Genomic DNA, 47,642 nt, shown 5'->3' with positions numbered 1-47,642 from the left:
TCTTATTCTTCCATTCCTGAATGGTGGTCGGCCCATCGACATCCTGTGCATTGAGGAAGTATACAAACACCAGCCAAGCCGGAATATCGTTGAGCACACGCAACAGATACAGATGCGCAAGTCGATTGGTGTATTGATAGTATGTGCCTGCCCAATCGGAACCGCCCGTCACTCCCATAAATTCGCGCGTCTCGTTTAGACTCTTGCGAATCAAACTCATCGCCGGTTCACTCGCACCGCAAGCAGGCGAGACTATTTCGCCAAGGTGAGCCTTGGCTTCGACGAGAATGACATCACCGCGACTGGTTGTCGCAAGACCATCCCAAACCGGACCACGATGCGGCCAAAACGATTCCAGCGACCGGCGGCCAAGTTTGTCCTCAAGTCCGACGGCCTTAAGAAATTGCTGGTCGCTGTACTCCGAGTATTTATCATTTTCGAGCGGCGAGCGCCAGACAATCGATTCGTCGCCTTTCAAAGCGAGCGCGGCTCTGATCTTGGCGTCGAGTGAATTCGGATTCGAGTTGACAGCTAACTGCAGCCAATGCTGACTGCCCTTGGTCTTTTCCAACTGTTCGGTTCGTGACATTTGATTTTCCTCCCTTATAGAGGAATGTCGACATCTAAGTACATTAACTGAGAGGCCGGTTCACGGCATTCTGAATCAAGACATTTCGGTATCGTCAAATCATCACCCTACATTCTCTACAATTGCGGAACCGCATCGACTCTCTCCTTGTTTAAGATTCTGTAAGCAACGATTTCTCGTATTCAGATAATCCGACCATAGGAGTTTCAAATGTCAGACAAGAAAATCATCGCCGTCGTCGGCGCCACCGGCGCGCAGGGAGGCGGACTTGTCCGCGCAATCCTTGAAGATGCTTCCAGCGAATTCACAGTGCGTGCGCTGACCCGCAATGTCAATTCCGACAAAGCCAAACAACTCGCGCAACTCGGCGTCGAAGTCGTCGCTGCCGACATCGACAACCTCGACAGCATGAAGAACGCCTTCAAAGACGCGTACGGCGCATTTTGCTTGACCAACTTCTGGGAGCATTTCTCCGCCGAGAAGGAAGTCGCACAGGCGAAGACCATGGCCGAAGCCGCCAAGTCCGCCGGTGTCAAGCACGTCATCTGGTCGACTCTCGAAGACACCCGCAGATGGGTGCCGCTTGATGACGACCGCATGCCCACCTTGCACGGCAAATACAAAGTCCCGCACTTCGACGGCAAGGGAGAGGCCGACATTCATTTCAAGCAAGCCGGTGTGCCGACTACCCTGCTCTTGACATCGTTCTACTGGGATAACTTCGTTTATTTTGGACTTGGTCCTAAGAAAGACCAGAACGGAAATCTCGCCATCACCTTTCCGTTGGGCGACAAGAGACTTCCCGGCATCGCCGCCGCGGACATCGGCAAATGTGCACTCGGCGTTTTCAAGAAACCGCAGGAGTTCATTGGCAAAACCGTCGGCATCGCAGGCGAGCATCTCACCGGTGAGCAAATGGCTGCCGCTATGTCCAAAGCGCTGGGCACCAAAGTCATCTACAATTCTATCGCGCCCGAGGTCTATCGCGGATTCGGATTCCCCGGCGCCGATGATCTCGGCAACATGTTCCAATTCAAACGCGATTTCGAAAGCGACTTTGTTGGAGCGCGCAGTCTCGATGTCTCACGCAGTCTGAATCCTTCGCTGCAGTCTTTCGACAAATGGCTCGATCAAAACAAGAACAATATCCCGCTCAACTAATTAGTTCAGTTTGTCAAGCAATGCGCTATCTGTGCCGCCGCGTTAATCCACGGCGGCACATCTATTCAGAATATGAGAGGTCCCTACCTCTCGCAGCTTCTACAGCAGATATTGATTCACAAACCGATTTCTCATTCGTCTTCAATAGCGACACCAAAGATTGTCTTGCAATGGAAGTGACAGGTATTACATTTCAAGTGCAATAGGAGGCACGTATGCAAAAGCTTGGGTTCTTTTTCGCGGCGATAATGTTGTCGCTCGTTATTGGTAGTTGCAGCGAAGAAAAATCAGTAGACAAACCACCCGTCAATGTGCCGGGTCCAGTCACCGCCGCCGAGTCCAAACTCGTGGCCGCCGGCAATGAGTTCACTTGGAATCTGCTCCGCGAAGTTGTGGAGTCTGAGACATCCCAGCCCAACAAAAACATCTTCATCTCGCCCCTCAGTGCATCAATGGCGCTGGGCATGACCTATAACGGCGCGCGCAATACAACCCAGACTGCCATGATGTCGACTCTCGGATTTGTTGATCTATCGTCGCAGGAAATCAACGAGTCGTATCGCAGTTTGATCGACCGATTTTCGGGGCTCGATTCTAATGTCAAATTCCAAATCGCCAATTCAATCTGGCACGCCGACTGGTTCCAGGTCGAATCCGAGTTTCTCGATGTTAATCGCACCTACTTCGATGCCGTCGTCAGCGCTTTGGATTTCGGCTCTCCGCAAGCGGTGACAACGATCAACAACTGGGTCAATGACAAGACCAATGGCAAGATTGACACGATCATCGAAGAGATTCCGGGCGACGTGGTGATGTATCTAATTAATGCACTCTACTTCAAAGGCGCATGGACCTATCAGTTTGATCCATCCAAAACCAGGCCGATGAACTTCAACTGTGCGGACGGTACGACACACTCTTGCAAATTCATGTACATGAACACCGACAGCCTGCGCTTCATGATGAATGCCGGTGTGATGGGTGTCGAACTGCCGTATGGCAACGGCGACTACCGACTTCTCGCTGCAATTCCAGTCGATCCGGCAACCTCTATCGATGAAGTCATCGCCGGACTCGACCAAACAAAATGGTCGGAATGGCAATCAGCACTCGTACAGCGAAACGAAGAGCTCTGGATTCCGAAGTTCAAATTCGAATTTGAGACAAAATTGAATGTCCCGCTCACAACGCTGGGAATGGGAATCGCATTTTCAGACCTCGCCGACTTCAGAGGAATCAATCGCGACGGAAATCTTGCGATCAGCGAAGTCATCCAAAAGACCTTTGTCCAACTCGACGAGGTCGGCACGGAGGCAGCGGCGGTCACATCGGTAGGAATCGAACTGACATCATTTACCCCGCCATACCGATTCGACCGACCCTTCCTAATTGTCATATACGAGCACAACACGAACGCCGTGATCTTCGCGGGAAAGATCGCCAAACCGGAATTCAACTAAATCGCGGCATTGAATCATTGGATGCTTTTCAAGATAGCGACGTATTACCCATGCCCAAGGCGCCAATGCAATTCGGAAGCAAAGTCCTATTCCGTAAGCGCGAGCGCCGCTAACTTTGGAGTAATATAGTTATGAACGCCATCACATCCATTCAGCGTGTTCTGATTCGCGATCTCAATGCACTGCGCCGCGAAATCAATGCATATCCCAACCAATCCGACCTGTGGTTGGCGCCTCCCGGTATCAGCAATTCCGCCGGCTCGCTGACATTGCACCTCACCGGTAACATCAGCCACTTCATCGGCGCTGTCATCGGCGAAAACGGCTACGTCCGCAATCGCGATGCTGAGTTCACAGACAAGAACATTGATTTGGTTGAATTGGAACGACGCATCGATGTCGCTATTCAATCAGTCGAAGACGGTCTTTCAGAGATTTCTGACCTCGACCTTGAAAAACCATACCCCATTTTGCTGGGCGAACTCCAACTCACAATCGGCCAATTTCTCATTCACCTGGTGTCCCACTTTGGTTACCATCTCGGCCAAATCGATTACCACCGCCGCATTGTCACAGGGAGCAACGCCACAATCGGAGCCGAGAACATAGCAGAACTCACTTAATCCGAAATCTTCAGGCGCTTTCCTTCGTGATCTTATCGCGTTGCAACTTTCGCATCGACTCCCCGTATCTTTTTGAAACTGGAAAAAGGAATGCCAATGAAATTGAAGACCTTGTTTCTCTGCCTAATTTGCACAAGCGTTTTTGCTCCGATACTCTCTGCACAAGACTCTACACAATGTGACTGCCAGGCGTCATTTGATGAACTAACCCGTAAGCTCGAAGCAAACTACATCGGCTATGCGTTGAGGAAGGATCAAATCGAGAGCGACTATCAAGACCGCATCAAAGATTTTCGCCCGACGGTTAATGGCATCGACGCCTTGAATTGTGTCAGCGCCATGCAACGATTCCTGTCATTCTTCAATGACGGCCATCTATTCGCGTCGCAATATCCGAAGTACAGCGAAGAGGAAAACGGGAAGTTCAAATCCTCTTTGCGGCAACGCCTTTATGCTGTGGATTCATTGAAAGATCATCTTGCCGCCAAACGCGAGTCATTGAGCGCTCTTGAAGGTGTCTGGACTGATGGTACGACACGATTCGCAGTAGTTCATAATAACAACAAAGACTGGCCCTATGAATTCGTGGCGGTCATACTGTCTTCTTCTCAGCCTGACAAGATCGGCGAGTTGAAGCTTGGTGTGAATTACAAGGATGGCGTATACGAAGGCGTGTATTACTCGAACGCATACTCGCCGCGGTACGTGAAACTTGACCTTGCCAAAGACAACACACTGCTGGGAATCTGGGGAGGACTATTCTGGGGTCGCGTGAGTTACTCTGACCGAATATCTCTCGACTCGGCGGCTCTCTACAATCCAACCTTGCCAACGATTGAACATCTTGAAGACAGCACTGTACTTCTGACGATACCGACGTTTCTGCTGGAAAAACCGAGTTTTGATAGCGTGCTGTTTGGCAATCAAGTCGCATTGACGACTTGTAGGAATCTGATCATCGACATTCGCGGAAACAGTGGCGGCAATGGCATCTACTTCAACCTGATGTCTCTTTACGCCGAAAAGCCATTGACGAGCGAGATTGGATTGGCTCTGGCTTCCGAGGACAATCTGGCATATTTCGCGCAGTTCTCAAGAGGCGGTACAAGCGATCCTTATCAACCGGTTGTCGATGATATGAAACAGAACATGGGGAAAATTCTGAAAGGGCCGCGCTTTTCCGATTCGAAGTTAACGCTGTATCCGTCGAGCCTGAGCAAAGTTGTAATCCTCACAGATCGGACCAACATCAGCGCCGCAGAGACTTTCATATTGCACTCCAAGAGTTCCAGCGATAAGGTCGTGACGATTGGGACGAACACCGGCGGAGTGGTGGACTACAATAATATCAATATGGTTAGGATCGGCTGCGAACATGACGGCATCTACTTCGGATATCCAACGTTCACCCTCAACGACCACATCTTGAAAGACGGCTACAACAACAAGGGAATTCCGCCGGATATCTCAAGCGATAAAAAAGGCCGTGACCTGATCACCTTTGCGCTGGAGTATTTGAACAGATAGTCGCTGATCCCGACTATTTCAGGCTGCGCATCACGCTCCACATCGGATCCCACGCCGGCAGTCTTGACGGTTCAGTAGCGAGAATCGCAGAAACTTCCTTTGGCAGCAGCTTCTTGTCAATGATGACGCAATAGACATACTCGTCAAACCAATCGTCATACATTGTCCAATAGCCCTTGTCGCCGCCTTTGTCGCCCCAACTGTTCTCGACCTTCCATTTGACTGCTTGCCCATTAAGCGTATCGACTCCCGTCAACACCATCGCGTGATTGGGAGAACTGTCGCGATAGATGATTCGCTCCCGCTTCGTCAAGCTGACATCAAACCCATACACCGAGCTGTAATCGTAGATACCCTTCTGCAGTACACCCTTTGCACCATAGTTGTCCTTGCCGATATCACAGGCAAAGTACAGCGGATTATTGGCAAGTACTGTCTCAAGCGCATAGCGCTTCAGGCTATCAATCGGCAGATTGATAAACCGCAGATTATTGCGATCGGCAAGATTTCCCGACCAGCTCATTTCAAAGTACTTGAAGTATTCCACTCCCGGATGATCAAAGATCACGATCTGGTCTTCCAGCTTAACCCCGATCATTTCCTCATAAAACTGCTTCGGCGTAAACTCTTGCGGTGGAGCGACCGTCGAATCCTTGCTCTCAAATCGCCAAGTGAACTTCATTGGCGGCTCGCCAAAGTTCAGTGCCAGTATTGAATAGACTTCGCGCAACATCTTGTTCTTTGCTCCACGCAATTCGTTAGCCGTTTTACCGGATGCATGAAGATCCCGCAACTCGGAGGCATCCTTCCGCAGTTTGCGATTGAGAATTCCATTGAACCCGCCGGTATGCGACGTCGCAAATGTCTCCGGCATTACCTGTTCCGGGACCACGCCATATTTGGAAATCAGGTCCACGACATACGACCACCAGCCGCCGTCACCGCAGGGATCCTCTAACAATAAATCAACATCGCGATCACCAAGCGGTTTTGCCGCAAGTTCAATCATCGATTCCAGAAATGTGTTTGACTTCTCAAGCTTGTCCCAGAAGAACAGGTAGTTGGTCGACATCTTGAAACTGTCCAACTTCAGCTTGTCCATCACCTTTGGCCGGAGCATGTTGAATCCCGCAAACATCCAGCACCGTCCAGAGGATTCTTGATTCGTGATCTCGCCGGTGGTTATCTCTTTGTTGAAAATCGCATTGTGAGCAATCAACTTGTCGCGGTTGACCGTCAAGTTTGCTATGTCGTTAGCTGTCAGCGCGTTATACACAGCCGGATTGCGTCCGTTATTTTCGAAATTCACCCGCAGTTCCTCAATCAGCCCCGGAGTCAACCCTCCTTGCGGTGACTGCGCCTGAAGTAACGGGCTGGAAATCAACATGATGGCTGCAACTGTTACTAACAAAAGGATGCGGGTTTGCGACATATAGAACTCCTCAATGCGGAAACTATTGATACTTGACAAGATACGCCATGAATCGCCCATTAGTCAACAAGTTTGGTTGTTCCCGGCAAAGTCGTGGCTCTTGTACCGCTTAACTTGTCGCTTGCATCGCATACCTAAGTTATCTGATTTCGCTTGCCAAATTTGGTCGCAACACATAACTTATGTGAAAATTGTCACAAGCGGCAGTCCATTCAGGAGATATCTAAATGAAGCTTGAAGAAATCAAGAAATTCGTCAAAGAAAACAAAGCCGAATTCATCGACGTGAAATTTGTCGACTTGCCGGGTAGTTGGCATCACATCACATTGCCGGTTGAGTCTCTCGATAAAGAACTTTTCGAAAACGGCATCGGCATCGATGGCTCATCCCTGCGTGGATTCACTCGAATCGAGCGGGGAGATATGATCCTCCTCCCCGATAACGACACAGCATTTATCGACCCGTTCTTCGATCAGCCGACAGTTTCTTTCATCGGCAATATTATGGAATCCAATCGCACAGTGACTCCATACTCGCGCTGTCCCCGTCGCGTCGCCGCAGCCGCTGAACGTTACATCACCAAGATTGTCAAAGGCGCACAGGCCATCATCGGACCTGAGTTTGAATACTACGTTTTCGACAAGGCTGACTACAAGCAGGAACCCGGTATGGCCTACTATCTGGTAAAATCAGCCGAGGCTGACACTATTGATGACGAAGCCGCCGACAATCTTGGTTACAAAATCGGCTGGAAGAAGGGCTATCATGCCGCTCCGCCGCTTGACCGTACTTTCAATCTCCGTTCTGAAATCTCGACTCTTCTGAAAAACGTCGGCGTCGGTCTCAAGTACCATCACCACGAAGTCGGCGGTCGCGGCCAGCACGAAATCGAAACTGCTTTCCAACCGCTTCTCAAGATGGCCGACCAGTCGATGCTGGTAAAATACATGGTCAAGAACCATTGCTTCCGCAGCAATAAATCCGCCACCTTTATGCCCAAGCCGCTCTTCAATGAGCCCGGCTCCGGTATGCACGTACATCAGTACCTTGCGATGAACGGAACATCCATCTTCTTCGATAAGACCGGCCGGAACGTCCTTTCCAAAGAAGGACTCTATTACATCGGTGGCGTGCTCAAGCATGTCGATTCGCTGCTTGCATTCACCAATCCGTCCACCAATTCCTTCAAACGGCTCGTGCCGGGATTTGAAGCACCTACCGCCGGCACCTATTCACTGGGCAATCGCACCGCTTGCATCCGCATCCCCGGTTACCAGCGCAATCCCAAGACTATGCGCTTCGAGTTCCGTCCTCCTGATGCAACCATGAATCCTTATCTCGGCTATGCCGCGATGGTGATGGCTGGACTCGATGGAATCAAGAACAAGATCGATCCGGGCTTGCCGCTCGATAAGAACCTTGACGATTTGTCTAAGATCGAATTGGACAAAATCCACCAGTTGCCGACATCGCTTGATCGTGCGACCAAAGCACTCGCGGCGGACCATATCTACCTGCTCGAAGGCGGAGTCTTCTCGGAGGACCTTATCGAAAATTGGCTCAAAGTCCGCAACGAAGACTTTGGCAATATCGGTCGCCAGCCCACCGCAGGCGAATTCGAGCTGTACTACGACTGCTAAAACAGACCCTGCATTACACGGGCGCGTTCCGCGCGCCCGTCGCTTGCGCCCCTTTGTCGCCCTACATTTCCCTTGACGCTAAATTTCCACAAGGCTATTATTACGGGACTTAACGCTGCAGAGACAATTCTCGAGTCTCTGCGCTTTTACTTTTGGACAACACTTCAATTGGGTGAGGCTCACAGGAGCATGATTGATAAAACCGTGACGCAACAAATGCAGCAAAAACGCCGTGTATCCTACGAAAGCGCTTCAATTCCTTTCGGCAAAGTCTGCCTCAAGCTCGGCTTAACTCCGAATATCCTCACTGGCATCGCCTTCCTGGTGTCAATTGGATCCGCAGTGCTCTTCTGGAAGGGCTATCTCCTCTGGGGCGCCATCGTTATGATTGCCGCCATGTTGGCGGATATGCTGGATGGTGCAACTGCCCGCGCCGGCAACTGCGGCACGAAGTTCGGCGGCATCCTTGATCACGTGTCCGATCGCTACGCCGAAGCCGCCATCCTCATGGGTATTGCCGCCTCGAAAGTTGTAAACCCGCTTTGGGCAATGTTTGCACTTTTTGGGATGATTGCCGCGAGTTATACTCGCGAGACCGCAGAATCACAGGGCAAGATCGAAAACGTTGCAGTCGGAGCAGTCGGACGTCTTGAGAAGTTTCTGATCATTATCGTAGGAACAATCATCGAACATTTCGCCCCCGGATACAATGCTCTTACGTACTCACTCATCATCGTTGGCGCCGTCTCATATCTTACCAGTATTCAGCGTCTCATATACGCCAAGAAAATCCTCGACAAGCGCGAGAAATAGCCCCCTACACACTTCATGAAGATCCGATAATTCTTGGAGATCAGCCTATCGAATCTACCTTCGGTTGATTCCTGGTAGAGCGACTGTATTCGTAAAGGCAATTCGGTATAGAAGCACAGACATCAAGATTGTTGGCGTAGGCAATTCCCCGGCAACCACCGTGACATTCGCTGATATGATCACAATCACTGCACTTGCCATGAATCTTGCCGCAATCAAAGTCTGAGACTTCAGTCATTTTCGGGTCATTCCAAATCTCCGCCAGTGATCGGTTATGGATGTTTCCGACTTCGAATCGCGGTGAAATGAGCGACGTACACGGATAGACCGCGCCTGTCGACGCTATGTACATCGTCTGTACTCCTGCCAAGCATTCATGAAACTGGTAGTCCGGTGGCAAGGGTCCGAATGCCGGATCGAACATGACCATCGGCTTTTCCAGTACAGCGGCATCTGCAATGAAATCGTGGAGCGGGCCGAGTTGGTCGCCAAACTCAAATCGCTCGCGAATCGAATCACGGTGACCGCGCCCAGCCGGTACAAATCCACAGAATCTGACGCCGTCAGCGCCTTGTTCCGTGGCGAGTTTAAGAAAATCACGGGCGTCAGCCAAAGTTTCTTTGCCCAGCAACATCGCCAGATGCAGTTGCAGTCCGGCTTTCTTCACTGCGCTCATCGCACTAAGTATCGTCGCGAAATCTTCCTGCCTTGCATTGCGCATCCGCGAAAAATTCTCAGCATTCGATCCGTCAACGCTTATTTGAATTGCATAGACTCCCGAATCGCGCATGGTTTTTGCCAAATCGTCATTCAGAAGAAGCCCGTTTGTTGTAACGCCCGACCGCATCTTGCCTTTCTTGAATGCATAGTCCATAAGTTCGACAAGATCATCTCGCAACAGCGGTTCGCCGCCCGTCCAGCCTATCGCTCGTGCCGGGCCGAGCTCGTTCAATTCGTCAATGACTCTGCGAAGTTCACCGGTGCTCAGCTCATTTGCCGGTCGCCTTCCCGCCGCGGTAAAACAATGCGAACATGTCAGATTGCAAGCCCGCGTGATTTCTATCCCGACAATCTCCGGACGACGCTGCGATAGGTTCTTTGCGTGTGTCATTTTCCCTTCGTAACTGAAAGGACCGGCGCCGTTCAGCGCCGGTCCAATTTGGTCAGAAGCGTTAATCCTGCAGCGGCGGCAGAATCAGAAACAGCTTCTTGTAGCATGGGCACGGCTTCTGAATGGCAGTGCTTGGTGATTCGATGAACTTCATCCTCTTACCTCCTCGTGAGTGTTACACTTGTACCTTAATGTTAGCATCTCTCCGAGATTGTACTTCCACGGAGAGCAAAATCCTCGTTCGTCATTGCTTTCGCTCGTCGCAGCCTTCGGACAGCCGCCCAGACACAACGGCAGAATCGCGCATTCACGGCACTCCAATTTGCTGAAAGGATCGAACAGGCGATAACGATCCAAATTCCGTTGCTGCCGTTGGTTTCGCACGCCGCCAAACACATCGCCGATCGCATCATCCGGTTCTATTGACAACTCCTCCCAGCATTTGAATAACAGCCCGTTGGGAGCTACGACAAACGAGTGATCGTTTCCGGCGCCGCAGTAACCACCCGGAGCGACCTGCGGATACTCGATCCGATATACACCGCGTCGAACCAACTCCTCATAGAGCTTCACTTGGAGGTGCGCAAATGCTTCAGTGCTCAGACAGCGACCACTGACGTCAGCGCAAACTCCCTGAGATGGGTTGACCGGTGCAAAATAGATATTCACGTGCTGTAGAAGTCCTCGTTGCTGAAGGATATCTACAACCTCCAGCGGCGCAGAGCTATTTTCACTATCTACATTGATTCGAACAATGATCCGAATGATTCGGCACGACTCTTCAATATTGGCCAGTATCCGCTCAAATGTGCCGCGCCCTCCCGACATCATCCGCCGACGATCATGTACTTCCTTCGGACCGTCCAACGTGATCTGCGCCTCATTGATGCCGCAATCCTGCAAACGTCTCGCCAATGTACCATTGAGCAGATAACCGTTTGTGATCATTGTCGAGGTCAGCTCTTTGACTCCAAACTGCTGCGACATTTCGGCCAGACGCCCCTGCAACTTCTCAACTGTCGGCATGCAGAGCGTAGGTTCACCGCCGAACCATGTAATCATAAACCGCTCGCTGCTGGGAAGCCGCTCCTTGCTGAACGCGATCAACGCTTCCACGACCCGGTCATCCATCACAAGACCATTGGATCTCTGGAAACAATAATCACAGCGGAAATTACATGCTAATGTTGGAGCTATTGTCAGGAAAAAAGTCGACTTCGATTGCCGCTGCTGCCGGTCACGAGATTGCAGTTCCGCAACTTCATCGTGTTCTGCAGGGCATAAGAACCGCGCATACTTCATTTGTTCGACTAGTTCGACTTCAGTACTATTTTCAGCTCGATGAGGCGATTTTAGTAACCGTAGGAAGCGGGGAATAGTCTCTTCATCGATCTCTGCTAACGCAGCGGTGGCTCCATTGAACGCCAACTTGCGCCCGGACGCCAGATCAACGAGAAGATTATAACGGGAAGGCTTCAACTGACCATCGCTGGGCATTTGATCTATCCTCGGTCGTCTCTTAGAAGTTTGTAATAAACACCCGAAGTTACTCAAAACGAGTGTAGATAGAAATGTCCGCATTGTCAAGGGAAAAGTGATAATGATGGGTTTGTTTCTCTAAGTTCAATGTTAACAGCAAACTATGACGCTGCTCGATCTCAGGCAGCAGTGAAATTTCCTTGACGGTTCACGGCCAAACGCCTATTCTAACCGCGCCGCATGGCAAAAACGATCAGGGCGCTATGATTCTGTCGGTAGATTCTTGGCTAATTGGGCGCCGTTGTTGTTCAAGGGTAGATTTACTACGAAAGCGAAATTGAGAAGATGATCACCGGAATCGGAAATCCAGTTTTTGACCTGATTGAAACTCCATACCTCAAAACCGATGGTCGAGTTCTCTCCGGCTGTTCTACCAACGCCTGTCTCGCATTGACCAAACTCGGCAAGAAAACCGCCCTTATTGGCCGCATCGGCAAAGACTACGATAAGGTCTTCCGAAATGAAATGGATCGTTTCGGCATCGAATACGCCGTTGAAGAATCCGAGATTTCCGGCGGCTTCAAATTGATCTACTATGATAAGCACGGCAACCGCACGCTCGATGTCCTCGGCGATGCCGGACCAATTGACTTTTTCCCTGAGAAGTACGCCGATTCCGATTGGATTCTCTTTGGTCCCATTCTCCAGGAACTTGATCTCGAGTACGTCGAGATCGTCAAAGCCCGTTCACGCGCCAAGATCTTCGTCGATCCGCAGGGATTCTTGCGCAACATCGATAAAGAAGGCCGCATCACCCACGAAAAGACCAAGGAAATCGAGCGCATCGCCTCTCTCTCGACTGTATTCAAGCCGAACGAAATGGAATGCAAAGTCCTCACCGGAATCGATCCGCGCGTCGACTACGAAACCCCGGCAAAAATGCTGAAAGACTGGGGACCCGAGATCGTCATCATTACCCTTGCCGAAGAGGGCTCAGTCATCTATGACGGCAAGACCATGTACCGTATCCCGGCGTATGAGACGCTCGCCAAGGACTCCACCGGGGCAGGAGATACCTACGCTGCGGGAATGATCTACGCAATCGACAAAGGCTACGACTGGTACGAAGCTGGTTGCTTTGCCGGATGTGTTTCTTCCGTGATGATTGAAAACACCGGCCCCGATTTTCCGTTGACTGTCCAAGAGGCTGAGTTACGCAAGACCGCTCTCATGACGAAGCACCCGCGTCGCTAACCCTTCGATTCTTTTCTTGATCAGGGCGCTGCTGCTTTCGGCGTTACCTATGTCGAACTGCAACAGCTTGACTAATGGAGAAATCTAACTATCTTCTCTTGATGTCGCACCATCACGATCATTCTAACCATCATCATCACCCGCACGAGCACAACCATTCCGAGCATCGCATCAAAATCATCACGAAAGCCGGACCAAGTGGGTTGTCCTGCTTACTGCAATTACGATGCTGGTTGAAATCGGCTTTGGCTACTACACCAATTCGATGGCGCTGCTCGCTGATGGTTGGCACATGTCATCGCATGTCCTCGCAATCGGCCTGACCTGGTTCGCCTATTGGGTCGCCCGCCGCAATCACGACAACCCCCGCTTTGTCGCCGGCACCGCCAAGATCCTCGCCCTCTCTGGATATACTTCAGCTTTGCTGTTGCAGGTGATCGCCATCTGGATGGCCATCGAATCAGTCGCGCGCTTTCTTAATCCGCAGGAAATCATGTTTGGCGAGGCCATCGTCGTTGCAGTAGTGGGCCTGATAGTCAATGCCGTCAGCGCCGTGATGCTGCATCACAAGCGGGAGGATTCCGACCACAATATTCGCGCCGCGTACCTTCACGTCATCGCGGACGCATTGACCAGCTTGACTGCAATCGCCGCTTTGACCGCCGGCTGGCTCTGGAAAATCTACGCTCTTGATGCTGTCAGCGGCGTAATCTGTTCGATCATTATCACAAAATGGGCGTATGATCTCGCGAAGAATTCCGGCAAGGAACTGCTAGACTACAAATAGCAGGAATACGACCCCCTAAAAATCTTCCCAATCAGGTTGACATTGGCCTCAGGGTTTATATCTTTGGCAATCGTGCTATGGGGGTGTAGCTCAGTGGTAGAGCATGTGCCTTTTAAGCACAGGGCCGATGGTTCGATCCCATCCACCCTCATATTTAGACATAGTCGATTGAATGCACCATTAGCTCAGTTGGTAGAGCAGCTGACTCTTAATCAGCGGGCCCTAGGTTCGAGTCCTAGATGGTGCATTTTTTAGCGAGGTGAAATTCTGAACATCCCGGGCTCAACTAAACCTCTTCCGAAATCTCCCCGCAATCTTCAGAACAATAGAATCGGCGATTAAGCTTTCTTTGGCTGCTTATTCTGCTTTGCCTTTTCCTCTTGATCGTGTTTGCTCTTCTTTTGCTTTTGATCTTTGTCCTTGTCTTTCTTTCCGCCCTTGTCGCCCATTGTCTGTCTCCTCTCAATCGAGTTTGATACTATTTATCCTGACACGGTAAATGGTAATTTCTTTAAACTCAAAAGGCGACACCAAATAATGCACCTACACCGGCAGTCAACGCCATCGCCAGCGCACCCCAGAATGTCACCCGCACTATCGACACAAACAAGGGTGAACCGCCGGCGTGAGCCGCCAACCCGCCCAGCAGTGCAAGAAACCCCAGCGATGATATCGACACCACGGCCACAATGGCGGTCGTTGGTACGATGATCGCGGCTGCCAGTGGCAATGCTGCTCCAACCGTGAAAGTAGCCGCCGAAGCCATTGCTGCCTGAAATGGTCGGGCACTGAGAGTCTCGGAAATTCCCAGTTCATCCCTGGCATGTGCACCCAACGCGTCGTGAGCCATGAGTTGCTGTGCAACTTGTTTCGCAAGCTGCGCATCGAGCCCTCGTCCGACATAGATGGCGGCAAGCTCCTCCAACTCAAAATCGTTATCGTTCGCCAACTCCTTGCGTTCACGTTCAAGATCTGCCTGCTCAGTGTCTGATTGGGTGCTGACTGATACGTATTCTCCGGCAGCCATAGACATTGCTCCGGCGACCAGCCCTGCCAAACCGGCGATTAGGATGCTGCTTCGGCTCACGTCGGCAGCTGCCACACCGACCAGTAAGCTCGCTGTCGACACAATTCCATCATTAGCACCCATGACTGCTGCGCGGAGCCAACCCACGCGATGTGTGCGGTGTTGCTCTGGAAGATGCATAGTTACTCCGTATCTCGTTTCTAATGCTGATTACAGCAATTGGTCCAAATCTATCACAATTTGCGCCACTGTTGGAAAGATCAGACAGACAATCATTCTTGCCGCGATTTGAACATGTGGTCGTCTGTCCATATACATAACTCCTTGCCCTTCGACCGGCAACTCGTATATTCCCGCGATGGAAATTGTCACCTATCTCATTGATCTGTTCCTGCACCTCGATAAGCATCTCGCCGAGCTGATTAGTCAGTACGGCACGTGGACCTATGCCATCTTATTTCTCGTCATCTTTTGCGAAACGGGACTCGTCATCGCCCCATTTCTTCCCGGCGACTCGCTCCTGTTTGCAACCGGTGCTTTGGCGGCTACTGGCGCGCTTGATCCGAACATCGCCTTTGCATTGATGGCGCTGGCGTCTGTGCTTGGCGACAATACGAACTACACTATTGGTCGCTTCATCGGTCCGAAAGCGTTCTCTGGAAACAGCCATTTCCTCAAACGAGAATACCTCGACAAAACACAGCAATTCTATGACAAATATGGCGGCCGCACCATTATCGTCGGTCGCTTCCTGCCGATTATCCGCACTTTTGCGCCATTTGTCGCCGGTGTGGCAAAAATGGACCGACGAAAGTACGTCCCCTTTACGATCATCGGCGCAATCTTCTGGGTTGGACTCTTTGTATATGCCGGATACTTCTTCGGCAGCCTTCCCTTTGTCAAAAACAACTTCTCAATTGTCATCGTTGTGATAATTCTCATCTCGGCGGTACCGGCCGTATTCGAGATCATCAGGCAACGGCGCAACCGCAACAAACAGACTCGCTAACTCCTAATTCATTCTTCACAATAAAGTCTTGAAGTGTGCGACTATTTTCACGTACATTTGCAGATATGGCGCGTTGGGTGGTTCTTGTCATACTGATATCAGTTGCAGTTTCTTGTACTGTTCGCAAACCGACTTTGCGCGAACCTGTTGTGGCTGAATTCCAGCACAGCAATCGCCCCGAAGTTATGGAAACGCTTACGAAGATTCTCGATGCCGAACAAATTCCAATCTCTCGAACTGACTTGCAAAAGGGCACCATCGAAAGCGACAGCTTTGAGGTGCTTCCCGAGTATTGCGACTGCGGCATGAATTTCTTCGGAGCACAGTATCCGGGAACACGGCGCGGTAAAATGCGTATCCTCTTGAGTGGAAGCGCCGAAACGAAAATCAAGTTTGAGTTTGCTACATTGCTGAATATCACGGCAAATGGTCGAAAAGTGAAATGCACTTCCTTTGGACTGCTTGAGGACAAAATCATCACCGAGCTGGAAAAGCGCTTAGGTATTGCGAGGTCGAATGCGCAAGATTGAAGTGCGTTCCGGCGGGATTCTCGAAAAAGGCGCCATCCATACCTATCAGCTCTTCCGTCTGACAATCGACAGCGTGCGCTATATGTTCACGCGGCCAAGCTACTTCGATACGATTCTCGAACAGATGTACCAAATCGGTGTGCGCTCGCTGTCAATCGTCTTGCTCACTTGCTTCTTCACCGGCATGGTGCTGGCCCTGCAAACTGGCTATCAGATCGCCCGCTTTGGCGCCAAGGTCTACATCGGCGTTGTCGTCGCACTCTCGATGGTGCGTGAGCTCGGACCCGTGTTGACGGCACTGGTGGTTGCTGGTCGAGTTGGCGCCGGAATTGCCGCCGAACTCGGATCTATGCAAGTCACTGAGCAAATCGACGCCATGCGCGCCATGGCTACTAATCCCGTAAAGAAACTGGTCACCACGCGCTTGATTGCACTGTTGATAATGCTGCCAATCCTTACCGTCATCGGCGACATCGTCGGTATCATCGGCGGCATGTTGATCTCGATGTATTCTCTCGGACTCGATTTTAGTTTTTATAAATCGTCAACCATTCAGGCATTGGCACTGCAGGACATTTTCACCGGCCTGGCAAAACCGGTCGTCTTTGCCTTCATCATTGCATTGGTCGGTTGTCATCTCGGACTCACAACCAGCGGCGGTACTGAAGGCGTCGGCAAATCCACGACAATGTCGGTGGTGACTTCTTCGATTCTCATCTTTCTGTTTGACTTTCTCTTGGTAAAGATTTTCTTCCTGATGTTTGAGACTGGATAGGGTGCATTTGATACATCTCAAGGGTATTCATAAGAGCTTTGGCAGCGCGGAAGTATTGACTGGTGTCGATATGCAAATCGCAGAAGGACAAACCATGGTCATTCTCGGCAAGTCCGGCTCCGGCAAATCTGTCCTGTTGAAACTAATTCTTAGACTTATGTCCGCTGATGCCGGTACCATCATTATTGATGATCAAGACACTACGACCTTCACCGAAGAGCAAATGATTCCGGTTCGCAAAAAGATGGGTATGCTTTTTCAATCCGCAGCGCTTTTTGATTCAATCAATGTTCAGGAAAACGTCGCTTACATGCTGCGTGAACATACCGGCATGTCCAACAGCGAAGTCGAAGACCGTGTCGCTGAGGTCCTCTCATTCGTGCAGTTGAGCGGAGTGCAAAAGAAAATGCCGTCGGACCTCTCCGGTGGAATGAAGAAACGCGTCGCCTTGGCGCGGGCGCTGGCTTTCAAACCGCGCTATCTGCTCTATGACGAGCCGACTACAGGGCTCGATCCGCTCACTTCCAAGGCAATCAATGAGCTGATTCGGAACACGCAGGAAGCTCACGATGTTACATCCATCGTGGTAACACATGATCTGATATCTGCCTTCTACGTTGGCGACCGCTTCGCCTTGATCCGCGACGGCGTCGTTTCTTTCTCCGGCACACCTGATGAATTCAAAGCCTCGACGGATCCGTTCATCGTCGAATACTTAGCCTGCGGGCGGGAGTACAATTAATGTCAAGACAAGTACGCGTCGGGCTGATGGTGCTCCTCGGAATCGTTCTTCTCGTAATCGCTGTGTTTACGATCGGCGACCAGGAAGGCATCTGGAAAAGCAAATACGTTCTGCATGTAAAATACGATGACGTCTTCGGACTGCTTCCCGGTTCGCCTGTCCGACTTTCCGGACTTCGCGTCGGCACTGTCAAGGATATTGAATTTTCTGCAACGGAATCTGGCCGGTTGGAGGTACGTCTCGCGATCGACGAAGCAGTCAAATCGATCATCCGCAGTGACTCAAAAGCGTTCATCGGCACTATGGGATTGTTGGGCGATAAGACCATCGAAATCTCCGCTGGCACCGACACGGCGAAAATCCTCGAAGATGGCGATTACCTTCAAGCTGAGAAATCCTCCTCTATCGAAGGCATCATTGCTGAAGGCGGCGCGGCCGTCGAGAACATTCGCGAAGCTACCATGCACGCCAAACAGATTATCGAGAAGATCAACAACGGCACCGGCTCGCTCGGCCTCTTTGTCAATGATCCCAATGTGTACTTCGACCTCAACAAGTTGCTGATTCTCACCAACAACCTCACCCGGCAACTTGAATCGGGCGAAGGTTCATTCGCCAAGTTCATTACCGATTCAACTTTCTATACCGAAATGCGCAATCTCGCTCTCAATACAAATACACTCTTCGATTCACTCACTAACGGCAGCGGCACATTCGCTCAACTGATGAACGACCCAAAGCCGTTTGAAGATCTCCGCTCAATCATCTCAAGCTGGCGAACAATCACTGACAAGGTCCAAGCCGGCGAAGGCTCCGCCGGTCAATTGTTGACCAACGACACCCTCTATCAGAATCTCAGCCGCACGCTCGACCGAGCCGAAGCTCTCCTTGAAGACTTCCGGCTCAACCCCGGTCGATACATAAAACTCCGAATCTTCTAAGCGTTCATTCCATTTTGAAACCAAAATGAGCGGCTCCTTTCATTGTCGAGCTGCCGGGTCTATTGAATGCTGAAATTGTGAACATTATCACAATCTATTAATATTTTGTGCAGTGCTCCGTCGATAATAGCACGGTCAGTCAACATTCTATCCACTTGGACGTTAAGAGTTGATTGAGGATGGTCCCGTTGCTACAAGAAAGGGCACTGACATTATGATTAGGCAAATTTGCGCGTTCACAATTGCGATTGAGATTCTCATCGCCGGCGTCATCGCGGCGCAGCCCGCTGATAGCGTGGATGTTTCTCCGAGTCAAGGGCCGTTACTCAGTGGTTTCGTTGATGTACGCGGAGTATATTCCAACGGATCTGACAATTCTCACAGGTTCTCAGTTGGACAGGCCGAACTCGATCTGGAGCATATGCTATCTAACCGCGTCGGCATCCTACTGTGTGCCGCCTACAACAGCGACAATGGCGCAATCGAACTTGGCGCCGCTGAACTTCAGTTGACCTTGTACGAAAACGATCAACGGTACCTCAACAACATCAGTCTTGTTGCCGGTCAGTTCGATGTGCCGTTCGGTATCGGCTCGCGCTACTATGCATCGACCGATTGTGAAACCGTTACCTCGCCATGGTTCAGCCAAAGTGTTGGCAACTGGAGCGGGTGGAACGACTACGGCGTGCAAGTGCAAGCCACTTCGCGTTCCGCTAACGCCGTCCTCTTTGCAGTCAACGGTTACGAAGAATCTGCTGAAGTCGTCTACAAAGTTTACAACTGGACCGCCGGTGTTGAAGAAGACTCCATCGGCGTAGTCGTTACCGTTCCCGAAGCTGCTTTCGGCGGAAGATTGGGCATCAACCCTGCAGGTGGTGACATCGAATTGGGAATCTCCGGAAGTGTTGGCATCGATGACCGTGGCGGCGTCGGAATGACACTGCTTGGTAGCGATCTATCATACGACGGCACGCTTTTTGGCTGTCATGGCGAGTTCATCTACAACTCTCTCGATCGAGAAGGCCAACTACAGGTCTCACGCGGCTGCTACTTGCAGGCGCACTGCCATATCGCCACCTGGCGCGTAATCAGTCGATACGCTGCAGCCAACAAGAACGCCGAACCCTGGCAATCACAATACTCGGCTGGAATCGCCTTACCCGTTGCCGTCGGTACAGAACTGCGCTGTGAGTTGATCCGGACTGCCGAACGCAACGCTGTTGCTATGGTCCAAATTGTGGCGGGGTTTTAGCCGAAAATGCGAAGCAACTGTTTCATTCTGCAATCCCGCAATGCCGCACAGGCCAATGACGAGAGCATTTACTTCATCGGCGACCATTGTCGTCGAGAAACTCGATTATATGTCGATAATACTATGGAATCCAACTACTCAAAGGAGAGAGGCAGAAGCACATGAAGAAATTCTTCATCATGTTCCTGGCAACAATGCTCTTAGTAGCATCGCTCCCAGAAACCAGTTCGGCTCAGCAATTCGATAAACTGCTGAGTTCATTAACCAATCTCGAAAACACCTTGCGTGCGATACTCGCCGCGCAAGCTGCAGCTCCGCGCAACCAGGCAGTCATTGCCGACTCGGAAGGTGAGATAATCTCTACACCCGTCCCGGCCAATGACGAGCAAACCTGGATTCTGGCACAGCAACTCAGCGAAGTCGTTGGCGATCTCAAGACTTTCGTCGAAGAGTCCCGCGATGCCGAGAAAGCCCGCCCAAAAAATCCGGCCGCGACTAATCACGGTAAGATCGCGCTCTATGGCGCGGTTCACGGCGCTTACTATCAACGCGCTGGTACTTCGAAAGTCTCAAACTTCGAAATGCGCACCGTGCAATTCGGCGCTATCGGATCAATCAACGATTGGTCAAGCTACCAATTCATCGGCGAATTCGCCAAGTCTCCGTTTTTGCTTGATGCCAAGCTCACGATCAAGGCATCGAAGCACGTAAGTTTCGAAGCCGGTCAATACAAACCGCCGTTTTGCACCGATAACGTCCGTTCAACGACCGCCATGCCGTTCCCAGCTGCCTCAATGGCTAAGACCCTCGGCCCGGGCCGCGATATGGGTGCCGCAGTATCCTACGAGCACGTTCTTAAGGCTGCTACCGTAAAAGTCACCGGCGGTATTTTCAACGGCGCCAACATCAATTCCGCCGACCTCAATCGTGACAAGAACTTCATCTCGCGTGTCGAAGCCAAAGTCGGCAAGACGTTGACGTTCGCCGGCAACATGATCGCCGGCAAGACCAACGCCGTGGATTCGCTCAAACAGAATCTCGACACTTGGGGCGGTTCGGCAACCTGGTCGTGGCAGCGCTCGATCGTCGAAGGCGAATTCATCCGTTCGCAGGTCGGTAGCGTTGACAAGTCCGGCTGGTACCTTTGGGCAGGCCAGACTTTTGCCACCGGCAGCAAATTCGTTCCGGAAATTCAACTGCTTGCTCGTGTCGAACAACTCGACGGCAACCTCGATTTCGACGGAGACCGTCTTAATCGTTACACCCTCGGCACGAACCTGTTGATCGACGGCAAATATACCAAGCTCCAGATCAACTATATGGTGAATAACGAGGAATCAAATTCAATCGATAACAATGAGATGATTGTCAATTTACAGATAGCATTTTAGCGATAAACGCGACGCAATTCTGCGGCGGCTTTCGAGAATATCGGAAGCTGTCGCGCTTTGACCGTTCGCACAGGAGGAGAACAATGACTGATAAGCCCGCCCAAGCTTACTAACTGGGTAAAAGGGGTTTGAAGATCAGAACAGATCGCAATACGCTTTCGAACGGTTCACTACAGGCGATTGAGATTGATCAGGCGATTGAAAGAAGATTTTTCAAACACGGGAGTTGAGAATGAGTTGGAAAGATATCAAAATCGGGAAGAAACTGTACATCGGTTTCGGATTGGTGCTCGCACTAACACTGTTGGTTGGATGGGTCGGTTTTAGCGGCCTGTCAACTCTGGAAAAGGAATACACAAAAGCTGATGGAGCAATGGAAATCGAAATTTCGGTGAAAGACCTTGCTGTTGCCCGTCGCGATTTTACCATTGTGGCTGATCCCAAGACGGCAGAACGTTGCGTCGAACTGCTCGACAAAATCGATGGACAAATTGAAGCCCTGAAGGGCATAGTCGATACCGACGAAATGCCCAAAGTCGAAGCGATTGAAAATTTCAGCGACGAATATGCTGAGATATTCAAAGACTGGATCAAGGTGCGGTCCAGCGCTGCTGAGTTGGTTGCGAAAATTGACAAAGCTGAAGAGCAAGCCCGCGACATCATACGCTATGGCAACGCAACTCGCTTTCTCGCCAACCTGCAAGATGTCCGCGTGCCACTAAAAGACTATCTGCTTAAACACGACGAAGCACGCGTGAACACTGCTCTGGATCGACTGAATGATCTTATCCGCGAATCCAACGGCACCAGCGGGAATCTTGCTATGGCGCTAAACACAATGAAGAACGAACTTCAGGCTTACCAAAGCAATCGCAAAGATATCGTCGCCGCTAACGAAAAATTGGTCCCGCTGGCAGCGAAATTTGTCGAATCAACCGTCACCGCCGAAGAGCATTTTGACGCGGGCGCGCAATCTGCACAATCCGCGGCAACGACACTCGCTCTCATTATCGTGTTTGCCGCTCTCGCAATTGGAGCAGGCGTTGCTTTCGTAATCGCAAAAGCCATCTCGCGTCCGCTTGCCGAAATCACCCGCGTGGCAAACGATGTCGCAGTCGGCGACGTCCAGCATGATATTCACATCCAGCAGAAGGACGAAATTGGAGTATTGGCCAATTCATTCCGTGACTTGATCGACTACATGAAGAACCTTGCTGGCGCCGCGACTCAAATCGCCGCCAACAATCTCACCGTGCAAGTTGAACCAAAGTCCGACAAAGACGCTCTTGGCGTCGCTTTCAAGACCATGACCAACAATCTCTCGAACATGATCAAAGAACTCACCGACAACGCAACTCAGCTTGTTAGTGCGTCGACTGAGATCGCCTCATCTTCAGAGCAAATGGCTCGCGGTTCATCGGAACAAACCAGCCAAACAGCTCAGGTCTCCAGCGCCGTCGAAGAAATGACTGCGACCATAGTCGAGTCTTCCAAAAACGCCGGCGAAGCCTCAACCATGGCGCGCGAAGCCGCCAGTGCCGCAACCGAAGGCACCAAGGTCGTTTCGCAAACGATCGAAGGCATGAACAAGATCGCCAAGGTGGTGCAGGACTCAGCTAACACCATTCAGGCACTGGCAAAGTCATCCGATCAAATTGGCGAAATCATCGGCGTCATCGATGACATCGCCGACCAAACCAACCTGCTGGCATTGAATGCCGCCATCGAAGCCGCTCGTGCTGGTGAACAAGGCCGCGGCTTTGCCGTCGTCGCCGACGAAGTTCGCAAACTCGCCGAGCGTACGACCAAGGCAACCAAAGAGATTACCGACATGATCAAAGGCATCCAGGCCGATACCAAGGGCGCCGTCGTTTCGATGGAACAAGGTATTCACGAAGTCGATGGCGGTCGTCAGTTGGCCGACAGAGCCGGTGAGAGCCTCAACGCCATTCTGGGCTTCTCCCAGCGCGTGCAGGATATGATCCAGCAGATCGCTTCGGCCGCCGAACAGCAGTCAGCGGCTTCGGAACAGATTGCCCGCAATGTTGAGTCGATCGCGAATGTGACCAAGGAAAACGCCGCCGGTATCGAGCAGTCAGCTTCAGCCGCCGAGCAATTGAATCGTCAGGCCGAAGGTCTGCAGATCATGGTCGGCAAGTTCCAGGTCAGAAAGTAAGCGACGGAAGGAAGTTACTATGGAAGATAATGAAACCAAAGTCGCGCGGAGACAGTCGGACGAAATCCTGCAACTCGTGAGTTTCCAGATCGGAACTGAAGAGTTCGGTGTGGACATTCTCAAAGTGCAAGAAATCAACCGCATGGTGGATATCACCAAGGTCCCGCGTTCGCCGGAGTTTGTCGAGGGCATCATCAATTTGCGCGGAAAGGTGATCCCAATCATTGACCTGCGCAAAAGATTCAATATGGAACTGAGCGCCCACGACAAAAATACCCGCATTGTCGTCGTCGACATTGAAGGCCAAACGATGGGTATGGTCGTAGACTCCGTTTCCGAAGTCCTGCGCATTCCCGCCTCGACAATCGAACCGACGCCAGACGTTGTAACCTCGGTCGAATCCGAATACATCCGTGGCGTCGCTAAGCTCGACAATCGCCTGTTAATCCATCTGGACCTCTCCAGAATCTTATCCGGCGAAGAAAGGCACGTGCTTACTGAATTGTAAGAACAAACACTCGAGGGTAAACACGTGGTGCCGCTGGTCCGAAGTCCGGACCACTGCGCCGTAGGGTTTACTCATTAAATCGTGAAGATGAGGGCGTTGGCTGAAATTGCTATCGCCCTCTTTCTTTTGGACAATCTCCAGCCGCAAGGCAAGTATTGGGACATAAACACCGGGGTGCAGGCAACATTCTATAGCAAGGAGTTGAGTGACAATGAACATTCTGAAGAGGTTAAGTGTCAAGAGTAAGCTGGTTCTGCTACTTATGGTATTCGTGACTGGCTTCACAGCCTTTGGTGTGACCTCTTTCATGCTAACAAGAGAAATGCAGGTAAACGGCCCGGTATACAGTGAGATCGTTGCAGGAAAGGATCTTATCGCCGACATTCTCCCTCCACCCGAGTATATCATCGAATCGTATCTGGTTGTTCACCAATTGGCGAAAGCCTCGGAAACGACTAAGATCAGGGATCTTGAGAATCGCCTTGAACAGCTCCAGACAGACTTTGATACTCGTCATGAGTTTTGGGTGGACCTGCTTCCGCAGGGGGAATTGAAAAGAAAGCTGGTCGAGACTTCGTATCGACCGGCGACAGATTTCTATGATTTAGTTGAGAAGGACCCTGCCGTACGGCGTGGCGATCTGCGCGAAGCCAACAGATTGGTCGACGGACAACTGACCACACTCTATGACGAACATCGCACTGCAATTGACAAAGTCGTGCAGTTGGCGAATCAACAAAACTCCAATACGGAGAAGCTGGCAGGTGAAAAGATTCTCTCGGGCACAATCATCTTACTCTCAATCACTCTTGCCACTCTACTGGCAGTTTCATTTCTGGGAATCTGGATTACACACCAGATCGTAAGACCTGTTCGCGCGCTCAACAAGGTCGCCGATGAAGTCGCAATGGGCGATGTCAACGTCAAGATCGATGTCGATTCAAACGACGAGATCGGAAAGTTGGCTGAATCGTTCCGTAATTTAGTCAACTACCTGAAAGGTCTTGCCGATGCTGCCACGCAGATTGCTGCCAACAATCTAACCGTGCAAGTCGAGCCGAAGTCTGACAAGGACGCTCTCGGCGTCGCTTTCAAAACCATGACCCACAATCTATCCAACATGATCAAGGAGCTCACCGACAACGCAACTCAGCTTGTCAGTGCATCAACCGAGATTGCCTCATCATCAGAGCAAATGGCCCGCGGCTCTTCAGAGCAAACCAACCAAACTGCGCAAGTCTCCAGTGCTGTCGAAGAAATGACCGCCTCGTCGCGTCATCGGTGGCGTCGACTACCGCCGCATCGAGGGGGCCGCCGGTGCGGCAATTGAAGGCACAAAGATCGTCTCGCAAACCATTGACGGTATGAACAAGATCGCCTCGGTCGTGCAAGACTCTGCCGCCACCATTCAGGCACTGGCAAAGTCATCCGACCAAATTGGCGAAATCATCAGCGTCATCGATGACATTGCTGACCAGACGAACTTGCTGGCGCTTAACGCCGCTATCGAAGCTGCCCGCGCCGGTGAACAAGGGCGTGGATTCGCTGTTGTTGCCGACGAGGTCCGCAAACTCGCCGAGCGTACGACCAAAGCAACCAAAGAGATCACGGATATGATCAAGGGTATTCAGTCGGACACGAAGGGCGCCGTCGTTTCGATGGAGCAAGGTATTCACGAAGTCGAAGGCGGCCGTCAATTGGCTGACAAGGCTGGCGAGAGCCTCAATGCCATCCTTGACTTCTCCAGCGTGTTCAGGATATGATCCAGCAGATTGCCTCCGCCGCAGAAGAGCAGTCATCCGCCTCAGAACAGATCGCCCGCAACGTTGAATCAATTGCAAACGTGACAAGGAAAACGCCGCCGGTATCGAGCAATCGGCTTCAGCCGCTGAACAGCTCAACCGCCAGGCCGAAGGTCTGCAATCAATGGTCGGCAAGTTCCAGGTCAGTAAATAAGCGACGGAAGGCAGACACCGTGGAAGAAAATGTTACCATAGTTGCGCGGAGACAATCGGGATCGAAAAGTAGAGTGACTCCGATCATCTTATCGACCTGCGAGAACGTTTCAATATGGAAATGTGCGCGCTTGAGAAACGTAAACGCGTGTTCGCCTTTGTCATCGACTGCCATTTCATGGCAACAATGATGCAAATCCAATGTCTATCAATGGAGCCAGAGCCGCGTCTAACAATGCGGCTCGTGCAAATCTGGCAGGCCAAGAGAACGCACAACTGTTCAAACAATACCCAATTGTTGCAGTTAGAATATGGCAAAAAAGTCGATAAACTTTAACAGTTGATGAGCTGATTGAGTGATTCTGAAGCAAAGGGATGTAAGAAGTCAGAGAAAGCAAAAAGGGCACCGTTACATTTCATCCTACCATTCCGATTCCGCCGACGATGACCTGACCGACTAAGAAGTAACAACAAACTGAATCAACTAACTTAAAACCAAAAAACATCTAGGAACACTAAAGGAGAGGGCATCATGAGTTGGAAAGACATCCAAATCGGCAAGAAACTCTACATCGGCTTTGGAATCGTCATTGTCTTGACGATCATTGTCGGTTACGTCGGCTTTAGCGGTCTTAACACCGTCGAACGTCGCGCAGGCAATGTCAACTTTGCTGAGCATTACAAAATTCAATGCAAGAAACGGCTTCGATCCGTCGCGACTTCACTATGACCGGCGAAGAAGAGTATGCCGAAAAACTCAAGGCGAAACTTGAAGAAATTTTCAAGGGCCTTGATGAACTCAAGTCAGGCCTGGCCACGCAGGAAGACCGTGACGAAGTTGACGAGGCCCGCAAATTGGCTGAACAGTATAACAAAACATTCTCGTCTTACTACACTCAATACCGCAAGGCAGAGGAATCTCCCAAGAGAGATAGAAACCGCAAACAAGGTCAGTCAGTTAATTGAATCATACCCTGCACTGTACCTCAGTTTCTTGAATGCCGGATTCAAATTCTTTATTTCCTTTGGAAAGGCGAAGACAAATACTACGACCGATTTGAAGATGAAATTCAGGACTTCAATCGCAAGGCCGGTTCCAATAGCAACATTTCTCAGCGTCTCGCGAATACGTTGGCGCCATATAAGGCACCCGTCAACGCACAACATGAAGCCGGAAATACTTGGCCGAAAGTCAGGCAATCAATCGCGAATTCCGGGCAAAACTCGATGACATCGCCACCGGCCAGTCCAAGAAAATGGCATCCGACATCGGCACCGCAACAACGATGTCAATGGTATTTGCATTCGCTGCTGTTTTGATTGCCGGGTTTGTAGCCTACTTCATCGCTCGCGGCTTGTCGCTGCCACTTAAACAAATTGCCAATATCGCCGGCGAAATCGCTATCGGTGACATTCAACACAACATCGATATCAGACAAAAAGACGAAGTCGGCGCGCTTGCCGATTCCTTCCGTGCCCTGATTGACTACATGAAGAATCTTGCCGGCGCCGCGACTCAGATCGCCGCAAACAACCTTACCGTGCAAGTCGAACCGAAATCCGAAAAGGACGCTCTCGGCGTCGCCTTCAAAACGATGACCAACAATCTCTCGAGCATGATCAAGGAACTCACCGACAACGCTACTCAACTTGTCAGTGCATCAACCGAGATTGCTTCATCTTCAGAGCAAATGGCTCGCGGCTCCTCGGAGCAGACCAGCCAGACTGCTCAAGTCTCCAGTGCCGTCGAAGAGATGACCGCGACAATCGTCGAGTCGTCGAAGAACGCCGGTGAAGCTTCCGGTATGGCGCGCGAAGCCGCCAGTGCCGCTACCGAAGGCACCAAGGTCGTCTCGCAAACCATCGAAGGCATGAACAAGATCGCCAAGGTAGTGCAAGACTCAGCCAATACCATTCAGGCATTGTCGAAGTCATCCGACCAGATTGGCGAAATCATCGGCGTAATCGATGACATCGCCGATCAGACCAACTTGCTGGCATTGAATGCGGCTATCGAAGCTGCTCGCGCCGGTGAACAGGGACGTGGCTTTGCCGTTGTCGCTGACGAAGTTCGCAAACTCGCTGAACGTACAACCAAAGCGACCAAAGAGATCACTGACATGATCAAGGGAATCCAGTCAGATACCAAGGGCGCCGTCGTTTCAATGGAGCAAGGTATTCACGAGGTCGATGGTGGTCGTCAATTGGCCGACAGAGCCGGCGAAAGCCTTAACGCGATTCTTGGTTTCTCCCAGCGCGTGCAGGATATGATCCAGCAAATCGCGTCAGCAGCCGAACAGCAGTCGGCAGCTTCCGAACAGATCGCCCGCAATGTCGAATCGATCGCAAATGTGACCAAGGAAAACGCCGCCGGTATCGAGCAGTCAGCGTCAGCCGCCGAGCAATTGAATCGCCAGGCCGAAGGTCTGCAATCCATGGTCAGCAAGTTCCAGGTCAGAAAGTAAGCGACGGGAGGAAGATACAATGGAAAACAAAGATACAAAAGTCGCGCGGAAGCAGTCGGATGAAATCCTGCAACTGGTGAGTTTCCAGATCGGATCTGAAGAGTTCGGTGTGGACATTCTCAAAGTGCAAGAAATCAACCGCATGGTGGACATCACCAAAGTTCCGCGCTCACCCGAGTTTGTCGAGGGCATCATCAACCTGCGCGGCAAGGTGATCCCGATCATCGACCTGCGCAAACGTTTCAACATGGAACTGAGCGCTCACGACAAGAACACCCGCATTGTCGTCGTCGACATCGAAGGCCAAACGATGGGTATGGTCGTAGACTCCGTTTCCGAAGTCTTGCGCATTCCCGCATCGACACTCGAACCAACCCCTGATGTAGTTACCTCGGTCGAATCCGAATATATCCGTGGCGTCGCCAAGTTGGAAAATCGTCTCTTGATTCATCTGGACCTCTCAAAGATCCTCTCAGGTGAAGAAAGACATGTTTTAGCCGATTTATAGAAGGTAGGGTAGACTTAAAGAGGGTTTGACAAACAACTCGATCTTCTGCCGGTTGTTTCGCGTAAGCGAAAAGCAACCGCTCTCTTAGTGCAATAAAATGGGCGCCGGTCGAAATGACTGACGCCCTCACTATTTTGCTTGCACGTCGCCGCTTGCGCCGGTTGGGAATCAACCGCGCACAGGTATCGTATGAAGAATTGAAATTCACGGATAAAATACTTGGACGCCGAATCCGAAAGGGCAGAAGTGCTATGCGAATCAAACTGAACATCATGGGCAAGGTGATGCTGCTTACGAGTACTCTCTTGGTTGCTGCTATTGCAATCAACGTCTTTATCTCGAGCCGGCAGAATGCGAAGTATCTTACCGAAGCCGCCAAAACCGACATTGCGAGATTGGCGTCGGTCGCAACCCAACTATGCGAGCTCCAGGCCCTCAATGCTGGCGACAAAGTCAAATCAGATCTGAACATGGCACGACTTGCCCTGAACAATATCGGTGGCCGTGATGTTACCCTGCGCGATGGCCGTCTGTTGCTCAATGGCCGCGAATTTAACGACGACACCAAGTTCGTCGATGACATCACTCAACGCACCGGATCATTCTGCACTATCTTCATGAAAGATGGCAGCCGCGCCGTTCGCATCGCCACCAGCGTCAAAGACAAAACAGGAAAACGCGCTGTCGGTACTCCGCTGTCCGACAAGGTCTATGACGAAGTGTTTAAAAACGGACGTACCTTCGTGGGCCGTGCTGTCGTCGTCGACGATTGGTATGTGACTGCCTACGAACCGATCCGCGACAACTCCGGCACCATTGTTGGTGCACTATTCTGCGGCACCAAAGAGCAATCACCGCTGCTTCGTTCCGCTCTGCTCGGCCAAAAAATCGGTCAAACCGGCTATGCCTATGCCATTGACACCAAAGGTGTTCTCAAAATCCATCCTGCCAAAGAAGGCGCCGATATCAGCAACTATGCATTCATTCAGGAGATGATGAAGAAAGGCCCTGAACTTGGCGAAAATGAAGTCGGTTGGATCGTCTATCCTTGGGTAAACAAGGAACTGGGCGATACCAAAGAACGCGACAAAATCGTGGCTTATACCTATTTCAAGGAATGGGAATGGATCATCGGCGTCGGCAGCTACCTCGATGAATTCACTGCGCCGATCAGTCAGAGCAGAAATTTCTTGCTCATTGTTGGCGGAGTCATTCTCGCAGTCGGCTTGTTTCTCACCTTCACTTTCTCGCGGTCAATCAGCCGCCCCATACAACGACTCGCTAAAGTCGCCGGACAAATTGCCGGCGGAAACATCGATGTTAAGATAGATACGACCTCTACAGATGAAATCGGCACTCTCGCCCGATCCTTCGACCAATTGACCGATTACATCAAATACATGGCGACTGCCGCGCAGAATATTGCCGCCAAGAATCTCACCGTTGAGGTCGAGCCGCGTTCCGACAAGGACATTCTCGGGCATGCGTTCAAGAGCATGGTTGCCAATCTCCGTGGAATGGTAACCGAACTCGGCGACAACGCCTCCCAACTTGTCAGCGCTGCTACTGAAATCGCGTCCTCCTCCGAAGAAATGGCGCGCGGTGCGCAACAACAGACCGATCAAACCGCGCAAGTCTCCAGCGCCGTCGAAGAGATGTCGGCGACAATCATGGAGACCACCAAGAACGCCGGTGAAGCTGCTGACACCGCCAAGCAAGCTGCAACTGCAGCCCGCGAAGGCGCCATCATTGTCTCGCAGACTATGTCCGGTATGAATCGCATCGCCGAAGTCGTCCAGAAATCCGCCAGTACCATCCAGGACCTCGCAAAGTCCTCCGACAAGATTGGCGAAATCATCGGCGTGATCGACGACATCGCCGACCAAACAAATCTACTCGCTCTTAACGCCGCTATCGAAGCCGCTCGTGCCGGTGATCAGGGACGCGGATTTGCAGTAGTCGCTGATGAAGTTCGCAAACTTGCAGAGCGCACCACCAAGGCTACCAAAGAAATCACTGACATGATTCGCGGTATTCAAACCGACACCGTTGGCGCCGTAACTTCGATGCAGGAAGGTATCAGCGAAGTCGACAGCGGCCGCCAACTCGCCGACAAAGCCGGCGAAAGTCTCAACGCCATCCTCGAATTTGCTCAACGTGTTCAAGAGATGGTCGGACAAATGGCAAGAGCTTCCGAAGAGCAATCTTCCGCTTCAACCCAGATCGCCATCAACATCGAGTCGATTGCCAACGTGACCAAAGACAATGCCGGTGGAGTCGAACAAGCCGCCGCCGCCGCTGAACAACTCAGCCGACAGGCGGAAGGTCTGAGCGCAATGGTCAGTCGCTTTAAGCTCACTGGTGGCAACACGACCGCTATAGCCCTTGCAAAGAATGACCACATCGGCTACATGGAAACCCTCCGCAAGACCATAGACGGCAAGGTCGCCATTTCCACCTGGAAGGGCGTCGACGATCACCACTGCCGATTCGGCAAATGGTACTATTCTGTCGATGCCGCCGAATTCACCGACATGACGGAATTTCGCGCAATCGCCGAACCTCATAAACGTGTGCACCAGTTTGGCAATCAAGCCGTCTCTGCGTTCAAAAACGGTGACAAAGCTGGTGCGAAAGAGGCGTATTCTCGCGCAGTGACCGCCTCCCACGATGTCATCGCTGCCGTCGAAAAGCTGCTCGCAATCACTACGTCGCGAGCAATTTCCAAATCCTAAACCTGTCTCCGAGGGACGAGCCGAAGAAGTTCGTCCCTCGGACACCGGGGGGCCCCCCGCTCTCTCCGCTCAGTCAATTGTAGACATCAAGGGACATTAATCTGTCATTCCCCGTAGTTTCTTGTAACAAACACATCCTGTTTTGCGTAACTTGTCGCGATGATCTCAGTCAACAATGTGACAAAACGCTTCGGGCAAATCACTGCCGTCGATAACGTCTCCCTTGAAGTCAAGAAAGGCGAGATCTTCGGCTTGCTCGGCCCTAACGGTGCCGGCAAGTCTACGGCTATCAATATGATGGTTGGTGCAATTGCCCCCGACTCAGGCAGTATCACACTCGAGAATCTTGGCAATCCCCGGCAACCGTCGGCGCGCAATCACATCGGCGCCGCACCGCAAGCGTTGGCGATCTATGAAGAACTTACCGCCGAGGAAAATCTCCGCTTCTTTGGCAGTATGTATGGACTGCGCGGAGCGAATCTGAAATCGCGTGTCGAATGGTCGCTCGAACTTTCCGGCTTGCTCGATCGCCGCAAAGATATCGTCTCCAAATACTCCGGCGGAATGAAACGCCGCCTCAACATCGTCTGCGGCTTGGTTCATGACCCGCAAATTGTCTTCCTCGACGAACCGACTGTCGGCGTGGATCCGCAATCGCGCAACGCAATTTTCGATCAAATCGAGATGCTCAAGAAACTTGGCCGCACGGTCATCTATACAACCCACTACATGGAAGAAGCTCAGCGCCTGTGCGACCGCGTCGCCATCATCGATCACGGCAAAATTCTCGACATCGACACAGTCAAGAATCTCCTTGCCCGGCACGGCGGTGAAGCCGTTGTCATCGCACAGATGGAATCACCTCCAGCGGAAACAATCAAACTCCCCGGTGTTCGCGACGGCTTGACTTTACGCTTCGAATCTAACCAACCATTCGCAGATGTGCTCGCGCTTCAAGCGCAAGGCGTCTCTTTCTCGGAATTGCACATCGAACGCCCCGATCTGGAGAGTGTCTTCCTTAACCTCACGGGACGAAGGTTACGCGACTAATGCGAGCAATCATCAATCTTGCCATAAAAGATCTGCGCCTGTTGGTTCGCGACAAAATGGGATTGTTCTGGGTCATCGTGTTCCCGCTTCTGATGGCGCTTTTCTTCGGCTCAATCTTCTCTTCCAGCGGTGGCGGTGCTCGCTCTTTGCGAATCGCAACTGTGCAGGAGCACGTCAGTCCGTTAGGGAAGATCTTCTACGACGAACTCGCGAAGTCCGAAGCCCTTCAAGTAACTCCGTTGCCACGCGACAGCGCACGCATGCTTGTTACTCGTGGCACATTGGTAGCCTACGTCGAATTTATTGGCGGAGGCGACAATGCCTTCAGCATGTTCGCCGATAACGATAACTCAATCCAAGTCGGTATCGATCCCGCCCGACGCGCTGAAGCTGGCTATCTTAATGGGTTGATTAGTCAGGCATATTACAAACTGATGCAATCATCTATGATGGATTCACAAGCATGGCGGAATTCAATCAAACAAGAACATGCCAAACTCGACACCACAGCCGGAGTCGAAGGCTCTACCAAGGGCATACTCGGCGATCTCTATTCTACGCTTGATACGTTCCTGGTTACTCTCAATACACTCGACTCGGCAACCGCTGACAGCGGCGGCACATCATCGGCAGGATTCGGTCAGATCAAGATCGACTTCAAGGACGTTGCATTGCAAAGCATCAAACCTCGCTCATCGTTCGAAATCACCTTCCCGCAATCCCTGCAGTGGGCGCTGATCGGCTGCGCGGCAGCATTCGCGCTTTCAATCGTCGTCGAACGCACTCGCGGCACGTTTATGCGTTTGCGTCTGGCGCCGATTTCGCGATTCCAAATTCTCGCCGGCAAGGGACTCGCCTGCTTTATCGCCAGCTCACTCACTTGCTTCACGCTGCTCGCAATCGGAATTCTCATCTTCAAAGTCAACGTCGGCTCTCCGATTGGTTTGCTTGCTGCAGTTTTCAGCGCAGCATTTTGCTTCGTTGGATTAATGATGATGATGAGTGTGCTCGGCAAGACTGAAGCGTCCGTCTCCGGCACCGGCTGGGGACTGTTTATGGTCTTCTCAATGACCGGTGGCGGAATGGTACCGCTGATGATGATGCCTCCGTGGATGGCCACCATGAGCAACTTCAGCCCGGTCAAGTGGAGTATCCTTGCCCCCGAAGGCGCAATCTGGCGCGGATTTGGCTTTATGGAAATGCTCCAGCCTGTGGGAATCTTGCTCGCAATCGGCGTTGTTGGATTCACAATCGGAGTCGCCATCCTGCAGCGCAGCGACGGCTAAAAACGCTAACCGATCGGGCTCAACTAATCGCCCGCAACCGCCGCGATACCAAAATCCCCAGCAACGACACCACAATCGCCAGATATCCAACATACTGGTAATTCACCAATGCTCCGGAAGCGTCCTTCGTTACGATCACACCGGCAATCGTGGCTGCAATACCCGCCGTGATTTGCTGGACCGACGAGTTTATGCTCATGAAACTGCCTCGGCTCTGCGGCGTAACCGTCGAAGTTATCATCGTAGTCGCCGGTACCCAGCGCCCGCTGGAGGTCACGAAGAATATCGTCGTTACCAAGAGAGCCAATGGCAGCGCGGTCTTTGGAAGATTCGTTAGAGCGAACACCGGTATCAGAGTCAATAGCGCAAACGTCATGAACACGCGAGGCTTGCCGATTCTATCGGCGAGTCTGCCGATTGCTGGCGAAGTGAATATCGTCACGGCTCCGCCAATCAGGTATATGTACGTCAAATCCGACTCGCTGAAACCGACGTTCGCTACCATATAAGGACTTAGAAACGGAATAATCGAAAAATGTCCCATCACCAACATGATTGTAAAACATAGCGCCGACAGCTGATTGCTGTTCTGCGCCAGGTTCGCCAGTATCCTGAACGGACTCGGGTGCGCTACATCGCTGTTCATATGCCCTTGTAGCTTCGGCATCGACGCAACTATCAATCCCAATATCACCGAACTCAAGATGCCAAGGAATATGAACGGTGCATGCCACGAATACTGGTTCGCCATGAACAAACCGAATGGCACGCCTACTACTGATGCAACCGAAAATGCTCCCATCACAATGCCGATAGCCGTTGCCCGCCGAAATTCCGGAATCACGTCGCCAATGATCGATAGTATCAGCGCCGAAATCACTCCGCCAAATGCGCCCGTCACGATTCGCGCTGAAAGCAGCAACTGATAGTTAGGCGCCAGCGCGCAGGCAAATGTCCCGATCACAAAACCGGTGTAAGCGATCATCAGCGCCTTCTTGCGGTCAAACCGGTCAAGCACAAATGCCCCGATAAAACTCGATACACCGGCGCTGAACGTATAGGTCGATACCAAGGCAGAAAATTGCTGCGGGGAAATGTCAAACAGTCGCATCAGCTGCGGACCGAGCGGCATCATTATCATGAAATCGACGATATGCGTGAAATTGATCGCCGCAAGCGTGAATAGCAGTAGTTTCTCTCGCTTCATACGTTAGGATGAAACGAATGAGTAGAGGCAAAGGTTCCTGAAATCAATTTGTAATCGGTAACGCAATGTCCAACGCGATCTTCCAGTGACCGTCGTCGCCGCGACGCCATACACGATGGTAACTCAGCGCAGTGACCGGCGCTATGGTGCTTTTCTTGTCCCACTGCTTGGCGATTCCGTAAGCATAGCCGAAATCATCACCCTCGGAAGTACTGACGAAGTTCGTCTTCAATGACATCATCAGTTCAGCATCCTTGTATACCGATGCTGCAGCCGCCTTGCCGACAAACGGAAAATCGCCATCGCGATAAATTCTCGCATCATCGGCAAAAAACTTCGCAAAACTCGCCACCGCGCCTTCCGTCGAAGACATCGCCGAATACAGCGACTCCGCCTGCGCAAGTGTCTCATTTGAAGCCGGAATCGCCAGACCCGATTTCTTCGGTGCCGCCGCTGTTACGGAATTTCCGATAGTCAGAGTTGTCACCTTCGTTTCAGGCTTGTCGTGGCTGTTGCCCAAATCCGCCATGACTTTGAATTTGCCGTCGGGCTGCCTTTTCCAGATCGATACGAAATGCCCGTGATAAACCGGCACCGTGTCCGAATTCTCTGTCCGAAACTCGTACGGCCCGGTCGATAGACCCATATCCCCGGACTTTGAAGCAAGTACATAGATTGGCCACCAACTCAGTTGCGCCGTATTCGGCGGTCGGCTGGCATACCAAAGTTTGCCGTTCACGGTTTCTGGACGAAATACGACAGCTTCATCGTGAAGATATTCCAGAAACGCCAGTGTCATCGTTGTATCCGACGCCATCTTGGCAAATGCCAATTCCGTCTCGGCGATCTGTTTGGCAGCTTCTTCTGGTGTCGCGGCATAACCGTTCATAGTGAATATTGCTCCGATTGCGAATATTATCAGCGTGAGTGCGATCTTTCTCATCGCGAATTCCTTTCTCGCTTTTCTGCTCTCAGGCGCAGTTTGGCGCCTTGATATTACGAACTAATAACTGGTTTGTTGTATCAGAGTCTTGGATGACTTTGAATACAATATTGAGAAACTCTATACTGTGAAACAAGCACAGAAATCTTGCCGCGGCGGACATCTTATGCAACATTGCCGCCGCAATACTCGTTTTACAACTGCAGGTCGTTGACCGGCTTGCAGAGTGGAGGAGTGTACTTGCAGAATCACGTTCGTTTGCTGGGGATTCTCTTCATCATTTGGGGAATCCTGTCGATCGTTTTCGGCCTGATCATCTTTGGGCTATTCCTCGGTGGCGGTTTCCTCACCGGTGATGAAGAGGCATTTGCGGTCCTGTCTATCATTGGCGTCATCGTCGGAGCGTTTTGCGTCGTGACTGGAATCCCCGAAATCATCGGCGGCTGGGGATTGTTGCGCAAAATGCAGTGGGCACGAATAGTCGTCTTGATTATGGCAGTATTCAACGTCATCAATCCGCCGTTAGGCACGGCTTTGGGCGTCTATGCTTTCTGGGTGCTATTCAACCCGGATTGCAAGGCTATGCTCACGTAGGCGTATCCGGCCTGCCTGGCCTCTGAACAACCAATCGCCATCCGTCGTCATAAGATGTGATTGACGGATTGCGGCAATTTCATAATCGTAGATATAATAAATCCAAATAAACCATCTCATAAACAGGAGATTCCCTCATGTCCCGTGTCGTGCATTTCGAAATCCATGTCGATGACCCCGATCGCGCTGGAAAATTCTACACCGATGTCTTTGGCTGGAAATTTGACAAGTGGGAAGGGCCGATGGACTACTGGCTCATCTCGACAGGCGATAAATCTTGCCCCGGCATCGATGGCGGGATGATGAAGCGCCGCGACCCGATGGGCAATGTCTACAACACCATTGGTATCGAATCTATCGATAGGTCAATCGAGCAAATCACCAAAGCTGGCGGCACTATCGTCGTCCCCAAGATGCCGATTCCCGGCGTCGGTTGGCTCGCATACTTCAAGGACACCGAAGGCAATATCTTTGGCGTCATGCAGCCCGACACCGCCGCAGCCATGTAACAAAAGCTGGCCGCCGGGCACATTCAATAGCCCGGCGGCATTCAAGAATTCAATGTTTGCTTCATCGAGCCACTAAGGCTATATTCGCGACAGTTGAAATTTGCGCACTCGGCGGTCTTCGCAGACTATGCCGCACTCAAGGAGATTCTATGACACTGCAGACTACTGTTGCCGATCACTTCGCTCTGCGCTGGCGCGCAAGTTCCTGGCTATATGATCTTACTCTGATCCTCTCCGGATCACTCTTCATCGCACTCTGCGCTCAAATCGCTGTCCCGCTCCCATTCAGTCTCGTGCCCATCACCGGCCAGACCTTTGCCGTGTTGTTGGTCGGCGCACTCTATGGCAGCCGTCGCGGTGCCGCAACGATTGTTGCGTACCTCGCCGAAGGCGCCTGCGGATTGCCGTTCTATGCCGAAGGCTCAACCGGAATGATCGCCTCCTCCGGACCGACTGGCGGATATCTTTTGGTTTTGTCGCGGCAGCATATCTAACGGGCTGGCTCGCTGAACGCGGCTGGGATCGCAACGTTCTCTCGACAACCGCTGCCATGGTATTGGGTAACGCAGCAATCTATATTACCGGTCTTGCCTGGCTCTCCCGCTTTGTCGGAACAGATCAAGTCCTTGCACTCGGCTTCTATCCATTTATCCCTGGCGCCATAGTCAAAATCACACTCGCCGCGATGATCCTCCCAACCGCCTGGAAATTCCTCAAACGCTGATAGACGCCATTCGGACGCCCATTCAGCCGCGTTGCAATTCTTCTCTCGTGGTTGCTCTATCGTACCCGGTCTCTGTTTGCTTTGCTTGCCCCCCCTCTTGAGAATGCCCCTTTATCCCGGTCTCTGTTTGCTTCCAATTCCCCTCTTGAGAGGGGTGGCTCCGAGCCGAAGAATGAGGCTTGGAGACGGGGTGTGTTTTACAACTGCCACCTCCTTCTGTCAACTTAGTAGCTCAGGCTCCCCGCGACCAGTCCGCTTGCGGAAGCGCCAAACCGTCTTCTCCCTCTCCCTGGGAGGGGGAGGGGGCAGTTGGCGTCGGCGCTCCCATCTACCCATCCCTCGCTTCGCCGAAGGGTGAGGGCCTTTAGCCTTCTACTCCGCCATCGGATACGATCCGAGTATCTTCAAAAACGTCGTAATCTCGCGCAAATGCGCAATCGCATTCTTGGCGGCTTCGTCGTCGATATGCCCAATGAAGTCCAGATAGAAGTAGTACTCCCACGCCTTTTTCCTCAGCGGCCGCGACTCGATCTTGGTCAAATCCAAATCACGCAGCGCAAACACCGACAGCGCCTTAAACAACACCCCTGGGATATTCTTCAAAGCGAATACGATCGAGGTCTTGCTCCGCCCTGACCGCTCTGCCGGATTTTTGATAAGACCAAAAACCTTGTGTAGTTGTCCGGCTCATCCTGAATCGCCGCGGCCACAATCTCCATCTCATACAACTCCGCCGCATAGGCTCCTGCAATCGCACCGGCATTAAGCATCTTGTTTTCTTTTATCAACCGCACCGATCCGGCAGTATCGTACTCAACAATTGCCTGCGCTTGTTCGTGCTTCCGAAGAAAATCCCGGCACTGATCAAGCGCCACCGGATGCGAATGTATCGAAGTCAGTTCCTCGATCTTCACTCCCGGATTCACAATCAGATTGTGCACAATTCGCAGATTCTGCTCGCCGACAATCTTGAGATTGTGTTTCAGCAACAGATCATAGTTCTGGTGAATACTTCCTACGAGTGAGTTTTCTACCGGGATGACGCCAATTGCCGCGCCACCCGATTCAACGGCCTCAAACACATCGGGGAACGCCCGTTTTGGCGCCGGAGTGAATTCATTCCCGAAAAACTTGCGGGCCGCCTCTTCCGAGAACGATCCCCGGTCTCCTTGGAAGGCAATGGAAGACATAGTCATACGTTACTTGTCGGCAAAGGGTTCGAATGATTGACTCTACATTATCCTTCTACGTTTCCCACCTCGAATTTCCCAACTAAAATCCATTGACCCGCGCCGCAAATAAGTATTTATATACGACAAGATAGTGCTTGTTTTTTCCCCACGGAGGACTTCAGTGGCTGATAATCTTACCCATAAAATCTTAAAAGAACACCTCGTTGATGGTGAACTCAAAGTCGGTACCGAAATCGGTATTCGCATCGACCAAACTCTCACACAGGATGCCACCGGCACGATGGCCTACCTGCAATTCGAAGCGTTGGGACTCGATCGCGTCAAGACGCAAATCTCAGTCTCCTACGTCGATCACAATATGCTTCAGGCCGGTTTCGAAAATGCCGATGACCACCGCTATCTGCAGTCGGTCGCGGCCAACTACGGCATTTTCTTCTCCAAACCCGGCAACGGAATTTGTCATCAGGTTCACCTCGAACGCTTCGGCAAACCGGGTCTGACCCTGCTCGGTTCCGACTCGCACACTCCGACCAACGGCGCACTCGCCATGATCGCCATGGGCGCCGGCGGCTTGGATGTCGCGGTCGCCATGGGCGGCGGCGCATTCTATCTGCCTTGCCCGAAGGTTGTCGGCGTTCATTTGACTGGAAAGCTTCAGCCCTGGGTGTCGGGCAAGGACGTCATTCTTGAAGTGCTTCGCATCCTCACCGTTAAAGGCGGTGTCGGCAACGTGATCGAGTATCACGGCGAAGGCGTCAAATCGCTCACTCTGACTCAGCGTTCGACCATCACCAACATGGGCGCCGAACTTGGCGCGACCTGTTCGATTTTCCCTTCCGACGAAAACACCAAAGAATATCTCGTCGCGCAGGGCCGCGAAAAAGATTGGAAAGCCCTTTCAGCCGACCCGGGTGCGACCTATGACAAGGTGATCGAAATCGATCTCAACAAGCTCGAACCGTTGATTGCCCAACCGCATTCGCCCGACAACGTTGTTCCGGTTCGCCAAGTCGCCGGCACCAAAGTCCAGCAGGTTTGCATCGGCTCTTGCACCAACTCGTCGCTGTATGATCTGGAAATCACCGCCGCCATCCTTGACGGCAAGCAGGTCTTCCCGGAACTCGACCTCACTGTCACACCCGGCTCCAAGCAAGTCTACACGATGGTCGCCACTTCCGGCGCGCTCGCCAAAGTCATCCAATCCGGTGCGCGCATCCTCGAATCCGCCTGCGGTCCCTGCATCGGCATGGGTCAAGCTCCATCATCCGGCGCCAAGTCGGTCCGTTCTTTCAATCGCAATTTCGAAGGCCGCTCCGGTACCAAGGATTCCTATGTCTATCTCGCTTCGCCGGAAACCTGCGCCGCTACCGCGCTCAAGGGTGTCATCACCGATCCGCGCGATCTTGGTCCCCAGCCGAAGTTGAATCTGCCGCCGAAGTTCTATATCGACGACCGCGGCGTTCTGGCTCCAGCGAAAAACGGCGACCGTCCCGAAATTCTGCGCGGACCCAATATCAAAGCGTTGCCGCTGCGCACTGCCATCACCGACAAGATCGGCGGCAAGGCCCTGCTCAAGCTCGGTGACAACATAACTACCGATCACATCATGCCTGCCGGCGCCAAGGTTCTCCCCCTGCGCTCGAATATCCCGGCGATCTCGGAGTTTGTATTCTTCCAGGTCGACAAGGATTTCGCCAAGCGCGCCAAGGAATCCGGCACCTTCACGATTATCGGCGGCGAAAACTACGGGCAGGGTTCATCGCGTGAACACGCCGCGCTGGCACCGATGTATCTCGGCATGCAGTTCATCATCGCCAAGAGTTTTGCGCGCATTCACAAAACGAATCTCGTCAATTTCGGTATCCTGCCGATGACCTTCGTCAATGCAGCCGACTATGACAAGATCAAGCAAGAGGACGTCCTTGAAATCACCGGTGTCCGCACGGCTCTCACAGCCGGCAATCGCTTGACCGTCAAGAATGCCACGCAGGGCTACACCTTCGAGGCCCAGTTCGACTTGTCACCGCGCCAGATAGACATCCTTCTCGCCGGTGGCCAACTGAACTACACCAAGGCCGCCGCGAAGTAGGACAAATTTCCTGTCATTCCCGCGAAGGCGGGAATCCAGTTCAAATGGGCAGGTCTCTTGGAGACCTGCCTTTTAATTTCCCCATCTCCTGAAGCTTCAACTTCAATCACATACCTCTTCCGCTTTTCCCTCTCCCTTTGGGAGAGGGTTAGGGTGAGGGCTTTGTCCAGCAGTAACCTCCGCACCCGGCAGCTCTTTTATAACTTGACATCCTTGTACACATTCCCCAATTTATGGCATAGGGGAAACTAAATGCATCAGTCACAAGATTTCAAAATTCGAACGCTGGGACCTCCAATCTGGACATTGAAGCCGGCGCCACTATGGTTCGTGATTGTCTTCATTGTTGTGGCAGTCACAGTTTTGGTTGCTTCGGTTCTGGTATACTTGGAAAACGGGGAGCTTGGAGGCCGGCATGTTGTGCGTGTCGTCGTAGCTATCCTAATCCTCTGGACCGTCAATCGCATGGCGCGTACGCGACTGAAAGTCTATCGTGAAGGACTGGTGATAGTGCGCATCAGGAACGGGTTCGGTCTTTTGAGTCCATTCAAGGATTGCAGGCAGTATTTTTAAAACTGGTCTACTTTCGATTAGCAATCGCGAAGTCAGACGTGGGAGTTGCCCCGGAAGCTATTGTTTTTTCTCTCACCAGCTGGAGTACCTAAAGACAGACCTGGCCCAGTACGAGCGCAAAGCGCGGCGAAGAATGACGGTGGTGTCGGTTCCCTTGCCCCGTCTTTGGCAGCGCGGAACCCCTTCTTAGAGTATGGCATTTCTCTTGGAGCCTGCCTTTCCCCATGTGAGAATACCAGGATGAAAAGCTTTGGCATCCCGCTCCCTGGGTTATAAATTTGAGGTCGGATCCAGCGCCAGCTACATAGTAGCTGCCTTCAAGCCCGCCAAACTGTATACCCCGTTCCATCCGTCGGTCGCAAATCCTTCGCCCGCCTCAGCGACTTCTGTCCCTCGATTACACGCGAAGCGTGTTGCAGCCGCGACCGTTGCAATTTATAACTCAACCCCAACCGCTTTTTACCTTCGTTCCCGGTGGGTTCGACTTCAATCGAACGGCCATTCAACCCTAGTGTGAAACAAGCAGGCAAACGAATTCCCCGGAAACGCCAGCCCAACCAGCGATGTCTGCGTCGCCGTTCAACCTTCCACCGGTCGCTTCCAATCCGGCTTGGTCGCACAAACATTTCAGCCATCTGTCATCATTATCATGTCTTCGTTTCCCCCCCCCGGCCTGGGGTCCCACGTTCTCGTACCACGTGAATCTGGCCTCACCTCGGCCTTGCGAGATTCTAAGTCGATCTCCGCGCCAGGGCGGCCCCACACCCCCCGCCGGCCCCCGACCCCGCCCCTTTCTTTGTTCAAAATTTCCCCTGCGTTTGCGCAAATGTGGGTTTTCCCGTAAAGAACCCCTCGCCCCCGATCTGGACTCCATGGTTACGCCCGGATCCTTTTTATTCCCGTTCCGTCGCCACATCCGGCAATTGCTTCTCTGCCAGCTTCGGCAACGGCACAATCATCGGTACCTTGCTCTTATAGGCCGCATAACGTTCGCCGTGATAATGAACGAGATCGCGCTCTTCAAATTGCAGAGCCACCAGTATGTACGCCGACGTCGCAATCGCGAACAACAGACGCCCCTGGCTCATAGTCGGCGCCGCCCAGAACGCGACGATGAATCCCAGCATAATTGGATGCCTCACCACGCGATAGAACGCCGTGACTTTGAACGGCAGATACGTATATGGCTCGCCGCGCCAATTCAACCACACATGGCGCAGTCCAAAGAGATCAAAATGATTGATGATAAACGTCGAGATCAGCACAATCCCCCAGCCCAGCCAGAACAACGCGTGAAGTATCATCGTCACGACTTCGTTCTGAACCTGCCAAACCGTCTGCGGCAGGGGACGCCACTGCCAATAAATCAACAGCAGTATCAGGCTGGCAAGCAGCACATACGTGCTGCGTTCCGCAGCAGCAGGGATGATCTTCGTCCAGATGGTCTTGAACCACGGCCGCGCCATGATGCTGTGTTGGACCGCAAACAGGCCAAGCAGCAACGCATTGATTAGAATCGCCGTCATCATCGAAGTCGGCTCACCCGAGTCAATCGACTTCGGCACGACCATGCCGCCGACAAATCCGATGGCATAAAGGAACGCAAAGAAGAAGACCAGATAGGCGATGACGCCATACACCAAAGTCGCCACTCTTCCCAGCATACGATTTCTCCTTTCCTCGGAGCCTCCATTTGCTCCGGGCGGACGTTAATACCAAGTTTTTCTCGAAAGTGCGCTTGTTGTCAGTTGTAAACGTAGGTCTATAATAGCCAGCATTCGATTGCGGTCAAGAAAAATCTGTGGGTGAGTTGCTCAGATACAACTCCCGGCACAGACAAAAAGAAAGGCAGGCTTCAAAAGAAACCTGCCTCTCAAGCCGAATCAATTATCGCTTAAAGCGTTGGCATGTTGGTGATGTTAATCGGCTCGGCGAACAACATCTGTGTTCCATCTGGAGCCTGCGACTGCAATATCCACGCGCCGCCTGCATCCTTGGTCAGGAAATCAAACTTCAATGCCGTCGTCCAATCGGTCGGAATCGGAATCACGCCCTGCATGTTCGTCAACGTCTTGGTGTCGTTGTTGAATTGCGTCATCGTGATCTTTCCGGTCGTCCTGTATTCGGTGACAGCAGCCGAACTGTGGCAGGTGCCGCATGTCATTCCTGCGCCATCATAGATAGTATGCGCATAATAAGGGGCTACGGCATAGAACGCCTTGCCGTGATAGGTCAGCGTCTGCATGTTGCCGACCGTGATCTTGTCGTTCTCAGCGTTTCTCACCAGGAACTTCCAGGTGCTGATTCTACCGAACGGAATCTTCGTATGAAGATCGATTTCTGACTCAAAGTGGCAATTGTAGCAAGTGTTAACCGCCTTGGCGTGGCATGCCTGGCATTCGAATTCATCCGCGCCGTGCGTAGAATGGAAAGTATTCGCCGGAATCGTCTCATGGCACCCGCTCTGTTGGCAGGAAACATTTGTCTCATTGGTAAGCAGTGAGGCGTAGGAATGTCCGTCGCCGTGAACTTGCTGTGATGAATGACAATCCGCGCATTTCATGCCCTGACCGCCGCTGGCTATCGGCTTAAGATGATAATCGGCATTCGGTCCCGTTCCACCAGTGCCTTGTTCTGCTGCCTGACGACTGTGGCAAGCGGCAAGACAGGTTGAATTCTCCGGAGTATCCCCATCGGAAACGTGACACGTATTGCAGTTCTCCGGCGTAATGTGACAGTTCTTGCATCCCAGATCTTCGTAGGGAACATCGGTAAACTGCTCAAACCCGCCATTTTCTTCATCGTAGAAGTACTTCATCCCGTCCGTCGTGTTGTGCAGGGAAGTGGCAATCAATTGATCCACTGTTGGTGGAGCAACCGGATCGTCGTCGTCCGAGCAAGACACCGCAAAAAACATCAGCGGCACCAGCAACAGACTTAGAACCATAGCTTTCTTCATAAAGACTCCTCCTGAGACTCTTGAGTTTTCTCTATCAGCCAATAACACGAACTCTGCGACGTGCAGCACTCGCGCCGATCAGCCGTCGTTAGTGAGTAAAGACTTACTAACATCATTATCGACAAAATACTCGCCGTTAATTATGGAGTCAAGTTGAAAATGTGATTTATTTCACAAGAGAGTCTAATTGGGTGACAAAATTCTGAATCAAATAGAAAGCGCCCGCAGGTTGATTCTTCCGGCGAGCGCTCGAATATGCGGTCTTGCTCCAGTGAGCACTGACTAACTGATCATCCAGTTTACTTCGGGCATTTCTTCAAGCACATGAACCAGTCAAGACAACGGACATCCGGATCCTGCGATTCCATCCGGTCCTTGGCAATGCCGCACGAACCCGGTGGGGGAACAATCACTTCATCGCCCGGCTGCCAGTTGGCAGGTGTGGCTACTTTATGCTTGTCCGAAAGCTGCATCGCCTTCACGAGCCGAAGTATCTCTTCCATATTCCGGCCATTGCTGAGCGGGTAGTAAAGAATCGCTCTCACGGTTGCCTCGGTATCCATGATGAAGACCGCTCTCACCGCTTGAGTCGTACTCGCCGCCGGCTGAAGCATTCCAAAGGCGCGCGAGACATCCATCGTCAAATCGCTGATTACCGGGAACATCACTTCTATGTTCTTCATGCCCTTGTATTCGATCTTCTCTTTGATTGTCCGCAGCCACGCGATGTGACTGTACGTACTGTCAATCGACAAACCCAACAGCTTGCAATTCAGCTCTTCAAATTGCGGCTGCATTGCGGCGAATGTCATGAACTCGGTCGTGCATACCGGCGTGAAGTCGGCTGGATGCGAGAAGAACACTACCCATTTTCCCTTGAAGTCCTCTGGGAAATTGATATGTCCCTGCGTCGTCTCTGCTTTAAATGCTGGCGCTTTCTCGCCAATTAGCGGAAGTCTCGTCGCTTGTTCCATAAGTGGTTCTCCTTTCAAGATTACCAATCACTAAGTTAATAGTATACTTATCGACCTTTTTAGCAACAATTAAGACAAAAATAATCGCTTTAGTGCTTACAACACACCGATTCGTCGGACGATGGTAACTTGCCTTGTGCATAGAGTTTAGCTGCCGTCGCGACATCGACCGGCTCCGAGGTGATCGCAACCGCAATCCCGTTCGCCTTCAAATCGACAATCGCTCGACGTCCCATGCCTCGGCAGATGATTACATCGCAGCCGTCCAGCGAACTAAGAAAACCATCGTGGCTGTGTTGTCCGTGAGCCTGTTCGTGACCTTGTTCGTGATTGCACTCGCCTTCGTGATGATGTCCCGATGTGTTTGATCGATAATCCGACTTCACGATCTCGCCGTCCTCCGCTACGAAGATCACAAAACCTGCGCTCCTGCCGAAGTGAGTCGAAATCGAAAGTCCGTCGTCGGATGCTACCGCTATCTTCATTGAGTGTCCTTTTCTGAGTTGGTTGATACCGCCCGATTTTTGCGGCATCTGATTCGTCTTCCGCCCATGCCCTGACCGCGATTTTCATCACTGCGGCAGTGGTTCTTGCTTCCACATTGCGGACAAGCCGGTGGTCTGCCGGTTCCAAACGGAACCTCCCACGAGTGCTCGCAATCTGAGCACTTGAACATTCTCTTCTGTGCCATCGTCGTGACACCTCCTTCAATCTTGATCGCCTTCCCATTGATCAGTGCGTCGGCGATTTTGTGATGCGCTGATTCGACAATCCGGCCAAACGTCGCACGCGATACTTGCATCTGTTTCGGCTTCTTCTTGATAAAGTCCTTCAGCATCCGCCAGCCGTATCGCCTCAAGTTCATCAAACGAAAGTATCGTCTCCTGAAGATCGCAGAGAGGTATGCCGCGCGGTTTGAAGTATGCCGTGTTGGGGGCTTCAGCAATTAATCTTGGACATTTTGGTCTAACCATTCCTATTCTCCATCGACAATTCTGGGCATATGCTCATAACAAGTCAAGAAGATTCGTGAAATTGTTCGAGAATTTTCCGCATCCTTTTCCCGGCAGAACTCGTACAATATCGCCGAACGTGGATGAAATCAGACCACGACGAGGTGAGTTATGAGACGGATTACACAAACTGCGCTCTTTGCGTTACTTACTGTCTGCCATGTATTTGCTGCTGAGTGGACTCGAGTTGGCGATCTTCCCGCTGCTGAGTTCCTCTCCGTTTCTGTCAATGGCAACACCCTATATGCTGGTGGTCCCGGCACGCTCTATTCCAAAGCCGACTGCGGAGCCGAATGGGTCAACTCATCGCCAGTTAACGAAAATGCCGATAACGTCGCCGCTTCGATAGTAATCGGCGATCGCATCTATGCCGGGGTCTGGAACGAAGGCGTTTTCGAATCAACCGACAATGGCGTAACTTGGACCCCGCGCAATTCCGGCCTCGGCGGTGGCGGCGGCAGATTCCCCATGGACTTTGCTGTTCGTGGCGACAGTCTATATGTCGCCACCGATGGCGAAGCTGTATTCGTGATGGACCTTCACGGACCCGCAGTCTGGTCGACCTATCGCAACGGACTTGATTTCGGAGTCCAGTGGAATGTCCGATGCCTTGAGAACATCGACGGCGTTCTGGTCGC

At 51.9% G+C, this 47,642-nt stretch carries 42 protein-coding genes, 2 tRNA genes and 3 pseudogenes (1 of these 47 only partly in view); 34 read left to right on the top strand and 13 right to left on the bottom strand.

The window, feature by feature from the left end; genetic code table 11:
• Positions 1-589, bottom strand: a 589-nt coding sequence (locus tag IPH59_09490) for a hypothetical protein (protein MBK7091937.1), incomplete at its 3' end; no start/stop codon positions are given.
• 210 nt (positions 590-799) lie between these two features.
• On the opposite strand from IPH59_09490, the gene IPH59_09485 reads away from it, so the two are divergent.
• The 4 genes from IPH59_09485 to IPH59_09470 all read left to right on the top strand — a co-directional run bounded on the left by IPH59_09485 (position 800) and on the right by IPH59_09470 (position 5,360).
• The gene (locus IPH59_09485; GenBank protein ID MBK7091936.1) at positions 800-1,750 is read left to right on the top strand and encodes an NmrA/HSCARG family protein; all 951 of its coding nucleotides are present in this window, start codon (positions 800-802) and stop codon (positions 1,748-1,750) included.
• A gap of 215 nt (positions 1,751-1,965) precedes the next feature.
• Positions 1,966-3,210: a serpin family protein gene (locus tag IPH59_09480; protein ID MBK7091935.1), complete on the top strand. Its 1,245-nt coding sequence runs from the start codon at positions 1,966-1,968 to the stop codon at positions 3,208-3,210.
• A 131-nt stretch (positions 3,211-3,341) separates the two neighbouring features.
• Positions 3,342-3,833, top strand: coding sequence for a DinB family protein (locus IPH59_09475; protein ID MBK7091934.1), 492 nt, complete (start codon positions 3,342-3,344; stop codon positions 3,831-3,833).
• A 90-nt stretch (positions 3,834-3,923) separates the two neighbouring features.
• Positions 3,924-5,360, top strand: a complete 1,437-nt coding sequence (locus tag IPH59_09470; GenBank protein MBK7091933.1) for a hypothetical protein — start codon at positions 3,924-3,926, stop codon at positions 5,358-5,360.
• 13 nt (positions 5,361-5,373) lie between these two features.
• On the opposite strand, the gene IPH59_09465 is transcribed toward IPH59_09470, so the two are convergent.
• The gene (locus IPH59_09465) at positions 5,374-6,792 is read right to left on the bottom strand and encodes a C1 family peptidase (protein ID MBK7091932.1); all 1,419 of its coding nucleotides are present in this window, start codon (positions 6,790-6,792) and stop codon (positions 5,374-5,376) included.
• A 227-nt stretch (positions 6,793-7,019) separates the two neighbouring features.
• Here IPH59_09465 and glnA point away from each other — a divergent pair, with 227 nt between their 5' ends.
• Together glnA and IPH59_09455 are read left to right on the top strand one after the other, a co-directional pair.
• Complete coding sequence (gene glnA, locus IPH59_09460) at positions 7,020-8,432, top strand: type I glutamate--ammonia ligase (GenBank protein MBK7091931.1); 1,413 nt, start codon at positions 7,020-7,022, stop codon at positions 8,430-8,432.
• Positions 8,433-8,621: 189 nt separating this feature from the next.
• Complete coding sequence (locus tag IPH59_09455) at positions 8,622-9,245, top strand: CDP-alcohol phosphatidyltransferase family protein (GenBank protein MBK7091930.1); 624 nt, start codon at positions 8,622-8,624, stop codon at positions 9,243-9,245.
• 40 nt (positions 9,246-9,285) lie between these two features.
• On the opposite strand, the gene IPH59_09450 is transcribed toward IPH59_09455, so the two are convergent.
• Both IPH59_09450 and IPH59_09445 read right to left on the bottom strand, forming a co-directional pair.
• Entirely contained in the window at positions 9,286-10,356 is a 1,071-nt protein-coding gene (locus IPH59_09450; GenBank protein MBK7091929.1) for a radical SAM protein, read from the bottom strand.
• A 150-nt stretch (positions 10,357-10,506) separates the two neighbouring features.
• Positions 10,507-11,853 carry a radical SAM protein gene (locus IPH59_09445; protein ID MBK7091928.1) on the bottom strand — a complete coding sequence of 449 codons (1,347 nt, stop codon included), beginning with the start codon at positions 11,851-11,853 and terminating at the stop codon, positions 10,507-10,509.
• Positions 11,854-12,180: 327 nt separating this feature from the next.
• Between IPH59_09445 and IPH59_09440 the strand changes: the two genes are divergently transcribed.
• The 4 genes from IPH59_09440 (at position 12,181) to IPH59_09425 (ending at position 14,123) form a co-directional block, all read left to right on the top strand.
• On the top strand, positions 12,181-13,089 hold the full coding sequence (locus tag IPH59_09440; protein MBK7091927.1) for a bifunctional hydroxymethylpyrimidine kinase/phosphomethylpyrimidine kinase: 909 nt from the start codon (positions 12,181-12,183) through the stop codon (positions 13,087-13,089).
• 226 nt (positions 13,090-13,315) lie between these two features.
• The gene (locus tag IPH59_09435; protein MBK7091926.1) at positions 13,316-13,876 is read left to right on the top strand and encodes a cation transporter; all 561 of its coding nucleotides are present in this window, start codon (positions 13,316-13,318) and stop codon (positions 13,874-13,876) included.
• Positions 13,877-13,955: 79 nt separating this feature from the next.
• Positions 13,956-14,027, top strand: a tRNA-Lys gene (locus IPH59_09430).
• 23 nt (positions 14,028-14,050) lie between these two features.
• Positions 14,051-14,123 (top strand) — tRNA-Lys (locus tag IPH59_09425).
• 270 nt (positions 14,124-14,393) lie between these two features.
• Here the strand turns inward: IPH59_09425 and IPH59_09420 are convergent.
• A complete protein-coding gene (locus tag IPH59_09420; GenBank protein ID MBK7091925.1) occupies positions 14,394-15,083 on the bottom strand; it encodes a VIT family protein in 690 nt (229 codons plus the stop codon).
• A gap of 178 nt (positions 15,084-15,261) precedes the next feature.
• Between IPH59_09420 and IPH59_09415 the strand changes: the two genes are divergently transcribed.
• The 18 genes from IPH59_09415 to IPH59_09330 all read left to right on the top strand — a co-directional run bounded on the left by IPH59_09415 (position 15,262) and on the right by IPH59_09330 (position 34,226).
• Entirely contained in the window at positions 15,262-15,912 is a 651-nt protein-coding gene (locus IPH59_09415; GenBank protein ID MBK7091924.1) for a DedA family protein, read from the top strand.
• A gap of 65 nt (positions 15,913-15,977) precedes the next feature.
• Positions 15,978-16,442: a hypothetical protein gene (locus IPH59_09410; protein ID MBK7091923.1), complete on the top strand. Its 465-nt coding sequence runs from the start codon at positions 15,978-15,980 to the stop codon at positions 16,440-16,442.
• A complete protein-coding gene (locus IPH59_09405; protein ID MBK7091922.1) occupies positions 16,429-17,217 on the top strand; it encodes an ABC transporter permease in 789 nt (262 codons plus the stop codon). Before IPH59_09410 ends, IPH59_09405 begins: the two co-directional genes overlap by 14 nt.
• A gap of 7 nt (positions 17,218-17,224) precedes the next feature.
• Positions 17,225-17,959 carry an ABC transporter ATP-binding protein gene (locus IPH59_09400; GenBank protein ID MBK7091921.1) on the top strand — a complete coding sequence of 245 codons (735 nt, stop codon included), beginning with the start codon at positions 17,225-17,227 and terminating at the stop codon, positions 17,957-17,959.
• Positions 17,959-18,900, top strand: a complete 942-nt coding sequence (locus IPH59_09395) for an MCE family protein (GenBank protein MBK7091920.1) — start codon at positions 17,959-17,961, stop codon at positions 18,898-18,900. Before IPH59_09400 ends, IPH59_09395 begins: the two co-directional genes overlap by 1 nt.
• A 214-nt stretch (positions 18,901-19,114) precedes the next feature.
• Complete coding sequence (locus tag IPH59_09390; GenBank protein MBK7091919.1) at positions 19,115-20,152, top strand: hypothetical protein; 1,038 nt, start codon at positions 19,115-19,117, stop codon at positions 20,150-20,152.
• 161 nt (positions 20,153-20,313) lie between these two features.
• Entirely contained in the window at positions 20,314-21,543 is a 1,230-nt protein-coding gene (locus IPH59_09385; GenBank protein MBK7091918.1) for a hypothetical protein, read from the top strand.
• Between the two features lie 232 nt (positions 21,544-21,775).
• Positions 21,776-23,719 carry a HAMP domain-containing protein gene (locus tag IPH59_09380; protein MBK7091917.1) on the top strand — a complete coding sequence of 648 codons (1,944 nt, stop codon included), beginning with the start codon at positions 21,776-21,778 and terminating at the stop codon, positions 23,717-23,719.
• Between the two features lie 19 nt (positions 23,720-23,738).
• On the top strand, positions 23,739-24,227 hold the full coding sequence (locus IPH59_09375; GenBank protein MBK7091916.1) for a chemotaxis protein CheW: 489 nt from the start codon (positions 23,739-23,741) through the stop codon (positions 24,225-24,227).
• A gap of 211 nt (positions 24,228-24,438) precedes the next feature.
• Positions 24,439-25,557, top strand: a complete 1,119-nt coding sequence (locus IPH59_09370; protein ID MBK7091915.1) for a HAMP domain-containing protein — start codon at positions 24,439-24,441, stop codon at positions 25,555-25,557.
• 34 nt (positions 25,558-25,591) lie between these two features.
• Positions 25,592-25,990 (top strand): hypothetical protein, encoded by a 399-nt coding sequence (locus IPH59_09365; GenBank protein ID MBK7091914.1) that lies wholly within the window; start codon positions 25,592-25,594, stop codon positions 25,988-25,990.
• A 724-nt stretch (positions 25,991-26,714) separates the two neighbouring features.
• Positions 26,715-26,912 carry an MCP four helix bundle domain-containing protein gene (locus IPH59_09360; protein ID MBK7091913.1) on the top strand — a complete coding sequence of 66 codons (198 nt, stop codon included), beginning with the start codon at positions 26,715-26,717 and terminating at the stop codon, positions 26,910-26,912.
• Positions 26,909-27,148: a hypothetical protein gene (locus tag IPH59_09355; GenBank protein ID MBK7091912.1), complete on the top strand. Its 240-nt coding sequence runs from the start codon at positions 26,909-26,911 to the stop codon at positions 27,146-27,148. Before IPH59_09360 ends, IPH59_09355 begins: the two co-directional genes overlap by 4 nt.
• Before the next feature lie 215 nt (positions 27,149-27,363).
• A complete protein-coding gene (locus IPH59_09350; GenBank protein ID MBK7091911.1) occupies positions 27,364-28,647 on the top strand; it encodes a HAMP domain-containing protein in 1,284 nt (427 codons plus the stop codon).
• Between the two features lie 19 nt (positions 28,648-28,666).
• A complete protein-coding gene (locus IPH59_09345; GenBank protein MBK7091910.1) occupies positions 28,667-29,155 on the top strand; it encodes a chemotaxis protein CheW in 489 nt (162 codons plus the stop codon).
• A 113-nt stretch (positions 29,156-29,268) separates the two neighbouring features.
• On the top strand, positions 29,269-31,890 hold the full coding sequence (locus IPH59_09340) for a Cache 3/Cache 2 fusion domain-containing protein (GenBank protein MBK7091909.1): 2,622 nt from the start codon (positions 29,269-29,271) through the stop codon (positions 31,888-31,890).
• A gap of 159 nt (positions 31,891-32,049) precedes the next feature.
• Entirely contained in the window at positions 32,050-32,940 is an 891-nt protein-coding gene (locus tag IPH59_09335) for an ABC transporter ATP-binding protein (protein ID MBK7091908.1), read from the top strand.
• Positions 32,940-34,226, top strand: a complete 1,287-nt coding sequence (locus IPH59_09330) for an ABC transporter permease (GenBank protein ID MBK7091907.1) — start codon at positions 32,940-32,942, stop codon at positions 34,224-34,226. The genes IPH59_09335 and IPH59_09330 overlap by 1 nt, the downstream gene beginning before the upstream one ends.
• 19 nt (positions 34,227-34,245) lie before the next feature.
• On the opposite strand, the gene IPH59_09325 is transcribed toward IPH59_09330, so the two are convergent.
• Together IPH59_09325 and IPH59_09320 are read right to left on the bottom strand one after the other, a co-directional pair.
• Entirely contained in the window at positions 34,246-35,433 is a 1,188-nt protein-coding gene (locus IPH59_09325) for an MFS transporter (GenBank protein MBK7091906.1), read from the bottom strand.
• A 43-nt stretch (positions 35,434-35,476) separates the two neighbouring features.
• Positions 35,477-36,376 (bottom strand): nuclear transport factor 2 family protein, encoded by a 900-nt coding sequence (locus IPH59_09320; GenBank protein MBK7091905.1) that lies wholly within the window; start codon positions 36,374-36,376, stop codon positions 35,477-35,479.
• Between the two features lie 240 nt (positions 36,377-36,616).
• Between IPH59_09320 and IPH59_09315 the strand changes: the two genes are divergently transcribed.
• The 3 genes and pseudogenes from IPH59_09315 to IPH59_09305 all read left to right on the top strand — a co-directional run bounded on the left by IPH59_09315 (position 36,617) and on the right by IPH59_09305 (position 38,203).
• The gene (locus tag IPH59_09315) at positions 36,617-36,970 is read left to right on the top strand and encodes a hypothetical protein (GenBank protein ID MBK7091904.1); all 354 of its coding nucleotides are present in this window, start codon (positions 36,617-36,619) and stop codon (positions 36,968-36,970) included.
• 137 nt (positions 36,971-37,107) lie between these two features.
• On the top strand, positions 37,108-37,479 hold the full coding sequence (locus IPH59_09310) for a VOC family protein (protein MBK7091903.1): 372 nt from the start codon (positions 37,108-37,110) through the stop codon (positions 37,477-37,479).
• Between the two features lie 149 nt (positions 37,480-37,628).
• A pseudogene (locus IPH59_09305) lies at positions 37,629-38,203 on the top strand (biotin transporter BioY).
• Positions 38,204-38,575: 372 nt separating this feature from the next.
• Here the strand turns inward: IPH59_09305 and pheA are convergent.
• Positions 38,576-39,399 (bottom strand): annotated as a pseudogene (gene pheA, locus IPH59_09300) (prephenate dehydratase).
• A 157-nt stretch (positions 39,400-39,556) separates the two neighbouring features.
• Here pheA and IPH59_09295 point away from each other — a divergent pair.
• Together IPH59_09295 and IPH59_09290 are read left to right on the top strand one after the other, a co-directional pair.
• The gene (locus tag IPH59_09295) at positions 39,557-41,485 is read left to right on the top strand and encodes an aconitate hydratase (protein MBK7091902.1); all 1,929 of its coding nucleotides are present in this window, start codon (positions 39,557-39,559) and stop codon (positions 41,483-41,485) included.
• 252 nt (positions 41,486-41,737) lie between these two features.
• Entirely contained in the window at positions 41,738-42,058 is a 321-nt protein-coding gene (locus IPH59_09290) for a hypothetical protein (protein ID MBK7091901.1), read from the top strand.
• Positions 42,059-42,951: 893 nt separating this feature from the next.
• Here IPH59_09290 and IPH59_09285 read toward each other — a convergent pair.
• From IPH59_09285 to IPH59_09265, 5 genes and pseudogenes are all read right to left on the bottom strand, one after another.
• Complete coding sequence (locus IPH59_09285; protein ID MBK7091900.1) at positions 42,952-43,719, bottom strand: isoprenylcysteine carboxylmethyltransferase family protein; 768 nt, start codon at positions 43,717-43,719, stop codon at positions 42,952-42,954.
• Positions 43,720-43,952: 233 nt separating this feature from the next.
• Positions 43,953-45,017, bottom strand: a complete 1,065-nt coding sequence (locus tag IPH59_09280; GenBank protein ID MBK7091899.1) for a hypothetical protein — start codon at positions 45,015-45,017, stop codon at positions 43,953-43,955.
• 299 nt (positions 45,018-45,316) lie between these two features.
• The gene (locus tag IPH59_09275) at positions 45,317-45,991 is read right to left on the bottom strand and encodes a peroxiredoxin (GenBank protein MBK7091898.1); all 675 of its coding nucleotides are present in this window, start codon (positions 45,989-45,991) and stop codon (positions 45,317-45,319) included.
• A gap of 89 nt (positions 45,992-46,080) precedes the next feature.
• Positions 46,081-46,476, bottom strand: a complete 396-nt coding sequence (locus IPH59_09270) for an iron-molybdenum cofactor biosynthesis protein (protein ID MBK7091897.1) — start codon at positions 46,474-46,476, stop codon at positions 46,081-46,083.
• Positions 46,473-46,965 (bottom strand): annotated as a pseudogene (locus tag IPH59_09265) (DUF134 domain-containing protein). The gene IPH59_09270 and the pseudogene IPH59_09265 overlap by 4 nt, the downstream one beginning before the upstream one ends.
• A gap of 150 nt (positions 46,966-47,115) precedes the next feature.
• Between IPH59_09265 and IPH59_09260 the strand changes: the two are divergent.
• Positions 47,116-47,642, top strand: the 5' end (the start) of a protein-coding gene (locus IPH59_09260) for a T9SS type A sorting domain-containing protein (protein MBK7091896.1). Its footprint extends 733 nt past the window's final position; only the first 527 of its 1,260 coding nucleotides appear in the window; the start codon lies at positions 47,116-47,118; the stop codon falls past the right edge of the window.

The organism is bacterium, from assembly GCA_016708315.1.
Taxonomy (GTDB): domain Bacteria; phylum Zixibacteria; class MSB-5A5; order CAIYYT01; family CAIYYT01; genus JADJGC01.
The sequence above is the reverse complement of the archived record's forward strand: the minus strand, read 5'-3'. Positions and strand labels throughout refer to the sequence as shown.

What these genes read in the sequence shown, in the direction of transcription:
- IPH59_09475 (MBK7091934.1), top strand. Translation starts at nt 3,342, where the DNA reads ATGAACGCCATCACATCCATTCAGCGTGTTCTGATTCGCGATCTCAAT.
- IPH59_09365 (MBK7091914.1), top strand. Translation starts at nt 25,592, where the DNA reads ATGAACAAGATCGCCTCGGTCGTGCAAGACTCTGCCGCCACCATTCAG.
- IPH59_09450 (MBK7091929.1), bottom strand. Translation starts at nt 10,356, where the DNA reads ATGACACACGCAAAGAACCTATCGCAGCGTCGTCCGGAGATTGTCGGG.
- IPH59_09345 (MBK7091910.1), top strand. Translation starts at nt 28,667, where the DNA reads ATGGAAAACAAAGATACAAAAGTCGCGCGGAAGCAGTCGGATGAAATC.
- IPH59_09360 (MBK7091913.1), top strand. Translation starts at nt 26,715, where the DNA reads ATGAGTTGGAAAGACATCCAAATCGGCAAGAAACTCTACATCGGCTTT.
- IPH59_09465 (MBK7091932.1), bottom strand. Translation starts at nt 6,792, where the DNA reads ATGTCGCAAACCCGCATCCTTTTGTTAGTAACAGTTGCAGCCATCATG.
- IPH59_09290 (MBK7091901.1), top strand. Translation starts at nt 41,738, where the DNA reads ATGCATCAGTCACAAGATTTCAAAATTCGAACGCTGGGACCTCCAATC.
- IPH59_09415 (MBK7091924.1), top strand. Translation starts at nt 15,262, where the DNA reads ATGGAAATTGTCACCTATCTCATTGATCTGTTCCTGCACCTCGATAAG.
- IPH59_09405 (MBK7091922.1), top strand. Translation starts at nt 16,429, where the DNA reads ATGCGCAAGATTGAAGTGCGTTCCGGCGGGATTCTCGAAAAAGGCGCC.
- IPH59_09470 (MBK7091933.1), top strand. Translation starts at nt 3,924, where the DNA reads ATGCCAATGAAATTGAAGACCTTGTTTCTCTGCCTAATTTGCACAAGC.
- IPH59_09355 (MBK7091912.1), top strand. Translation starts at nt 26,909, where the DNA reads ATGACCGGCGAAGAAGAGTATGCCGAAAAACTCAAGGCGAAACTTGAA.
- IPH59_09385 (MBK7091918.1), top strand. Translation starts at nt 20,314, where the DNA reads ATGAAGAAATTCTTCATCATGTTCCTGGCAACAATGCTCTTAGTAGCA.
- IPH59_09485 (MBK7091936.1), top strand. Translation starts at nt 800, where the DNA reads ATGTCAGACAAGAAAATCATCGCCGTCGTCGGCGCCACCGGCGCGCAG.
- IPH59_09320 (MBK7091905.1), bottom strand. Translation starts at nt 36,376, where the DNA reads ATGAGAAAGATCGCACTCACGCTGATAATATTCGCAATCGGAGCAATA.
- IPH59_09270 (MBK7091897.1), bottom strand. Translation starts at nt 46,476, where the DNA reads ATGAAGATAGCGGTAGCATCCGACGACGGACTTTCGATTTCGACTCAC.
- IPH59_09410 (MBK7091923.1), top strand. Translation starts at nt 15,978, where the DNA reads ATGGCGCGTTGGGTGGTTCTTGTCATACTGATATCAGTTGCAGTTTCT.
- IPH59_09480 (MBK7091935.1), top strand. Translation starts at nt 1,966, where the DNA reads ATGCAAAAGCTTGGGTTCTTTTTCGCGGCGATAATGTTGTCGCTCGTT.
- IPH59_09335 (MBK7091908.1), top strand. Translation starts at nt 32,050, where the DNA reads ATGATCTCAGTCAACAATGTGACAAAACGCTTCGGGCAAATCACTGCC.
- IPH59_09330 (MBK7091907.1), top strand. Translation starts at nt 32,940, where the DNA reads ATGCGAGCAATCATCAATCTTGCCATAAAAGATCTGCGCCTGTTGGTT.
- IPH59_09375 (MBK7091916.1), top strand. Translation starts at nt 23,739, where the DNA reads ATGGAAGATAATGAAACCAAAGTCGCGCGGAGACAGTCGGACGAAATC.
- glnA (MBK7091931.1), top strand. Translation starts at nt 7,020, where the DNA reads ATGAAGCTTGAAGAAATCAAGAAATTCGTCAAAGAAAACAAAGCCGAA.
- IPH59_09445 (MBK7091928.1), bottom strand. Translation starts at nt 11,853, where the DNA reads ATGCCCAGCGATGGTCAGTTGAAGCCTTCCCGTTATAATCTTCTCGTT.
- IPH59_09275 (MBK7091898.1), bottom strand. Translation starts at nt 45,991, where the DNA reads ATGGAACAAGCGACGAGACTTCCGCTAATTGGCGAGAAAGCGCCAGCA.
- IPH59_09395 (MBK7091920.1), top strand. Translation starts at nt 17,959, where the DNA reads ATGTCAAGACAAGTACGCGTCGGGCTGATGGTGCTCCTCGGAATCGTT.
- IPH59_09440 (MBK7091927.1), top strand. Translation starts at nt 12,181, where the DNA reads ATGATCACCGGAATCGGAAATCCAGTTTTTGACCTGATTGAAACTCCA.
- IPH59_09310 (MBK7091903.1), top strand. Translation starts at nt 37,108, where the DNA reads ATGTCCCGTGTCGTGCATTTCGAAATCCATGTCGATGACCCCGATCGC.
- IPH59_09455 (MBK7091930.1), top strand. Translation starts at nt 8,622, where the DNA reads ATGATTGATAAAACCGTGACGCAACAAATGCAGCAAAAACGCCGTGTA.
- IPH59_09435 (MBK7091926.1), top strand. Translation starts at nt 13,316, where the DNA reads ATGCTGGTTGAAATCGGCTTTGGCTACTACACCAATTCGATGGCGCTG.
- IPH59_09380 (MBK7091917.1), top strand. Translation starts at nt 21,776, where the DNA reads ATGAGTTGGAAAGATATCAAAATCGGGAAGAAACTGTACATCGGTTTC.
- IPH59_09370 (MBK7091915.1), top strand. Translation starts at nt 24,439, where the DNA reads ATGAACATTCTGAAGAGGTTAAGTGTCAAGAGTAAGCTGGTTCTGCTA.
- IPH59_09420 (MBK7091925.1), bottom strand. Translation starts at nt 15,083, where the DNA reads ATGCATCTTCCAGAGCAACACCGCACACATCGCGTGGGTTGGCTCCGC.
- IPH59_09325 (MBK7091906.1), bottom strand. Translation starts at nt 35,433, where the DNA reads ATGAAGCGAGAGAAACTACTGCTATTCACGCTTGCGGCGATCAATTTC.
- IPH59_09280 (MBK7091899.1), bottom strand. Translation starts at nt 45,017, where the DNA reads ATGAAGAAAGCTATGGTTCTAAGTCTGTTGCTGGTGCCGCTGATGTTT.
- IPH59_09390 (MBK7091919.1), top strand. Translation starts at nt 19,115, where the DNA reads ATGATTAGGCAAATTTGCGCGTTCACAATTGCGATTGAGATTCTCATC.
- IPH59_09340 (MBK7091909.1), top strand. Translation starts at nt 29,269, where the DNA reads ATGACTGACGCCCTCACTATTTTGCTTGCACGTCGCCGCTTGCGCCGG.